The organism is Paraburkholderia sp. J63, assembly GCF_905220245.1.
In the GTDB taxonomy this organism is placed as follows: Bacteria; Pseudomonadota; Gammaproteobacteria; order Burkholderiales; family Burkholderiaceae; genus Paraburkholderia.
Window position 1 is genome coordinate 1 of record NZ_CAJMZF010000055.1, and the last position, 46,444, is coordinate 46,444.

Here is a 46,444-nt window from a genome sequence, read left to right on the forward strand (position 1 = left end):
CAAACAAAAAACCCACGGACATTGCCGTGGGTTTTTTCGGGGGTTACGCGTTCCGGCGAGCCGCGCGTTCAGCGCGGCTCACGTGAAGCTCAATGCTTGACAACTTCGGTCGTGCCGGCTTCCTTCGATTCGGCAACGGGCGCCTTCGCGTCCTCTGCCTTCGCTTCTTCTTCCGGCAGCGGCTGCGGCACACGTTCGAGCGCGAGTTCGAGCACCTTGTCGATCCAGCGGACCGGCACGATCTCGATCGAGTTCTTCACGTTGTCCGGAATCTCGGTGAGATCCTTGACGTTCTCTTCCGGGATCAGCACGAGCTTGATGCCGCCACGATGCGCCGCGAGCAGCTTCTCCTTCAGCCCGCCGATCGGCAGCACTTCGCCGCGCAGCGTGATCTCGCCCGTCATCGCTACGTCGGCGCGCACCGGAATGCCCGTGAGCACGGACACCAGCGCCGTCGTCATCGCACCGCCCGCGGACGGACCGTCCTTCGGCGTCGCGCCTTCGGGCACGTGGATGTGGATGTCCTGCTTCTCGAACGCCTCGTCCTTGATGCCGAGACGACGCGAACGCGAGCGCACCACCGAGCGTGCCGCTTCGACCGATTCCTTCATCACGTCGCCGAGCGAACCCGTGCGGATCACGTTGCCCTTGCCGGGCATGACCGCCGCTTCGATCGTCAGCAGATCGCCGCCGACTTCCGTCCACGCGAGGCCCGTGACCTGACCGATCTGGTTTTCCTTCGCGGCCAGACCGAAGTCATACTTGCGCACGCCGAGGAAGGTGTCGAGGTTCGCGCTGTCCACCGTGACGGCCTTGTCGGCCTTCTTCAGCAGCAACATCTTCACGACCTTGCGGCAGATCTTCGAGATTTCACGCTCGAGCGAACGCACGCCCGCTTCACGCGTGTAATAGCGAATGATGTCGCGGATCGCGCCTTCGGTCACCTCGATCTCGCCAGGCTTGAGCCCGTTGTTCTTCTTCTGCTTCGGCAGCAGATAACGCTGGGCGATGCTGACCTTCTCGTCTTCCGTGTAGCCCGAGAGGCGGATGACTTCCATCCGGTCGAGCAGCGGCGGCGGAATGTTCAGCGAGTTCGACGTGGCGACGAACATCACATCGGAGAGGTCGAAATCGACTTCGATGTAGTGATCGGCGAACGTGTGGTTCTGTTCCGGATCGAGCACTTCGAGCAGCGCCGACGACGGATCGCCGCGGAAATCCATGCCCATCTTGTCGACTTCGTCGAGCAGGAAGAGCGGATTGCGCACGCCGACCTTCGCGAGGCTCTGCAGGATCTTGCCCGGCATCGAGCCGATGTACGTACGACGGTGGCCGCGAATCTCGGCCTCGTCACGCACGCCGCCCAGCGCCATGCGAACGAACTTGCGGTTCGTTGCGCGCGCAATCGACTGCCCGAGCGAGGTCTTGCCGACGCCCGGAGGGCCGACCAGGCACAGGATCGGCGCCTTGACCTTGTCCACGCGCTGTTGCACCGCGAGATACTCGAGAATGCGTTCCTTCACTTTCTCGAGACCGAAGTGGTCTTCGTCGAGCACGGCTTCGGCGTTCGAGAGGTCGTTGTTGACCTTGCTCTTCTTGCGCCACGGCAGGCCGATCAGCGTGTCGATGTAGTTACGCACGACGGTGGCTTCCGCCGACATCGGCGACATCAGCTTGAGCTTCTTGAGCTCGGCGTCGGCCTTCTTCTTGGCTTCCTTGGGCATGCGCGCGGCGGTGATGCGCTTCTCGAGCTCTTCGAGATCGGCACCCTCTTCGCCTTCGCCCAGTTCCTTCTGAATGGCCTTGACCTGCTCGTTCAGGTAGTACTCGCGCTGGCTCTTTTCCATCTGGCGCTTCACGCGGCCACGGATACGCTTCTCTACCTGGAGAATGTCGATCTCGGCTTCGAGCTGCGCGAGCAGATGCTCCAGACGCTCCACGACCGGGAACATCTCGAGGATATGCTGCTTCTGGTCGAGCTTGAGCGGCAGATGCGCGGCGATGGTGTCGGCAAGACGACCGGCCTCGTCGATGCCCGACAGCGAGGTCAGGATCTCCGGCGGGATCTTCTTGTTGAGCTTCACGTACTGGTCGAACTGCGAGACGATCGCGCGGCGCAGCGCTTCGGTTTCGGCGCTGTCGGCATGATCGGGCTCGAGCGGCATGACCTCGCACGAGAACTGCGTTTCCTGTTCTTCGATGGAAAGCGTCTTCGCGCGCTGCAGGCCTTCCACGAGCACCTTCACGGTGCCGTCGGGCAGCTTGAGCATTTGCAGGATGTTGGCGATACATCCCACTTCGTACATATCTTTTTCGGTCGGCTCATCCTTGGCGGCAGTCTTCTGCGCGACGAGCATGATGTGCTTGCCGCCTTCCATTGCCGCTTCGAGGGCCTTGATCGATTTGGGCCGGCCCACGAAAAGGGGAATCACCATATGCGGGAAAACTACGACGTCTCGCAGCGGCAGCAGCGGGAGCGTGGTGCGTTCCGGCGGGAGGAGTTGGGTTCCTGACATTTCATTTCCCCATGAGTGGAATCAATTGTTCGGTAAGTGAGGCCAGAAAAGTCGATTGCAAGCCTCGAGCAAGTGGGAAAAGTTCAGTGACTCCAAAAAAGTGCGCCATCGACCACAAGATAAACGAAAAAGCCGTTCATCCCATTGTATGAACGGCTCTTTCCCGGAACTCTTTAGCCGATCACCACCATCAGTTCGAGCCTGCAACCTTTGGAGCGTCTTCGTAGATCAAGAGCGGCTTGCCGTCGCCGTCGATCACGTTGTCGTCGATGATGACCTTGCTCACGCCCTTCATGGCCGGCAGCTCATACATCACGTCGAGCAATGCCTGTTCCAGGATGGAGCGCAGCCCCCGCGCGCCGGTCTTGCGGCGGATCGCCTTGCGGGCGACGGCCTGCAGCGCAGCCGGACGGATCTCGAGTTCCACGCGCTCCATGTTGAAGAGCTTGTGATACTGCTTGACGAGCGCATTCTTCGGCTCGACCAGAATCTTCATGAGCGCGGCTTCGTCGAGCTTGCCGAGCGTGGCGACCACGGGCAGACGGCCAATCAGTTCCGGAATCAAACCGAACTTGATCAGGTCTTCCGGCTCCGTTTCGCGCAGCACTTCGCCCGTGTCGCGTTCCTGCTTGCTCTTCACGCTCGCGCCAAAGCCGATGCCGGTTTTTTCCGTGCGGTCGGTGATGACCTTTTCCAGACCGTCGAACGCGCCGCCGCAGATGAACAGGATGTTGGTCGTATCGACCTGGATGAAATCCTGGTTCGGATGCTTGCGGCCGCCCTGCGGCGGCACCGAGGCCATCGTGCCCTCGACGAGCTTGAGCAGCGCCTGCTGCACGCCTTCGCCCGACACGTCGCGCGTAATCGACGGGTTGTCCGACTTGCGGCTGATCTTGTCGATTTCGTCGATGTAGACGATGCCGCGCTGGGCCTTGTCGACCTCGTAATTGCAGTTCTGCAGCAGCTTCTGAATGATGTTCTCGACGTCCTCGCCCACGTAGCCGGCTTCGGTCAGCGTGGTTGCGTCCGCGATCACGAACGGGACGTTCAGAAGGCGCGCGAGCGTCTGCGCGAGCAGCGTCTTGCCCGAGCCCGTGGGCCCGATCAAGAGGATGTTGCTCTTGGAGAGTTCGACGTCGTCCTTCTTGTCGAGATGCTTCAGACGCTTGTAGTGGTTGTACACCGCTACCGCCAGGATCTTCTTCGCGCGCTCCTGCCCGATCACGTACTGGTCGAGGATGTCGCGGATCTCCTGCGGGCTCGGCAGGTCCGAGCGCGACAGCGCCGCGTCGACGCCCGCACCGGCGGCCTCGTCGCGAATGATCTCGTTGCACAGGTCGATACATTCATCGCAGATGAACACCGACGGACCTGCAATCAGTTTCTTGACTTCATGCTGGCTTTTGCCGCAAAACGAGCAATACAACAGCTTTTCGCTGTTAGAACCTTTCTTGTCCGCCATGGATAAATGAGCCTCCGGACACTCTGTTACATGATACGCCGTTTCCCCAGGCCAGGCCGGGGGTGCGTGAACCGCTTGCTGTGACGGCGTTGGCCGCAGGCCGCGAAGCGCGTTTACCGATTATTTCACATGGTCCGCGCGCCCGTGACTATCCCGTATTTCACGGGGATCGCACACGAAGCGAGCGGATCATGGGCTGGCAAATAAAATGCCAGCCAAAACGCGTACCGGATCAGGGACGCTTGTGCAGCACCTGATCGACGAGGCCATAGGCCTGTGCGTCGTCGCCCGACATGAAGTTGTCGCGGTCGGTGTCGCGCGCGATGCGCTCGACCGGCTGGCCCGTATGGTTGGCGAGCAACTGGTTCAGGCGCTCCTTCAGATACAGGATTTCGCGCGCCTGAATTTCGATGTCCGACGCCTGGCCGCGTGCGCCTCCGAGCGGCTGGTGAATCATCACGCGCGAGTTGGGCAGCGCAAAGCGCTTGCCCTTCGCGCCCGACGCGAGCAGAAACGCACCCATGCTGGCCGCGAGGCCCATGCAAAGGGTCGAAACGTCGGGCTTGATGAACTGCATCGTGTCGTAGATCGCCATGCCGGCCGAGACCGAACCGCCCGGGCTGTTGATGTACAGGCTAATGTCCTTGTCCGGATTCTCGCTTTCGAGGAACAGCAGCTGGGCGACGACGAGATTCGCGGTCTGGTCGTTCACTTCGCCGACCAGAAACACCACGCGCTCCTTGAGCAGGCGCGAGTAGATGTCGTACGAACGCTCGCCGCGGCCGCTCGTCTCCACGACGATCGGCACGAGCCCGAGCGCCTGCGGATCGAGGTCACGCGAGGCGTGGGAGGTCAACGTGTCCAGCGATTGAGCGCGAATGGTCATGCGGTGCATCCTTGTCTGGAAGAGTTGTTCTGGTAACCCTGATAAAAGCTCAATGGCGACGGACCCTGCAAAAATCAACCCTAACCCGAGTGTGGCCAAATTCTGCGGATACAAAAACGGCGTGCTGGCCGTCGGTCGCTCCGACAGCCGGCACGCCGTAGCGGGCAGATTTAAGCCTGCGCCGTTGCGCTTGCCAGTTCTTCGAAGCTCACTTGCTTGTCCGTCACCTTGGCCTTGCCGAGTACGAAGTCCACGACATTCGATTCGACGACGTAGGCTTCCATTTCGGCGAGACGCTGCTGGTTCGAATAATACCAGCGCACGACTTCCTTCGGGTCTTCGTAGCTTTTCGCGAATTCGTCGACTTCGGCACGGATTTGCTCCGGCTTCGCTTCGAGGCTGTTCGCCTTCACGAGCTCGGCGAGCACGAGGCCGAGCTTCACGCGGCGCTCGGCTTGCTCCTTGAACATTTCGGCCGGAATCGGCGCGTCCTTGGCGTTGGGCACGCCGCGCTGCGCGAGGTCCGCACGCGCCATTTCGACGAGGCGCTGCTGGTCCTGCTCGACGAGTGCGTTCGGCACGTCGAGCTCGGCGATCTTCAGGAGCGCGTCCATGACCTGGTTCTTGACGATGGCCTGGGTGCGGCGCTTCGCTTCGCGCTCGAGGTTGTCCTTGATCTCGCCGCGCATCTTCACGAGGTCGCCGTCGGCGATGCCGAGCGACTTCGCGAATTCGGCGTCGATTTCCGGCAGATGCGGCCACTCGATCTGCTGCATCGTGATCGTGAACTTCGCGGTCTTGCCGGCGACTTCCTTGCCGTGATAGTCCTCGGGGAATGCGAGGTCGAATTCGCGCGACTCGCCCTTCTTCAGGCCGATTGCCGCCTTTTCGAATTCCGGCAGCATGCGGCCTTCGCCCAGCACGAACGCGAAGCCTTCGGCGCTGCCGCCCGGGAATGCGACGTCGTCGATCTTGCCGACGAAGTCGACCGTCACGCGGTCGCCTTCCTTCGCTGCGGTGTCGGCGCCGCCGTCACCGTGCTCGCCCGCTTCGCCGCGTGCGTGGAAATGCACGCGCTGCTTGCGCAGGATGTCGAGCGTGCGGTCGATTTCGGCTTCGGTGATGGTCGTGGTCGTGCGCTCGATTTCGGCCGTGCCGACGTCGCCCAGCGTCACTTCCGGATAGACCTCGAAGGTCGCATCGAATGCGTAGTCGCCTTCGGCGGCTTCGGTCTTCGGCGCGAAGCTCGGCTGGCCGGCAACGCGCAGGTTCTCGGCGCGGCTGATGTCGAAAAATTCCTTGCCGACCTTGTCGCTCAGGACTTCGGCTTCCACCTGGCCCGAGTACTGTTGCGTGACCATCTTGAGCGGCACCTTGCCCGGGCGGAAACCCGGCATGCGCACGTTCTTCGCGAGTTGGCGGATGCGCGAATCGACTTCTTTCTGCACGGCGTCCTTCGGCAGGGAAATCGTCACGCGGCGTTCGAGCTTGCCGAGGTTTTCAACAACGTTAGCCATGGCTTCAATCGTCCTAAAATTGTTCGAGCGTAATCAGTAATCTTGCTGCCGCAGTCCGATGGGGCGGCCCGCGCGGTGCTTCGCACTGGGGGCCCGCATCGCTTGCGTCTCGCTTGTGCCTCGTCGGCGCCGCCTGCCGGTCGTGACCGGCCTGCGCTCCTATAAGCCTCGGGCGGCGCCCTTTCCGGGATCCGCGAGACCCATCCCGCTGCAAATCGGCCAAATTGGGCCGAATCGGGCGGTTTGCGGTGCGGTTCCGTCAAAAGAGCCGAGTATTTTAGCAAACTATTGCCTCACCCAAATGGAATTGCCGTTCCAGCAGGAAGATGACGCGAAATCCACTGCGCGATGGAGCGGATTTCGCGCGCCGCGCAAGGCGCTGCGGCCGATTGCGCCACTTGCCGGAAATCGCCGGAAAGCCCTTCGGGGCAGGTGCTTTTAGCGCGCGCGAGCGTCGGACCGTGCCGCCGCGAAGCGCATCCGATGCGCATCCGATGCGTGCTATCTCGCCGTGGGTATCCAGCACGCCCCCGAGCACTGGTAAGCTAGCGCTCGCGTCGGAAGCCCCGCCGGCCACAGCCTTTGCCAACTACTCTTCCAGTCGAGACACCATGCCTAACCAGACGTTTGCTGACGCACCCGTCGTCGTCATTGCTCCCGATTCTTTCAAAGGCTCGCTTAGTGCGGATGGGGTCGCCGCCGCGATCGCCGACGGCATCCGCCGCGCCCGTGCCGACGCCGATATCCGTATCTGCCCGATGGCCGACGGCGGCGAAGGCACGCTCGACGCGATGCTCAGCGTGGGCGGCGAGCGCCGCGTGATCAACGTAGAAGGCGCGGCGCTCGCACGGCGCGACGCCATCGTCGGGCTCCTGCACGACGGCAGCGCGATCATCGAGACCGCCGAGATCGTCGGCATCACCGATCCGGTGGGCATGGGCGTGCCGGTCGCCGCGCGCAGCACGCGCGGCATGGGCGAAGCGATTCGCGCGCTGCTCGACGAGGGCGTGCGCCGCTTCTACGTCGCGCTCGGCGGCAGCAGCACGAACGATGCGGGCGCGGGCCTGCTTGCGGGTCTCGGCCTGCAGCTATTCGACGCCGCCGGCAACGCGCTCGCGCCCACGCCGGAAGCGCTCGCGAACGTGGCGCGCGTCGACGTCTCCGGGCTCGACGCGCGGTTGGCCGTTGCCAGCTTCGTCGCCATGTCGGATGTCGACAATCCGCTCAATGGCGGACACGGCGCGACCGCCGTGTTCGGCCCGCAAAAAGGCGTGAAACCCGAAGAAGTCGCTGCGATCGACGCCGCCCTCGCGCGTTTCGCCGATCTGCTCGAAGCCGCGCTCGGCCGCCATGCGCGCGACGAAGCCGGTGCGGGCGCCGCGGGCGGCCTCGGCTTCGCGCTGCGCATGCTCGGCGCAAGCTTCGAGCCCGGCGCCGAAGTCGTGGCGCGCACAATCGGCCTCGATACCGCGCTCGCAGGCGCGCATTGGCTCATCACCGGCGAGGGCCGCTCCGACGTGCAGACGCTGCACGGCAAGGCGCCCTTCATCGCGTGCCGTCATGCACAGGCCGCCGGCGTGCCGGCCACGCTGCTCTCGGGCGCGGTGGACCCGGCTGCGCTGCCGCGTCTCGCCGAGCACTTCAGCGGCTGCTTCTCGCCTGCGCCGGGCCCGATCACGCTCGACACGGCCATCCGCGAAGCCGCAACGCTGCTCGCGAACGAAGCGGAACAGCTCACGCGCCTGAAGTACGGATCGCGCCGCGCATAACGCTGCGTCCGCAAGATTCGTCTGACTTTAGCTCGCACGCGCTCGCCCTGTTCGCAGTAAGCGATTAATAGATTCGTACGCCCATGCAACGTGGGCGTACGAGGGTTCATGCACGTTGACCCCGGCGCTGGTTGAGGCAACAATCATGAGAAGCGCGGCATGATCGCGCAGACCTCACGCGACCAGACCAGGACGACCATGAAGGCAAGCAAAGCCGGACTCGAACAATTTCTGACCTATCGGCTCCATGTCCTCAACAAGCTCTCCGAGCGCGGTGCGAGCGAGCGCTACCAGGCGAAGCTCGGCATCACGCTGCCGGAGGCGCGCCTTATTGCCGCGGTTGGTGCGTTCGGCCCGTTTTCGGTGATGGAGCTCGCGCGTCACGCGAATCTCGACAAAAGCCAGGCGAGCCGCGCCGCGGAGGCGTTGATGCGTCGCGGCCTCATGCAACGCGACGCCAGCGAGGAAGACGGACGCCTCGTACTCGTTTCGCTCACAACCGATGGGCGCGCGCTCTATCGCAAGGTCATGCCCGTCGCGCGCAAGTGGAACGTGGACCTGTTCGCCTGCCTCGACGACAAGGAGCGCGAGTTGCTCAATCGTGCGCTCGAGAAAGTGATCGCGGCTGCCCAGGATGAATCGTGATGCGGTGCTTGCGATACGCGCGATAAACAGAATAGATGGCTCGTGCGCGCCTGATTGAACGCGCGGGCATCGGAGAAAGCGGAAAAAAAGGCCACATACCGAAGGGTATGTGGCCTTTGTTCTGGTGCGTGAGGCCGGACTCGAACCGGCACACCCTTGCGGGCGTCAGGACCTAAACCTGGTGCGTCTACCAATTTCGCCACTCACGCGAATACTTTGCCTGGCGAGACCGCTGCGAGTTCACGTGAGCGTGTGACGTGGGATACATCGCGTGCGATACAGACCTGCGCTGCTGCCGGGGCCGGATAAGCCACCCGCAAAGCGCAAGCGCGAGATTCTAACCGATTGCCTTGCGCTTGTCTGCACCCTCGCTGTGCATCCGGCCGCGCCTGGCCGGACGGCCCCGGACCCGCGCCGGTGCTAGAATCGCCGCTCCGCAGCCGCTTGCTGTCTTTACCCTGCGTTTGTCCCGTCAGGGCACAACCCGTCCGCGCCTTTCCTCGCCCCCGAACGCCGTGAATTTCGACGAATACTGCCTGCAAAAGGCGGCCCCGCCCGGATCGAGCACCTACTACGCGCTGCGTCAGGCCAGCGCCGCGGATCAGCCGCTGCTCGCCGCCCTCTTCGCGCTGCGCCGCGAACTCGAGGAAACCGCCAAGGAGACGAGCGACCCCACCGTCGGCCGCACCAAGCTCGCGTGGTGGCAAAAGGAGCTCGCCGCACTGGCCGCCGGCAACGCCACGCATCCGGTGACGAAAGCGCTCGCCGAGCATCTCGACGACGCAGCCGGGATCTACCCGCTGCTTCAGCAGTTGCTCGCCGGCTTCGAAATGGACTTCGAACAGGCCCGCTATCTCGATCTGCCGAATCTGCGCCGCTACATGGACGGCGTGGGCGGCACCTTCGCAACGCTCGTGGCGCACGCTGGCGCGCGCACGGACGACATGCGCGCCGGCGTCGCGCGCTGGGCCGCACCGCTCGGCAATGCGCTGATGCTCGCGCAATTCGTGCCCGAGATCGGCAACGATGCGCGCCACGGCCGCATCTATGTCCCCATCGACGAATTGCAGCGCTACAACGTCACCGCCGCCGATCTGATCAACCGCCGCTATAGCGACGAGTTCACGGAGCTCATGCAGTTCCAGACGGCGCGCGCTCGCGAAGCCATGAACGCCGCGCTCGATGCGATTCCCGCTGCGGAGCGCCGCCATCAGCGTGCCCTGCGCGCGCTCGCGGCGCTCGAACTTGCACTGCTCGACGAAGTGGAACGCGAAAGCTTCCAGGTGCTGCATCAGCAAATCGTGCTCACACCGATTCGCAAGCTCTGGATTGCCTGGCGCGCGGCGCGGCGCGCGTGACGTGTGGATTTGCGCGGGCGATACGCAAACGCAACGATATAGCGCTCACGCGCGCAGCAACGGCAGCGGCTCGAAGCGACGCTGCAGCACCGCCTGAGCGTCGAGTCCCCACCAGTTTCCCAGCACCGTCGCGTAGATCTGCCTGAAGTCGACGGCCACCGGCAAATTGCCATTGCCGTCGAGCCGCGCAAGCTGCGGCGCCTCGCCATAGAGTCCACCCGCCACCCTGCCGCCCGCGACGAAATGCGCGGACGCCGTGCCATGATCGGTCCCGCGGCTCTGATTCTCGCGCACGCGCCGCCCGAATTCCGCATAGGTGACGATCAGCGTGCTGTCCCAGCGCCCCATCTCGACGAGCGCCGAACGCATTGCCACCATGCCCGCCGCGAACTGGCGCAACAGGTCGGCGTGGCGCTGCGGCTGATTCTGGTGCGTGTCGAAGCCGTTGAGCGTGAGCCGGATCGTAGCCACGCCCTGCCCCGGCACCGGCATCGGCACGGGGCCGCCTTGCGCGCCCGTCATGGTTTCGCCCGAGGCCAGCGCCTGCATCGCGGTTTTCACCGAAGCGCCGAAGGCACCCGCCGGAAACGCTGTCTTCAATACGTACTGTCCGGGGCGCGGACGCAACCGGTCGGCGGCATGGACGATATCGTTCTCGACGTCGAGGATATGGGCGAGCGCCGGATTGCGCTCCTTGAGCGAGACCGGCGTGACGAGCCGCGAGGCGCGCGCGAATTGCGCGGGATTGACGAGCGCGACGGCGCGCGCGCCGTTCGCGAGCGGCCCCATCTCCGCGCTGCCGAGCACGAGGCCGTCGGCCGCGAAGCTCCCGGGCACGGGCGTGCTCGCGAACGCGCGCGTGAGCCAGCCCTCGCGCAGATACTGATCGGCATCCGAGGCCGTGTCCCAGATCTCGATCGAGCGGAAATGCGAGAGATTCGGCTGCGCGTAGCTCACGCCCTGCACGATCGCGAGTTCGTGTGCGCGCCACATCGGCATGAGCGGTGCGAGCGCCGGATGCAGCGCCGTGCGTTCGTCGAGCGCAATCGCTTCGCCGCGAGGCACGCCGATGTTCGCGCGATAGCGGTAGTAGAGCGGATCCGCGAATGGCACGACGGTGTTCAGTCCGTCGTTGCCGCCTTTGAACTCGATGAGAATCAGCAGGTTGTCGTACCCGCTCGCCAGGCGCTGCGCGGCCACGCCGCCTTGCGCATGCGCGGCCCCGGGCAGCCACGATGCGGCGCCCGCAGCCGTCATCGCGGCCGCCGCGGTCAGAAAGTCGCGCCGCTTCATGCCATGCCTCGCTGGTCCGTGCGGCGCCCTGCCTTGCCGCCGCTGTTGTCCTTGTGATCGTCGTTACGATTGTGATTACAGGCGTTCATTTCAATCGTTCACCGCTCGCGTCATTGGATCATGTCTACCGGGTCACTTCAACTGATAGACCGGGTCCATCAGGAGTGCTTCGAGATACGCGGCCGCGCTACTGCCGGCCGCGATCGCGTCGACGGGCGCGAGCGGCAGCACGGCGTGCTGCATCTGCAACTGCGCCGACAAACCGGGCACGGCGTCGGCCGTCAAACCGAAATGCGCGAGCCAGCCGTCCAGGTCGAAGCGCATGCCGCCTGGCATCGCGCGCGGCGCTGGCCTCATGGCGCCGCTTGCCACTGCGCCCGCCTTTGCGTTTTCAGTCGCCATCGTCGTCGTGCCGGCCATGCGTGGACGCGTCTCCCCGGTCGCCCGAAAGAGCTGCTCGACGAACTGCTTGCGCGCCAATAGCGTCGCGCTGTTGATCCACGTGACGCCGCCGGGCCAGCCCTTCACGTTCGGCGGATAGAACAGATTCTCGCCGAGCGCCGCCGAGGTGCGCGCAAACATCGCCGTGCTCGCGTAGCTCACCTCGAAGCGGCGCACGGTGCCCGCGATGAATTCGACCGGCGAACTCACCAGCACGCCGCGATTGCGCTCGTCCCAGAACGCGGGCGTGACGAGAAGCGCGCCGAGCGCCGCCTTGATGTCGTAGCCGCTCGTGCGAAAGCGCGTGGCCACGCTGTCGAGCTGCGCCGGGTCCGGCGTGTCCGAGACGAACTCGCGCCATAGCTTCGCCGATACGAAGCGCGCCGTCTGTGGCTCAGCCAACAGGATGTCGAGCACGGCATCGCCGTCGAACGGCCCGCTCTTGCCCAGCACCGTCTTCATGCCGTCGTCGTGCTGCGCCGGGCGCCAGACATAGCGCCACGTATCGGGATCGACGCCCCAGCCCGTGTAGGCGCGCGCCGCCTCGGAGACATCCTGCTGCGAGTACTGCCCTTCGCCCAGCGTGAAAAGCTCCATGACCTCGCGCGCGAAGTTCTCGTTCGGCTTGCCCTTGCGATTGCTGGCGCCGTCGAGGTAGAGCAGCATCGCCGGGTCCTTCGCGACCTCGTGCAGCAGCGTGGCGAAGCTGCCGAGCGCGTTGCGCCTGAGCAGCGCATTCTGCCAGGCCATCAGCAACGGCTCGGCGACCTTGTCCGCGCCCGAGGCGAAATGGTTGTGCCAGAACAGCGTCATGCGCTCGGTGAGCGGCGACGGCGTGACGAGGATTTCATGCATCCACCATGCGCGCAGTTCGTCGTAGTGCTGGCTGCGCTCGCGCTGCGCCTCGCGGCGCGCCTCGGGCGTCAGGGCGTTGCGCTGCGCGCGAGTCATGGGGATATCGGCGGTCCATGCGGGCAGCGGCGTCCCGGCGTCAGTGCGGGCCGTGGCCAGCACGCGCTCGACGGCCGCCGCGCGCGTGAGCCCGACGCAGGGGCCAATCTCCGCGGGCGTAGGCGCGAAGCCGGTGCGGATGAGCAGATGCGTGGCATCGTCGGCGTCGAGGAGCGGCGCGTCCTCATTCGCGGCGCCGGCGGGCGCGCTGGCCGCGCCATGACGATGCGCCTGGCGTGACGGCTCGACCGGCAAGGAGCGTTGCGTAACGGACATGGGGGACATGGGCACCCGCACGCGAGTTCGGCCCGCGCGCCTGACAGGAAAAACAAGGAGACTGCAGACGAAGGTAACGCACTAACGATGCGCGCGCGGCATCTGTTGACGGTGCAATTGCTACGGAATTTTTCAGAGATGCCGCGCGTTGCTCTTCAATGACGCGCGGGCAGGCAGCGTGATCAGCGCTTGTAGAGCTCGCGCACGGCGTCTTCGATGTGCTGACGCAGGAGGCGGCGCTCGTCGGGCGTCATGTGGCCGTCACGGCGGCGCTGATCGAGATCGGGGGGAACTGCGGTGCGCTGCGTGATGTCCGACGCAGGGCGTGGAGGCGCGTCGTTACGCACCTTGCGCACAGGCGGCTTTTCGCCGGCGCGCCGCGTGGATGCCGTGGCCGCGCGAGGGCCGTCCGGGAAAGTCTGGGCGCAGGCCGGCGCTGCTTCCAATGCAACCACGATGCCGCTGGCCAACGCCAGTGCAGTCATGGTATGGCGCATTGTAGGCCTGACCCCTCCCATCGTTTTTTTCCCTTCTTGACGCGGCAAACGGCTACCTCGAATGCATTGTGCGGACCCGGCTCGATACGGGCACTGGTTCGAAATTCGAATGAAGTATCTACCGAATGGCCGCTAAACGTAAAGAAGTCTATCTGTCAGTGCTTGATGCCGTGCCACAGCACGGGTAAATTTTGTAACTGACTGTAACCCGATAATTGTTGCAAACTCGCACCCCATCTCAATCGCGCTAAGATGCCAGGCATGGAAACCAAGAACCCGTCCAAAATTCTCGTTGTCGACGACGACCCGCGCCTGCGGGACCTGCTGCGCCGTTATCTCGGCGAACAGGGCTTTAACGTCTACGTGGCAGAAAACGCGCCCGCCATGAACAAGCTGTGGGTACGCGAACGTTTCGACCTGCTCGTGCTCGACCTCATGCTGCCAGGCGAAGACGGCCTGTCCATCTGCCGCCGTCTGCGCGGCAGCAACGATCGTACGCCCATCATCATGCTCACGGCGAAGGGCGAAGATGTGGATCGCATCGTCGGCCTCGAAATGGGCGCCGACGATTACCTCCCGAAGCCGTTCAATCCGCGCGAGCTGGTGGCGCGCATTCATGCAGTGCTGCGTCGCCAGGCGCCGTCCGAGCTGCCGGGCGCGCCTTCGGAAACCACGGAAGTGTTCGAGTTCGGCGAATTCGCGCTGAACCTCGCCACCCGCACGCTCACCAAGGCCGGCCAGGAAATTCCGCTCACCACGGGCGAATTCTCGGTGCTCAAGGTGTTCGCGCGCCATCCGCGCCAGCCGCTCTCGCGCGAAAAGCTCATGGAACTCGCGCGCGGTCGTGAATACGAAGTATTCGATCGGAGCCTCGACGTGCAGATCTCGCGTCTGCGCAAGCTGATCGAGCCCGATCCGGGCAGCCCGCGCTTCATCCAGACCGTCTGGGGCCTCGGCTACGTCTTCATTCCCGACGGCGCCGCCTGATACGGGATGGTGTCTCGTTGTCTTCTGCACTGCCTTTGTTGAAACGGGAAGGGTCCATGCGGATTGACCGGCGTTTGCTGACGCTCGCGTTTGGCGATCTGTTCTGGCGCACCTTCCTGTTGATCGCACTGCTCATCGCGGTCAGTCTCGCCGCATGGTTCCAGAGCTTTCGCGTGATCGAGCGCGAGCCGCGCGCGCAGCGCGTGGCGCTGCAGCTCGTCGCCGTCGTCAAGCTCACGCGCACCGCGCTCCTCTACTCCGACCCCGACCTGCGCCGCGCGCTGCTCCAGGATCTCGAGAGCAACGAGGGCGTGCGCGTCTATCCGCGCGAGGCCACGGACAAGTACAAGCTCCAGCCCGACGAGTCGCTCAACCGCCTGATCGAGCACGACATACGCGGGCGTCTCGGCGACGACACCGTGATCGCGCAGTCGGTGAACGGCATTCCGGGCGTGTGGATCAGCTTCAAGATCGACGACGACGACTACTGGGTCGCGCTCGACCGCGACCAGCTCGACAACGTCACCGGCCTGCAATGGGTCGGCTGGGGCATTTCCGCGCTCGCGCTCTCGCTTTTCGGGGCGGCGTTCATCACGAGTCTCGTGAACCGGCCATTCGCGCGCCTGGCCATGTCCGCGCGCATGGTGGGCTCGGGGCAGTCGCCGGCCAAGCTGCCCGAAAGCGGCATGGGCGTGGCCGCCGAAACCAATCGCTCGTTCAACCAGATGGTGCGCGACCTCGAGCAACTGGAGGCCGACCGGGCGCTGATGCTCGCCGGCATCTCGCACGACTTGCGCACGCCGCTCGCGCGGCTGCGGCTGGAAACGGAGATGAGTCCGTCCGACCAGACGACCAAGGACGCGATGATCGATGACATCGAGCAGATGGACATGATCATCGGCCGCTTCCTCGACTACGCGCGGCCCGTGCAGCGCATGCCCGAGCGCGTCGATTTGTCGGTCATCGCGGGCGAAATGGCCGCGCGCATGGCAAGCGAAGATGGCGTGCGCCTCATCACGCGCCTCGCGCCCACGGCCGTGATCGAAGCCGACGACACCGACATGCGCCGCGTGGTGGGCAATCTGATCGAGAACGCGCGCAAGTACGGCTTGAGCGAGGCCGACGGCATTCCGCACATCATGCTCGAAACGCGCGTCTCGCATTCTCGCGTGGAACTGTCGGTGGTCGACGAAGGCCCCGGCATTCCCGAAGATCAGCTTCCGCTCGTGACGCGGCCGTTCTATCGCGTCGACAGCGCCCGCACCCAGGCCAACGGCACGGGCCTCGGCATGGCCATCGTGCAGCGCCTCGTGGGCCGCTATCGCGGCGCGCTGCGCCTGCGCAATCGTGCTCCGGGGCCCGGCCTCGAAGTGACCATCGAGTTCCCGCTCGCCAAGGGCGTCTGAACGCACACAGCACCGGCGCACGCTCGCAGCACGCGCCGTCCACCCCTGCGACAATGACCAGAAGCAACGGGCCATGCGGCGCGCGCACGGGGCGCGCGTGCGCCCCGTCTTCAAGGAGCGACGCCATGAAAACCGTCGGCGACAAACTCGAAGCCTTCACCGTCACGGCCGCGAAGCCCGGCTTCAATCAACCCGAGGAAAACGGCGAATCGGCCTTCCTCGAGATCACCGAGCAGAGCTTTCCCGGCAAGTGGAAAGTGATCTACTTCTATCCGAAGGACTTCACCGTGGTCTGCCCGACCGAGATCGCGGCGTTCGCGCACTTGCACAAGGAATTCGAAAACCGCGAGGCCGTGCTGATGGGCGGCAGTTGCGACAACGAATATGTGAAGCTCGCGTGGCGGCGCGAGAACCCGGCGCTCGACCGGCTGAACCACTACGCGTTCGGCGACGTGAAAGGCGAGCTGATCGACCAGCTCGGGATTCGCGATCAGGAGGCGGGCGTGGCGCTACGGGCGACGTTCATCGTCGATCCGGACAACGTCATTCAGCACGTATCGGTGAACAGCCTGAGCGTCGGGCGCAGCGCGGCAGAGGTCCTGCGCGTGCTCGACGCCTTGCAGACCGGCGAACTCTGCCCGAGCGGCCGCGAGGTCGGCGGACCGACTTTCTGAGACCTGCGCAGAGGTGCGCGCTTAACCGGGACGCTCACGTCCGCCCTGCCGCGGTACGCGCGGGAAGGCGGCTGCGAATCGCCGTGGCGAGCGGCTCCTTCCACTCGAGTACGCGCCTTTCCAGCAACTGCCATGACAAATGCGCAAGCAGCACGGAAAGCGCGAACTGCATGAGGAGCGGCAGCCAGTCCTGCACCAGCGGCGGCAGGTGCAGGCTCGTATAGAGCTCGGGCGCCTCGCCCAGACGTGCCGGCATCAGATTGTGGAACAGATAGAAGCCATAGCTGATGGTGCCGAGATACGCGAGCGGCCGCACTTCGAGCATCGCAACGAGCACGCTGTCCTGGCGACGCACGAGCCATAAAAATACCGCGCCGAGCGACAACGCGAGGCCAATATCGAGCAAGCCGGGCAGAATCGCGCCCTGCGTCGCGTCGCAAGTATCGCAACCGGCGCGTGCCAGCGCGAAGGCCGTGAGGCTCGCGCACGCGAGCACGAAGCCGATACCGCTTTGCAGCCGCCCGCGCATCGGCACGCGAGCGCCGCCGATCGCGAGCAAGCCGCCGAGCGCGAGCAACGCAAAATTCCACGGCGAGAACGCATAGACGAGCGGCTCGATCGCGCCGCTAGCATAGAGCGCGAGATGCGCGAGCGCCGCCGCGCCGATCATCACGACGCAGATCGCCAGATGACGCGAAGCGCGCGTAAACAACAGCGCAAACGGCGCAATCAGATAGAACTGCTGCTCGACCGCGAGACTCCAGAAGTGCGAAACCGTGCCCGGCCATCCGTCATGCACGATGCCGATCCAGAAATTGGAGAGGAATACGTAATGCCACGCGAGCCCGAGATCGACGTCGCGTTGATAGAAGCATGCGTGCGCGATCGTCAGCGCAATGAGCAGCAAATAGTAGACCGGGAAGATGCGCAACGTCCGCTTCACGAAGAACACGTAGAGCACCGCATCGCGGCGCACCGTGCGCTGTTCGACGCGCAGGCGATTACGATGCAGCTCACCGATGATGAGATAGCCGCTGATGAGGAAGAACAGCCACACGCCGATCTTGCCCGCGTCGATCGCCTCGACGTGCGCCTTGTGCGAGAGGAACACCAGCATCACGGCCAGTGCCCGGAGACCGTCGAGGCCTTTCACGCGTCTTTCGAGTCCCGTCATGAACCTCTCCGCTTCCGGTACGCATGAATACCCTTCGAGTATGCGGCGAAAAAAACGGAAATTAATCGGCAAGAAAAGCCAAGGCGGTGATTGCAGATGCAATCACCGCCCCTCAAGCGGGAGCAGGCACGCGGCCTGCTAAACGTATTCCCACGCTTTACGGGTACGTCCCTTGCAGCGCCGTCATTTATTTAGATGTCCGACATAATCGCAGCCGAAGATGCGTGTGATTTTCAGGCCCGCGTGAGCAGCACGGCCGCCTGCGCTTCGATCCCTTCGCCGCGGCCCAGATAGCCGAGCTTCTCGTTGGTCTTCGCCTTCACGTTCACGCGATCGAGCGGCAGTTGCAGGTCTTCCGCGATGCACGCGCGCATGGCTTCGATATGCGGCGCGAGCTTCGGCGCCTGCGCGATCACGGTGCTGTCCACGTTCACGAGCGCGAAGCCCGCCGCCTGCACGCGGCGCAGGCACTCGCGCAGCAGCACGCGGCTGTTCGCGCCATAGAACTGCTTGTCGGTGTCGGGAAAATGACGGCCGATGTCGCCGAGCGCAGCGGCGCCGAACAGCGCATCGGTGATCGCATGCAGCAGCACGTCGGCGTCCGAGTGGCCGAGCAGACCGCGCTCGTAAGGCACCGTCACGCCGCCGATGACGAGCGGGCGTCCCGGCACGAGCGCGTGCACGTCGTAGCCTTGTCCGATTCTGATGTCCATGTGTGGGGTCTTCCGTGTAGTGATGCGCGGGCCGGTTCCGCTCAGTGATTCGAATGGTGGCTGAGAATCGCCTCGGCGAGCGCGAAGTCTTCGGGATACGTCACCTTGAAATTGCGCAGGCTGCCCTGCACGAGCCGCGGCGAATGGCCGAGCCATTCGATCGCGCTCGCTTCGTCGGTGAGATCGTGGCCGTCTTGCTGCGCGCGCTCGATGGCCGTGCGCAGCATGCCGATGCGAAACATCTGCGGGGTCTGGGCCTGCCAGAGACCGTCGCGCGACTCCGTGCGCTCGATGCGCGGCCCGCCCGGCACATGGTGAGGCGCGACGCGCTTGAGCGTGTCCGCGACCGGCAGCGCCATGATGCCGCCCACGGGGTCGTCCTTGAGCGCGTCGATGAGCGAGCGGATCAGCGCGGGCGTGATGCCGGGGCGCGCGGCGTCGTGCACGAGCACCCAGTCGTCGTCGGTGGCGCCGAAGTCGGCGAGCGCGCCGAGCCCGTTGTAGACCGACGCCTGCCGCGAAGCCCCGCCGTTGCGGCGCACCGCGAAGCGCAGGCCCGCGAAGCGGCGCGCGTCGAAATGGTTATCGTCGGGAGAAATGACCACGAGGGTCTGGGTGAATTCGCTGCAGGCGTCGAATGCCGCGAGCGTATAGTGCAGGAGTTCGTGTCCGGCCACGGTCCGATATTGCTTGGGCATGGCCGATCCCGAGCGGCTGCCGGTGCCGGCGCAGGGAATCAGGGCAAAAAGGCGTGAAGTCACGGTATCGCAAGCCGCATGAGTCAAAGTAAAGGACGGATTTTATAATAGGTCCTTTACCCGCACGCCCGAGACCCGCACCCGCGTCGCAAACCACGCAGGCCGGCGGGCGTGACGGATACGATGGCAGTCCTTCGCAAGGCCGTGTACGCCTGGCATCCGGGGCGCGCAAGCGCCGCCGGAGAAACGCCGGCGCGACGCCCTGAAGTGCTTTCGCGCGGCCTCCAGCCTTACGAATGACTGTCGATACGCCCGGATCGCACGCGCCCTGCCTTGCTCGCGGCCCGGGACTCATGCATGACTAACGCATCCCTGACGCATACGCCAGCCAGCGCCTCGCCAACCTGTTGCCCTATGTCCGATATCGCCGCACCCCAGCAATCACCGTCTTCGTCCCCGTCCCCGGTCGCCGTCGTCAAGCCGGGGCAGCGCTTCGCGTTCGACGGCACGCATGGCTCGTCCGATGCGCTCCTGATCGCCCGCTACCGCGAGGCATCGCGCGCGAGCGCGCCGCTGCTCGCCGTGATCTGCGCGAGCGCCGTGGACGCCCAGCGCCTCGCCCAGGAGATCCCGTTCTTCGCGCCCGAGGCGCGCGTGCGCCTGCTGCCCGACTGGGAAACGCTGCCCTACGACACGTTCTCGCCGCACCAGGACCTCGTGTCCGAGCGCCTCGCGACGCTGCACGATCTCGGCGAGGGCCGCTGTGACATCCTCATCGTCCCGGCCACGACCGCGCTCTACCGCATGCCGCCCGCCTCGTTCCTCGCGGCCTATACGTTCTCGTTCTCGCAGGGCCAGCGCCTCGACGAGGCGAAGCTCAAGTCGCAGCTCACGCTGGCCGGCTACGAGCACGTGAGCCAGGTCGTGCGGCCCGGCGAATACTGCGTGCGCGGCTCGCTGATCGACCTGTTCCCGATGGGCTCGCCGCTGCCGTACCGCATCGACCTGTTCGACGACCAGGTCGATTCGATCCGCGCGTTCGACCCGGACAATCAGCGCAGCCTCTATCCGGTCAAGGACGTGCGCCTCTTGCCGGGCCGCGAGTTTCCGTTCGACGAGGCCGCGCGCACGGCGTTTCGCAGCCGCTGGCGCGAAGTGTTCGAAGGCGATCCGAGCCGCGCGTCGATCTACAAGGACATCGGCAATGGCGTGCCGTCGGCGGGCATCGAGTATTACCTGCCGCTCTTTTTCGAAGAGACTGCCACGCTGTTCCACTATCTGCCCGAGAACGCGCAGCTCGTGTTTTCGGGCGATCTCGATGCCTCGATCCGCCGCTTCACGGCCGACACCAAGCAGCGCTACAGCTTCCTCGCGCATGACCGCGAGCGGCCGATTCTCGAGCCCCAGCGCCTGTTCCTGACCGACGAAGACTTCTTCACGCTCGCCAAGCCCTTCGCGCGCCTCGCGCTGCCGGCCACGAGCGCGGGCGGCTGGGCCAATGCGCTGCCGAGCCTCGCGATCGACCGCCACGCCGACGACCCGCTCGCCGCGCTGCGCGATTATCTGGGCGCCACGAAGAACCGCGTGCTGTTCGCGGTGGAGTCGGCGGGCCGCCGCGAGACCATCGCGCAACTGCTCGCCGAGAACCATCTGCGCCCCACGTCCGCGGACAGCTACGCCGACTGGCTCGCCGGCGACGAGCGCTTCGTGCTGGGCGTGGCGCCGCTCTCGACCGGCTTTGCGCTGCCCGGCGAAGAACTGGCGATCATCACCGAAACCGAGCTCTACGGCCCGCTCGCGCGCCGCGCGGGGCGCCGCCGCCAGGAGCAGGCGAGCAACGTCGATTCGATGGTCCGCGACCTCTCCGAGCTCAAGGTGGGCGACCCGGTCGTGCACGCGCAGCACGGCATCGGCCGCTACCACGGGCTCGTGACGATGGACCTCGGCGAAGGCGACACCGAGTTCCTGCATCTCGAATACGCGAACGCGAGCAAGCTCTACGTGCCGGTTTCGCAGTTGCATGTGATCTCGCGCTATAGCGGCGCCGATCCGGACAGCGCGCCGCTGCACACGCTCGGCTCGGGCCAGTGGGAAAAGGCGCGCCGCAAGGCCGCGCAGCAGATCCGCGACACGGCCGCCGAGCTGCTCAACCTCTACGCGCGCCGCGCCGCGCGCGAGGGCCACGCGTTCGCGCTCGAGCCGCGCGACTACGTGAAGTTCGCGGAGAGCTTCGGCTTCGAAGAAACGCCGGACCAGGCGGCGGCCATCGCGGCCGTGATCGGCGACATGACGAGCGGCAAGCCGATGGACCGTCTCGTGTGCGGCGACGTCGGTTTCGGCAAGACCGAGGTCGCGCTGCGCGCGGCCTTCATCGCCGTGATGGGCGGCAAGCAGGTGGCGATCCTCTCGCCCACCACGCTGCTCGCCGAACAGCACACGCAGACCTTCACCGACCGCTTCGCCGACTGGCCCGTGCGCATCGCCGAGCTCTCGCGCTTCAAGACCGGCAAGGAAGTGAGTTCGGCGATCCAGCAGATCAATGAAGGCAGCGTCGACATCGTGATCGGCACGCACAAGCTGCTTTCCTCCGACGTGCAGTTCAAGCGGCTCGGCCTCGTGATCATCGACGAGGAACACCGATTCGGCGTGCGCCAGAAGGAGGCCCTGAAGGCGCTGCGCGCCGAGGTGGATATCCTCACGCTCACCGCCACGCCGATTCCGCGCACGCTCGGCATGGCGCTCGAAGGCCTGCGCGACTTCTCGGTGATCGCGACCGCGCCGCAAAAGCGCCTCGCCATCAAGACCTTCGTGCGCCGCGAGGAAGACAGCGTGATCCGCGAAGCGATGCTGCGCGAGCTCAAGCGCGGCGGCCAGGTCTATTTCCTGCACAACGAAGTCGAGACCATCGAGAACCGCCGCGCGATGCTCGAAGCGCTCGTGCCCGAGGCGCGCATCGCGGTCGCGCACGGGCAGATGCACGAGCGCGAGCTCGAAGCCGTGATGCGCGATTTCGTGGCGCAGCGCGCGAACGTGCTGCTGTGCACGACCATCATCGAGACCGGCATCGACGTGCCGACCGCCAACACCATCCTCATCCATCGTTCCGACAAATTCGGTCTCGCGCAGCTGCACCAGTTGCGCGGCCGCGTCGGGCGCTCGCACCACCAGGCGTACGCGTATTTGCTCGTGCACGATCCGCAGGGCCTCACGAAGCAGGCGCAGCGCCGTCTCGAAGCGATTCAGCAGATGGAGGAACTGGGCGCGGGTTTCTATCTCGCGATGCACGACCTGGAGATCCGCGGCACCGGCGAAGTGCTCGGCGACAAGCAGTCGGGCGAGATCCACGAGATCGGCTTCCAGCTCTACACCGACATGCTCGCGGACGCCGTGAAGGCGCTCAAGGACGGCCGCGAGCCGGACCTGAACGCGCCGCTCGCCGCAACCACGGAGATCAACCTGCACGCGCCCGCGATCCTGCCCGCCGACTATTGCGGCGACGTGCAGGAGCGCCTGTCGCTCTACAAGCGCCTCGCGAACTGCGAGCACGACGACTCGATCGACGGCATCCAGGAGGAACTGATCGACCGCTTCGGCAAGATGCCGCCGCAGGCGCACGCGCTGATCGAGACGCACCGCCTGCGCCTCGCGGCCAAGCCGCTCGGCATCACCAAGATCGATGCGGGCGAGGCCGTGATCGGGCTGCAGTTCGTGCCGAATCCGCCGGTGGACGCCATGCGCATCATCGAAATGGTGCAGAAGCACAAGCACGTCAAGCTCGCGGGCCAGGACAAGTTGCGCATCGAAACGCGCAGCCCCGACCTCGCGGTGCGCGTGGCGACGGTCAAGGAGACGCTGCGCGCGCTCGGCGCGCCCGCGCGGGCCACGGCACGCTGAGCGCATGAGCAGTCCGCCGGCGCCTGCGCGAATGAATAATTCGCGCAGGCGCTGCGGTAAAAGCGATGTTGCATCGCGTCATGAGGTAAAGGCCGACGCCATCGCGTGCTTGCCGATGCTTGTGCGCCGTTGTGCGTGCGCTCACGCGCGCTGCAACGAGCCATTGCTGCCAGCGCCTTTGGCCTGGGCCATTCTTTTTGGGTAATATGGATGGACAAGCAAGCTGGAGTCCACCATGACCATAGCCGCTGAATCAGCGCAGCCTTCTACGCCGTCCTCCGAAGTTTCGTCGCCTGTTTCGTCGTCCGCCGCCCTTCCCGCCTCGCTCCCCTGGGTCACCCGTCTCGTGTCGATGGACACGGTCAGCCGCCATCCCAATCTCGGCCTGATCGAGACCGTACGCGACGACCTGCGCGCACGCGGCATCGACTCGACGCTCACCTATGGCCACGACGGCAAATGGGCCAACCTGTTCGCCACGCTGCCCGCGCACGACGGCTCGACTAACGGCGGCATCGTGCTCTCGGGCCACACCGACGTCGTGCCCGTCGACGGCCAGAAGTGGGACAGCGACCCGTTCAAGCCCGAGATCCGCGACGGCCTGCTCTATGGCCGCGGCACCTGCGACATGAAGGGCTTTATCGGCGCCGCGCTCTCGCTCGTGCCCGAGATCCAGCAGATCAAGCTCGCGAAGCCCCTGCATCTCGCGCTCTCGTTCGACGAGGAAGTGGGCTGCGTGGGCGCGCCGCTCATGATCGAAGATCTCGTGAAGCGCGGCGTGAAGCCCGATGGCTGCATCGTCGGCGAACCCACGAGCATGCGTCCGATCGTGGCGCACAAGGGCATCAACGCGTATCAATGCTGCGTGCGTGGCCACGCGGCGCATTCGTCGCTCACGCCGCGCGGCCTGAACGCCATCGAGTACGCAGCGCGCCTGATCTGCTACATCCGCGACATGGCCGACGAATTCCGCGCGAAAGGCCCGTTCGACGAGCTCTATGACGTGCCGTTCACGACCGCGCAAACAAGCACGATCGAAGGCGGCAACGCCATCAACACGGTGCCGGCCGAATGCCGCTTCGCATTCGAGTTCCGCAACCTGCCCACGCTCGACCCCGAGGCGATCTTCGCGCGCATCGAGCAGTACGCGCGCGAGACGCTCGTGCCGAAGATGCAGCGCGAAAATGCGGCGGGCGCGATCGAGTTCATGAAGATCGCCGCGGCGCCGGGCCTCGACGACAGCGAGCAGGCGGCGATCACGCAGCTCGTACGTGCGCTCACCTCCGACCGCTCGCGCCGCAAGGTGGCCTATGGCACCGAAGCGGGTCTGTTCGCCCGGGCCGGCATTCCGAGCGTGGTGTGCGGGCCGGGCGACATCGAGCAGGCGCACAAGCCCAACGAATTCGTCTCGCTCGAACAGCTCGCGGCGTGCGAAGGATTCCTGCGCAAGCTCGTGCACGGCCTTTCGGTCGACGCGCTGGCGCAGTAGGCCGATTTTTTCTTCACGCCCCGTCCCGCGCCGCAGGTCCAACGCCATGTCAACCGCCACGCCGCTGCCCACCGATCACACGATCGACGGCGAAGCCATTCCCACGCTGGACGAGATTGCTTCGCAGCACTTCACGCTCGCCCCGTGGGTCCGGCGCACGCCGGTGTTCGACCGCCACGATCTGCCCTCGCTCGGCAACACGCACGTGAACTTCAAGTTCGAGCTGCTGCAGGCAAGCGGCAGCTTCAAGGTGCGCGGCGCGTTCACGCATCTGCTCGCGCTCGACGCGGCACAGCGCAGCGCGGGCGTGACCTGCGTCTCGGGAGGCAATCATGCGATTGCCGTTGCGTACGCAGCGAAACGGCTCGGCATCGGCGCGAAGGTCGTGCTCTTTCGCACGGCGAGCGAGGCGCGCGTCGAGCAGTGCCGCCAGTTGGGCGCCGAGATCGTGCGGGCCAGCGACAGCCGCGAGGCATTCGAGATCGTGCGCCGTGTCGAGGCCGAGGAAGGCCGCTATTTCGTGCATCCGTTCAACGGCTATCGCACGGTGCTCGGCACCGCGACGCTCGGCTACGAATGGGCGACCCAGGCGCCCGACCTCGACGCCGTGATCGTGCCGATCGGCGGCGGCGGGCTCGCCGCGGGCGTCGCCACGGCGCTGCGACTCGCCAATCCGCGCGTGCGCATCTACGGCGTGGAACCCGAAGGCGCCGACGCGATGAGCCGCAGCTTCGCGGCGAACCATACGGTGCGCATGACCCACATGCAGACGATCGCCGACTCGCTCATGTCGCCGCATACCGAGCAATACAGCTATACGCTGTGCCGCCGCCATCTCGAGCGCATCGTCACGGTCTCCGACGACGCCTTGCGCGCCGCGATGCGCGTGCTCTTCGACGAGCTGAAGCTCGCTGTCGAGCCGGCCTGCGCGACGGCCACGGCGGGCCTCTACGGGCCGCTGCGCGACACATTGCAGGGCAAGCGCGTGGGCGTCCTGCTGTGCGGGACCAATACGGACCCCCGGCGTTTCGGCGAGCAGATCGAGCTTCGCAGAGGCACCGAGTGAGCGCTGGCGCCTGAAGGGCTGGCACGCGGTGTGCGAGGGCGCATGCCGCAGACGCACGCAATCGGCGAAATGTCATGCAGTGTCAAATCGCTACCGCATTGCGAATGCGTTCGCTATCATTGCGCCATTGCGTCGTTATGTCCCCTGGCCCGTGCCGCCCCCGATCAAGGAGAGCCCGCTTATGAGCATCGTCAAGGAGTTCAAGGAATTCGCCGTCAAAGGCAATGTGATGGATCTCGCAGTCGGTGTGATCATCGGCGGCGCGTTTTCGACCATCGTCAATTCGGTCGTGAAGGATCTCATCATGCCGGTGATCGGCGTCGCCACGGGCGGCCTCGATTTCTCGAACCTGTTCGTCCGGCTCGGGCACATTCCCCCTTCGTTCAAGGGCAATCCCGATTCGTACAAGGATCTGCAAACCGCCGGCGTGGCCGTGTTCGGCTACGGCTCGTTCATCACGGCGGTGATCAACTTCGTCATCCTCGCGTTCATCATCTTTTTGATGGTGAAATTCGTGAACAAGCTGCGCCAGCCCGAAGCAGCCGCGCCCGCCGCGCCGCCGCCCACGCCCGAAGACGTGCTGCTGCTGCGCGAGATCCGCGATTCGCTCCAGAGCAATCCGCGCTGAACGCCGTTGGTGCGTTTCAACGATCGCTGCGTGGTTAGTTAGCCAGCCCAACTAAAATATTCAGCAAAAACCCGCGTCGCCGTTTTGTCGGCCATGCGGGTTTTTTTATGGGCTCGCGCAGATCAGGCGCGAATCGCGCTTCGCCGCGTGGCGCTCAAACCGGCGGCGCGGCCGGGTTCGGCGCACCGCTCGCGCGCTGTGTCACCGTCTCTTCGATCAAACGCTCGAGCTGCTCGAAATTCACGGGCTTCGTGAGATGCGCCGTGAAGCCGGCGTCGATGCTGCGACGCACGTCGTCGTCGGTGCCGAAGCCCGTGAGCGCGATGGCCGGCGCCGCCGACGCCTTGCGAAACGCGCGGATGAAGTCGATGCCCGAGCCGTCCGGCAAGCCGATATCGCTTACGACCAGGTCGAAGCGCTGCGCCGCGGTGAGCGCGAGCGCGCCGGCCACGCTCGCGGCCACGGCGACTTCGTGGCCGAGCGCGCGGATCAGTTGCGACATGACCTCGGCCGTGTCCTCGTGGTCCTCGATCAGCAGGATGTCGAGCGCGCCCGCGAGATGCGGTCCGCTGTGATCCGCCGAACGCGCGGCGCCCGAGCCGGGCGCGGCCGTCGGCAGCACGATCGTGAAGGTCGCGCCGCAATGCGTGCCTGGGCTTTTCGCGCTCACGGTGCCGCCGTGCGCCTCGGTCAGCGCCTTCGTCACCGCGAGCCCGAGGCCGAGGCCGCCGAACTGGCGCGTCATGTTGTGGCTGCCCTGCTCGAAGGCGCGAAAGAGCTTGCCGATCTGGTCGGGCGCGATGCCGATCCCGGTGTCCTCCACCTCGATCACCACATGCATGCGCTCGTCGCGCGTGCGCACGAAGATATGGCCGCCATCGGACGTGAATTTCGCCGCGTTGCGCACGAGGTTCCAGAACATCTGCTGCATGCGCGCGCGGTCGCCACGCACGTAGTGATGCTGCGCCCGCAGCTCGACGTGCACGTCCTGCTGCTTGATCTGGATTTCGCTGTGAAAGAGTTCGAGCACCGCGTCGATCACTTCGTGCACGTCGACCGTGTCGAGCGTGAGGCTCAGCTTGCCGTTCGCCACGCGCGTGAGATCGAGCAGATCGTCGATCAGGCGCGCTTCGAGCTCGATATTGCGGCGGATCATCAGCACACCCGCGCGCGCGGCCTCGGGCAAGCCGGGGATCTGCTCGAGCAGGCGCGTGCCGGCCAGCACCGGCGTGAGCGGCGTGCGCAGCTCGTGCGAAAGCATCGCGAGAAAGCGGTCCTTGGCGCGGTTGGCCTCTTCGGCGGTCTGACGCGCGGCCTGCTCGGAGGCCAGCAGCAGTTCGCGTTCCTCGTTCGATTCGCGCTGCGCGTGGATATCGGTGCAACTGCCGAACCACTTGTTGACGCCGCCGCGCGGATCGCGCATCGCAACGATTCGGACATCGAACCATCGATACGCGCCATCGTGACGGCGCACACGCAATTCGTGGCGATAGTCGTCGTTGGGGATGCGCACGGCCTCGAGCCAGGTGTCGCGTATTTCGTCGCGATCGTCGGGATGCACGGCGTCGAGCCACGCGAAGCCGTGCGTCGTGCCGGCGTCGAGCCCCGTGTATTCGCGCCATTGCTTCGACAGGAAATCGCACTCGCCGTCCGCGCCGCAAGTGAACACGAGGTGCGGCAGCGCTTCGGAAAGCGTGCGGTAGTGCTCCTCGCGATCGCGCAGCAAGAGCGCCTGGTCGGAGGCGCGCTGCAGCGCCACCTGCGCGAGCACGCGCGCCACCGCCTCGGGCAGATAGTCGAGATAGTCACCCGATTTCGGCACCACATCGGAGACGCCCGCGCGCAGCGCGGCGATCACGCGCGACTCGTCGGTGAAGCCCGTCACGAGAATCGCCGGCACGCGCACGTCCTCGGCGCGCAGGCGGCGGAAAAAGTCGAGGCCGGTCTCGGCGCCGTCGAGCTGGTAGTCGAGCACGAGCACGTCGGGCGTGCGCGCCGCGAGCACCGCGCGCGCCTCCCCGACGCCCGTGCAGGTGTCCACGCGCGCGCCGGCCCGCACCAGCGATTTGCGCGCGAGCCGCAGAATACCTTCGTCGTCGTCGACGACGAGCACATGCGCACCCGCCAACATCGTTGCCCCTTCATTCATGCCGTTCGTGCCGTTCATGCTTCTGGCATCCCAGGTGACTGGCTCCGCGCCACCGGCGCGCGCAGTTTCAATATTGTCATGGTGGTCATGCGTGAATCGAAAGCCGTCTCTGATCGTTCAAGTCCGCCGGCACGCTGCCTGCGCAAGCCGAAATGCCGGCTTGCGCACGCATCAAGGGCGCGTGAAGCGATGCCCCGGCGGCAGCTTGACGACCTGGAGGAAAAAGCCGAGCCGCCGCACCGCCTCGATGAACGCGTCATATTCGACGGGCTTCGTGATATAGACATTGCAGCCCAGCTCATAGCAGCGCTCGATCTCGCGCGGGTCGTCGGTCGTGGTGAGCACGATCACCGGCACCGACGCCGTAGCCGGATCGGCCTTGAGCCGCCGCAGCACCTCGAAGCCATCGACGCGCGGCATGCGCAGGTCGAGCAGCACCACGAAATTCGCCAGCTCTTCGCGTGACGGGTAATTCGATACCGCGGCGGTATCGGCACCCGGCGCAGCAAAGAAGTAATCGAGCGCCTCCTGGCCGTCACGAAAACGCAAAAAGCCATTGGACACGCCCGAGCGCCGCAGGTTGCGCTCGACCAGCGTGGCGTGCCCGTCGTCGTCTTCGATCAGCACGATGCTCACGCGCTGCATCGGCTCCCCCGGCTCGGCCGGCGGGGCGGCGTGCATCCCGTCCGGGAGCGGATCCTGCCGCACCTGCGCATTTTCCCCCGTTTTTTGCTCCGCATTTTCTCGTTCTTTCATCCCGCTCTCCGACGTTTCTTCGTGCGATTCGATGGTTGTGTCCTCATACAGCGCGCAGCGGTTCGTCGGGCAGCGCGACGAAGAAGGTCGAGCCCGCGCCTTCCGTCGACTCGACCCAGATGCGCCCGCCGTGGCGCTCCGCGATGCGGCGCGCGAGCGCGAGCCCCGTGCCCTGCCCCGTCGAATCGCCGCCATGGAGGCGCTGGAACGCGTGAAAGAGCTTCGGCAGGTATGCAGCCGGAATGCCGATGCCATTGTCGCGCACATAGTAGGTTCGCGTGCGCGTGCCGGACAGGCGCGCGGCATCGCGTGCGTGGACGGGCGTAATGACCGGCGGCACCGCGCGGGCAGCCCCATCGGCCGGGCGACCGACCGGGCCAGGAGGGCCGGCCAGGCCGAGGGGGCCGGGCAAGCCGCCGCGAGACGCCGCAAGCGTGGCCGATGCCCCGTCGCCCAGTTCCAGCGCGCCGATCTCCACATGCCCGGGCCGCGCCGGATCGAGGTGGCGCAAGGCGTTATCGATCAGGTTGCCGAAGATCTGCTCGAGCGCCCCCGGATCGCCCCACGCGGGCGGCAGATCGCGCACCTCGATGCGCGCCTGCTGTGCGAGCCCCGCGGCCAGCCCCGCGAGCGAGCGCTCGACGATGCGGCCCACATTCACGCGCTGCCAGCGATAGTCGAGCCGCCCGGCACGCGACATGCGCAACAGCGCGTCGATGATGGCCGCCGCGCGCGCCACCGCCTGGCGCAGGAATTGCAGCGATTCGTCGACGTCGCCGTCGAGCACCTCGAGCATGCGCCGGTGCTCGTCGGCGGGCAGGTTCGCCGAATCGATCTGCTCGCGCAGGTCGTCGCACGAGACCTGCAATTCCTTCGAGAAACCCTGCAGATTCACGAGCGGCGAGCGCAGATCGTGCGAGACGCTGTAGATGAACATCTCGTTGTCCTGGCTCTCCTGGCGCAGGTTGTCGTTGGCCGCGGCGAGATCGGCGGCGCGCTCCTGCAGCTGGCGCTTGAGCGCCGCCTGCTCGTGCTCGGCCTCGCGCAGGCGCCGGCTCGTCTGATTGAGCACGGCGTCGAGCGCCGCGATTTCGTCGTCGCCGGCGAGCGGCCGCTCCAGCGCCACGCCCACGCTCAGCCGCTGCGCATTGTTGCTCAGCGCGGCGAGGCGCAGGCCCACGTTGCGCGCGTAGACGATCGCCGTGGCGGCCCAGATCAGCATCGACCCGACGACGGCAAAGATGAGCGCATCCTGTTGCCGCTCGCGGGTCTCGCGCAGCGACGCGCTGCGCGCTTCGTCGAGACGCGTTTGCTCGGCGATGAACCCATCGAGCTCGCTGCGCACCGCCTCGATTTCCGGCGGCAGACCATCGCTGCTGGCGCGCTCGAAGCCGCTGGCGCGACCGGCGCGCAGGGCGTCCGCCACCTCGCCGCAGCGCACGCGCCATGCGCGCGCATCGTCGTTGATGCGCTGGATGCGCGCGAGCTGCGCGGGGTTGTCGCTCACCATATGCTCGAGCTGCGAGATGCGGTCCGAGAATTCGGCCCAGACGGCGCGGCGGTCGATGAACGAGGGATCTTCGAGCACGACCGCGGTGCGCACCCGGGCGGCTTCGCGCAGCAGCGGCTGGGCAAGGCTCGAAGCCTGCCAGAGGATCTGCTTGCTGTTCTCGGCGCTCTTTGCGGCCGCGGCGGCCTCGGCTTGCGTATCGAATACGACGCCGAGCAGCGCCAGCTCGATTGCGCTCGGTATCGCGATCAGCAATAGCCCCTTGGCGAACAGTTTCATGTCGATTTGGCTGGATGGCGCTCCGGGCGACGCCGCGTGCCGGACTACCCGAGCGGACCTCCCCGTCCAGGTCCCCGCGCGACGGCCGGAAGCCGCGAGCGCCAGAGCCGAAACATTATCTGCGCGAAATTATGAGATTACAACGTATGTGTCAGTCCGCACCTCCTGATGAGAAAACCCGCTATTTTCCGGAGAAATCGTCACACTGCTCGCGCGTGCAGGTCTATTATTGAGACCGGAGACAAGTGAAAGAGAAGCGAAAGAGCGCCGGGATACCTACATGAGCGCGACGTGCGGTCCGGCATGACGTTCGCCTGACGCAAGGAGGGGCGGTCCCCACGAACCTCAGTCCTTGTGAATCCGGCAAATCGGTATGCTATAAAGGATCGACGTGCGGCGCACCAGTCCGGGAGTGGTCGCATGGGAACGCTGCGTTTTTTGCAATCCACCTTTTTCAGGCGAATTTTTATGTCCTTCCCGAAAAAGCGTAAACGCATCAAGGCAGACGGCGACGAGTCGTTTCTCGCCGTACTAAGCCACTTCAAACCTTTCGGTCAACTCGACACCAAGATCGCACGCGCCCGCGCGCAGGACGAGCCTGTGCTCTATGCGCACGTGCTGCCTGGGCTCGATGTGCTGTTGTGCAGTGTCCGCGGCGCGCACCCGCCCTATCCCGGGACCAGCGAATTGCGCCGGCGCTGCATCGAATCCATCGCGCATGCGCTCGAGCAGCCGCTCGAAGGTCTCGAGAACGGCGGTTACTGGTACGAAGCCGACGGCTTCGGCTTCCTCGTGTTCGCGAGCCGCGCGCGCGGGCGGATTCTGCCCGAGTTCGGCGCGGCGCGCCCCGGCATCAGTTCGCGGCGCGTGACGCGCCGCCAGGACGCCACCGGCGATCCGGCACCGCGCCAGCAGCTGCGCTGAACTGCTACTCAAAGAAAACGCCCGACGCGCAAGCGCCGGGCGTTTTCGTATCTGCCTGTTACTCGACATGGCGATTCGCGGCGCGCGTGATGCCTGCGCGCCCGACTGGCGCCATGCGTCCCGCCTGTTGGCGCGGACGCCTTCAACTCCCCTTGTAGAGACTCTGCAGGCCGGTCTGCGGTGCGCCGCCCGCAGGCGCTTTGCCGCCGTTGCGTGGCGCGTCATGTGATGCGGACGGCGCAACGGCTTTCGCGCCGCTCGCAGGCAACGACGGCGCGCCGCGCATCTTCTGGCCCGGCGGCGGCGCCACCGGATGCTGGCGTATCTGCGCGAACAGCTGATCGCACGGCAGCGGCTTGTTGTTGCTCGGCGCGATGAGCGGAATGAGCGCCGCGAACGGGTTGATGATCCCGAGCCCCACCATAGCGCCGCCGCGCAGCGCGAGCGCCGCGGCATCCACGCCCACGTGCGGATTCTTGAACGTGCCCTTCACATAGAGCGGCGAGCGCAGCGAGAACACCCGGAAGCCCTTGGTGTGCGGATGCACCTTCATGTCCATCGATTCGTCGCGCAAGTCGATGGGGCCGTCGATGTCGATCACGGCGTCGTCGGTATCGAGCGCGAACACGCGCGGATCGAGTACGCCATTGGTCGCGACGAAATCGGCCGCCGCGCAATTGATCTTCACGTCGCGCGAGCCGAACAGCTTTTCGTAGACCACGTTCGCGACGTTCAGGCCCGCCGCCTCCATCAGCAGGCGGCTGACCGTGCCCTGCGTGACGAGCGCCTTCACCTCGCCATTGGACGTGGCCGCGAGCGCCGCCGGCGAATTGCCCGTCGCGGACAGTGAGGCGTCGCCGTTGACCTCGCCGAGCGCCGACTGCATCGATTTGAAGCTCGGGAACAGCTGCTTGAGCTTCAGATGGCGTGCGGAAACGGTGCCGCGCGCCTTGAGCGGCGTGCCGCTGCCGTCGAGCGACAGCCGCGTGGCGAGCGTGCCGCCCGCCACGCCGAATTGCAGCGGATCGAAGGTGAGCACGCCGTTGGTCAGCGTCAGATGGGTGTAGAGGTCCTGGATCGGCAGGCTGCCCTGCTTGATGATGCGCTTGCCGGTGAACTTCACGTCGGCGTCGATGGAGGTCCAGCGGTCGGTCTTGAACGGCTCGACGGGAATCACGCGGTCGGCGGGCTGCTTGACGGTGTCGCCGCGCTTCGCCTTGCTCGCCTTGCTGTCCGCGCCAATGATCGGCGCGAGGTCGGAGAACTGCAGCAGGTTCGAGACAAGCGCGCCGGAAAGCAGCGGGCGCGGCTGGCGCTGCGTGTACACGAGCGTGCCGTTCAGATCGCTGCCGCCCACGCGGCCCGTGAAATTCTCGTAGCGGAACACGCTCGCGCCGCGATTGAACTGGCCGACAAAGCGCCCTTCAGTCGCGTAAGGCGGCGTTTCGGGCAGCGTCACGCCGGTCAGGTTGTAAAGATGCGCCATGCTCTGGCCTTGGAGCCAGAGCCGCAGATCGACGGCGGCCAGATGCATGGGGTCCGTGATCGTGCCAACGAGCGCGATATGCATGTCGCCAGCGCGCACGTCGGCCTGAATCGGGAACGGCCGTTTTGCGTCCTGCAGCGCGAGCACGCCGCCGAACTTGCCGTCGCCCGAGAGCGGCGTCTTGTTGTACGTGCCCTTGATCGTCCAGCCGATCGCGTAGAACGGTTCGCCGGGATTGCGGGCCGCGCCGGCCGCGCTTGCGCCACTGGCCGCGCTCGCGCCGCTCGTCGCCTGCGCCGATATAGGGCCTTGGGGCGCCGCCACACCGCTCGTGGCCGAGGCGCCGGAAGCGGCGGCAACCGTCCCCGAGGCACCGCTAGCACCCTCAACCGCGCTGGCCCCGCTTGCCGCGCTCGCGGCACTGGCCGCAGCGGCCTCGGACGCCTGCTCCTTCTTCGCCTGCTGCGCGAGCCGGCTCGCCCCCGCGCGCCCGATCACCTGCGCGGAGCCCTGGCGCGAGGCCGCCTCCTGCTGCTCCATCACCTTGCCGATCGGAATGCCGTGGCCAAGCAAACTCACCGCGATCTTCACATCGGTTTTCGTCTGCTGGTCGTCCACGGCGACATTGCCGTCCGAGAACGTGATGTCGTGCAGATTGAGCTTCCACGTGGAAGGCCCGCTCGACGAGGGCAGCTTGAAGGTCCAGTTATTGCGCCCGTCCTTGAGCCGCTCGATGTCGATGGACGGATTCACGAGATTGATCGCGGGAATCACGATGTCGTGCGCGAGCAGCGGCAGCACGGCCACTTCGAAGTCAATCTCGTCGAGCGTGGCGAAATGCGGCGTCTTCGTCCAGTCGGGATTCGCCACTTCGATCTGCGTGGCCGAGAAACGCGGCCAGGGCACCCAGGCGCGCCAGCCCGTTTCGTTGGGCGGCCTGCGCCAGCCCACCCTGAGGTCGCCGACGATGGCGAATGGCCGCCCGATCGCTTCCGTCACTTTTTCGTTGACATAGGGTCGGGCGCGATTCCAGTCGAAGGTGTAAATGAAAACGCCAAGCGCAACGACGAGCACGACGACAACCGCCACCAGCCATGCGAAGATCTTGGCGAGCGTGCGGCCGAAACTATGGGCCTTCGGTTGCGGTGACGTCATGCGCACTCCATGTTATGCGTTGTTCATTGTTGTTTCGCCAACGACGGCGAAGCAGATGGCGTGCCTGATTGTGCCTGCTTGTGCGTGATTGGGCCCGCGATGCACCGTATGCGGTCGCGCGCACCGCGTCGCGGCATACTTTGTTTGCCATTCTCCGATGACTCATCAGAACGATTCGAGCCGCTCACGCGTTGACGCAATGGCCGCCGCAACGCTCGTCGAAGCAAAACGCATCGCGCGCCGCGACGCCCAGCGCGACCAGGTCCTGCTGCATCCCACCGATTTCACGCTTCGTGCGGGTCAACGCGTCGTGCTCACGGGGCCGTCCGGCTCGGGCAAGAGCGTGTTCCTGCGCGCGCTCGCACTGCTCGATCCGCTCGACGGCGGCACGGTGCACTGGCATGGCCGCCCTGTCGCGCACGGCCTGGTTCCGCGCTACCGCCGCCACATCGCCTATGTGCGCCAGCGGCCCGCGCTGATCGACGGCACCGTGGAAGACAACCTGCGCTATCCCTATTCGCTTGCGGTCTATCGCGACACGGCTTTCGACGCCGCGCGCGTGCGTTCGCTCCTCGACGCAGCGGGCCGTGGATCCGATTTCCTCGCACGCGCCACCGCCGAGCTCTCCGGCGGCGAGGCGCAGATCGTCGCGCTGGTGCGCGTGCTGCAGCTCGATCCCGAAGCACTGCTGCTCGATGAGCCCACCGCCTCGCTCGATCCCGAATCGGCGAACGCGGTCGAAACGCTGATCGCACAATGGTTCGAGCGAGAGCGTGCAACGCGCGCGACGGTCTGGGTCTCGCACGATCCCGCGCAGGCGCAACGCGTGGGCACGCGCCACATCACGATGCGCGCGGGCGTGCTCGACGAGCCCGCCTCCGCACCCGTCGCCGTGGGAGCGCTGCGATGAGCCCCGGCGTGCTGCAGAACCTCGGCATCGGCGACGTCGCCATCGCGGCGCTGCTGGTGTTCGTCAACGGGGCGGTGTCGGTGCTGCTCAAGCTCGACCTCGAACGCAAGCTCGCCTGGGCCGCCGTGCGCACCATCGTGCAGTTGCTCGCGATTGGCTATGTGCTCGGCTGGGTGTTCGCGTTCAACCGCTGGTACGCGGTGTTGCCGCTCATGGCGCTGATGACGCTGATCGCCGGCATCGCGGGCTCGCAGCGCGGCGCGCGCACCTACGCGGGCCAGCGCGCGGACAGCATCGTGTCGATCTGGATCAGCGCGTGGCTCGTGGCGGCGGTGGGGCTGTTCGTCGTGATCCGCATTCGGCCTTGGTACGAGCCGCAATACGCGATACCGATCCTCGGCATGATTCTCGGCAATACGCTCACGGGCGTGTCGCTCGGCGTCGAGCGCATGATGCAGGAGCTCACGGCGCGGCGCGACCGCGTGGAAAGCGCGCTCGCGCTCGGCGCCACGCGCTGGGAGGCGGCTCAGGCGAGCGCGCGCGAAGCCGTGCGCGCGGGCATGATCCCGACGCTCAACCAGATGGCCGTGGTGGGGGTGGTGAGCCTGCCCGGCATGATGACGGGCCAGGTGCTCGCGGGACAGTCGCCGCTCCAGGCGGTGCGCTACCAGATCGTGATCATGTTCCTGATCGCGGCTTCGTCGGCGCTCGGTACCGTGGGCGCCGTGATGCTCGCGTGGCATAAGCTCTTTTCGGCCGAGCACTGCTTTCTCGCGGCGCGGCTCGTCGAGCGCGATGCGCGCACGAAGGCGCGCGCCTGAGGGGTATGGCGCGCCGCTGACGTGCCCGGCGTATCGATGCGACATGGGCGGCGCTGGCCGTGCGCGCACCGCCCACGCCTCCAGGCCGCTCATCGCGCCGCGCGCAGAACCGCCCGACCGCAGCAATCGCCCACGACTAGCGTTGCGCCGAAATGCTCAACTGCGTGCCGTCGCTGAGCGTGAGCGTCTTGGCGGTGCCGTTGGTCGGCATCGAGAAATGCAGCACCTCGCTATGCGCGACCACCTCGGGGCATTGCGCGCCGGCCGCGGCCTTGCCGGTGCGCGGCGCCTGGGCCCGGAAGCTCACCTGCACGTTCGCCGTGCCGTCCTGCGCGACGATGGGCGCGAGGCGCACCTGGGTCTGACGCACCATCGCACCGTTCGCGTCGAGCGGCAACGAGCTGTAGTCGGGGCAGCTTTGCGCGGCCGGTACGGCGCCGCCTGGCGGCGTAGTGCGCCAGGTGAAGTCGTCGGTGTCGCCGGAGCGCAGCGTGCGGGTTTCCTGCGAGTTGCCGTAGAGCTTCGACGTGACCTTCACCGTGTAGCGGATCGGGCCGTCGAATGGAGTCTTCGACGTCACGTTGATCGGCGTCGAGGCGAATGTCGGCAGCGCAATCGCGCAAGACAGGGCAACGGCGACATGAACAAGCGCCGCGCGAGTGCGGCGGGGGCGGCTGGAGCTGCTGCAAGGCATGCGTCACCTCCTGGCGGGAGCTGCCGCGGCCGCGATCGACGCGGTGCGGGCAGCACGTGGCAGAACTTCTACTGTCAGTCTAGCGCGCCGCGCGAAGCCTTGCGCCGGACGATGACGTCCGCCCGCCCAGGTTTTATCCGGCTTGCCACGCCGCGCGTTTTGTTAGCAATGCCGACGCAACTACGCGCCGCCCTCCTCCAGCCGCAGCGTCAGCTCGCTGCTGATCGACTGGCGCACCTTCGCGTAGCGCGCCCACGGGTCCGAATGTTTGGCATGTGCGAGACGCGCGTCGATATTCGCGAGCGTCCATTGCGCGCCGCCTGTCGTATCGGCGAGCTCGTCCCACGTGACAGGCACCGAGACGCCCATGCCGGGCCGCGCGCGCACGCCGTAAGCGACGGCCGTACTGGCGCCGCGCACGTTGCGCAGATAATCGACGAAGATCTTTTTCTTGCGATGCTCGGGGCCCATGGTCGCCGTGAACTGCGTGGGCCAGCCCGAAGCGAGGCGCTGCGCCACGGCGCGCGCGAAGGCCTTGGCTTCGTTCCATCCCGCACCGGGCACGAGCGGCACGACGATGTGCAGCCCCTTGCCGCCGCTCGTCTTGCAGAACGCCTCGAGACCAAGGTCGGCGAGCACCGCGCGCGTGAGTTGCGCGGCCTCGATCATGCGGTCCCAGCCGAGCGCGGGATCGGGATCGAGATCGAACACGACGCGGTCGGGCTCCTCGATATCGGCGGCGACGGCATTCCACGTATGCAGCTCGATCGCGTCCATCTGCGCGACGTGCACGAGCGCTTCGAGCGAATCGATGCTGAGAAGCGGCGGATGGCCGGGATCGAGGCCTTCGTGCTGCGTGACCTCGGGAATCGGCGCGCGTGAGCTATGGCGCTGAAAAAAGCGCTCGCCCTCGATGCCCTGCGGCGCGCGCACGAGCGATACCGGACGATCGCGCAAATGCGGCAGCAGCGAGGGCGCGGCGCGCGCGTAATAGCGCACCAAATCGAGCTTGCGGGTGCCGCTTTCCACGTCGATGACGCGGCGCGCGCTGGTGATGCGGATGCCGGCGACTTCGCCGGTGGTGCCGTGACGGCCCGACGAGGCGCGCGGAGATCGAGGCGCCCGGGGCGCGGAGGCGCGCGGCGCGCGCGGAGCGGACGTGCTGGACGCGGTTTGCGCCGCGGCGTCCGTAGACTCGGCCCGCGCGCCGGTCGGCGTTCGGGCGGTGCCCGTCTGGGCGTTGATCTGGGCGTTGAGAGCGTCCTGCATACCGGTTCCCCTTGCGGCCCGAGCGGGCGCATGCGACGCGTCGCGCGACGCGAGTCGCGACACGTACGGTTGACGGCATGCGGCGGCCGTCCCCCGTCAGGCGCCGCACGAGCTTTCATTGTGCCTAAAAAGAAGGCTTTCGTCTCTGTAAGCCGTGAGGTGGGCGATAAAGCAGGCGGTGAAGCAGGCTGTAAAGCGGGCCGCGTGTGCACGGCGAAACGGTACAATTCGCGTTTCGCCGCGTGCGTGGGCCGGAATGACCGGCCTTTGCGCCCTTTTTCCCGATAGCCGTTCGATCCTCCGCCGCTTCCCGGGCGTCGTCCCGGAACCCAGCGTCGCTCACGTCATGAATCTCGTCATCCAGAGTCCCGCTCCGCTGCAAGCCGTCCACCACAAGCCGCTGCTCGCCCTCGCGCGCGGCAGCCGCCTCGTGCCGACCGACGCGCACGCGATCCGTATCGAAGACGCCGCGCCCGCGCAACGCGCCGACCTCGAGGTCTATTGCGGAACGCATCAGCTCGATTACGCGTTCGTCGAGCCGGGCCGCTCGCTCGCCGGCTTCGGGCTCGTCGCCATGGACATGGACTCGACGCTCATCACGATCGAATGCATCGACGAAATCGCCGACTTCTGCGGCCTGAAGGCCGAAGTCGCGGCGATCACCGAAGCGTCGATGCGCGGCGAGATCAAGGACTTCAACGAAAGCCTCACGCGCCGTGTCGCGCTGCTCAAGGGCCTCGACGCGAGCGCGCTCGAGCGCGTCTATGAGGAGCGCCTGCAGCTTTCGCCGGGCGCCGAAACCATGCTCGCCGGCGCAAAGGCCGCGGGCCTGAAGACGCTGCTCGTTTCAGGCGGCTTCACGTTCTTCACCGAGCGGCTCAAGACGCGACTCGGCCTCGACTTCACGCGCGCGAACACGCTCGAAATCGTCGACGGCAAGCTCACGGGCCGCGTCGTGGGCGAGATCGTCAATGCCGAGGTAAAAGCGCGCACGCTCGTGGAAACCTGCGCGCAGATCGGCATCGAGCCGCGCCGTGCGATTGCCATGGGCGACGGCTCGAACGATCTGAAGATGATGGCCGAGGCGGGGCTTTCGGTGGCGTTCCGCGCCAAGCCCGTGGTGCGCGAAGCGGCCAGCGTCGCGTTCAACTTCGTCGGGCTCGACGGCTTGCTGCGGCTCTTCTGAACCCCGTTTGCGTCGTGCCGCCCGGGGAAGGCACACGCGTCGCTGAAACGGCAACGGCCGCGCCTGTCTTTATCGACAGGCGCGGCCGTTTGTTCTTGTATCGCCTTATTCTTGCGGACCGCGCACCGATGCGCCGCTTTCCAGCGTCGCAAGCGCGCGTTCGAGATCGTTGCGCAAGTCGGCTTCGTCTTCCAGGCCGATGTAGAAGCGCACCAGCGTGCCGCGATGCGGCCAGCTCGCGGCCGTGCGCATCGACGCGATGTCGTACGGCATCGCGAGGCTATGCGCCCCGCCCCAGCTCCAGCCGAGCGCGAACAGTTCGAGCGATTCGCAGAACGTGTCGATCTGCGCGGGGCTGTAGCGTTCGTCGAACACCACCGAGAACAGGCCGCCCGCGCCGGTGAAGTCGCGCTGGTAGAACTCGTGGCCCGGACAATCGGCGAACGCGGGGTGCAGCATCGCGGCAATCTCGCTGCGCGCCTTCAGCCAGGTCGCGAGCGCGAACGCCGTGCGGTCATGCACCTCGAAACGCGCCTTCATGCTCGGCAGGCCGCGCAGGACGAACGAGCAGTCATCCGACGAAACGCCGATGCCCAGCCGCATGCGCGCCGCCTTGAGCTTCAGATACAGATCGCGGTCCTTCGTGATCGTCGCGCCCATCAGCACGTCGCTGCCGCCCGACTGATACTTCGTGAGCGCCTGCACCGAGATGTCGATGCCATGCTCGAACGGCTTGAACGCGAGCCCCGCCGACCACGTGTTGTCGATCGCCGTGACGACGTTGCGCGCGCGTGCAGCCGCCGTGATCGCGCGCACGTCGGGCACCTCCATCGTCACCGAGCCGGGCGCTTCGAGCCAGATCAGCTTCGTCTCGGGGCGGATCAGCTCCGCGATGCCCGCGCCGATCATCGGATCGTAATAGCGCGCCGTCAGGCCGAAATCGCGTGCGAGCCAGTCGCCGTGATCGCGGTTCGGCGAGTAGACGTTATCGGGAATCAGCACGTCGTCGCCAGCCTTCAGGAGACCGAAGTACACGTTCGAGATGGCCGAGAGACCGGAGGGCTGCAACAGCGCATGCTCGCCGCCCTCAATGGCGGCGAGACGCTGCGTGAGCATCGCCGAGGTGGGCGTGGCGTGCAGGCCATAGCGCCACTGGGCATCGTTGCGCCAGTCGAGCGAGCGCACCGTCTTGAGGTCGGGGAACACGACGGTCGAGGCGCGCGTGACAGGCGCGGCAAACGATTCGAAGCCGGGTGTGATCGCTTCGTCGGGATGCATGATGCGCGTCTGCAGCGCGAGGCTGGATTCGGTTTTCTTCATGGCGGGAGGCTGGCGGTAAAAGCGCTGAGGGTTAGGTGGCGCGAGGCCGGCAACGCAGCGAAACTGGCGCCGCGAAGGAGCCGTGGCCCGCGCCGCATGCGCAAGATTAACACCTGCGCCAAGACGGGCACCGTGACAGTCCAGCGCCTGCGGTCCTGTACAGGACGCGCGTTGGTGGTGGCGCGCTGTCCGTTGCGCGCGCTACACCCTTACTCGCCGGTCACGAGATTGCCGACGCCATTCACGGCCTGGCCGCCTTTCGGCGCGGGCGTGGGCGCGGGCGTGGCCGTCGCGGCCGCACCGCCCACCGCGGGCGCCGATGCCCCCGACGCAAGCGGCTTCAGATCGAATGGCTGCGGATTCGAGTCATCGACTTCCATGCGATCGCCGGAAAGCGAGCCGTCGGCCGCGAACGTGCCGACCCAGTTGCCCGTGATATGCGTGCCGTCGTTCGACTCCTCGCCTTCGAGCGTGGAGCCGGTGCGATCGCCCGCGATCAGGATCACCTCGCCCGTATCGGTGAATTGATATTCGCCGTGGACGCCCGATTTGTCGTCGGGATCGTCGGTCTTTGCGCCGAGCCGCATCACGATTTGGCGCTTGCCGAGCGTGCCCACATATTGCGGGAGCCTCGCGAATTCGGGATTGGGCTTGAGCGACGAATGGACCGGCGCCGGTGCGCTCGACGCACTGGCAGCGCCAGTCGTCACGCTACCGCCCACGGCGCATGCCGCGAGCGGCAACACCACCACTGCCACTGCGAGCCAGATGAAGCCGCGCGACGCGGCGCCGTGCCGTCGAGCCATGTTCGATATTTTCGAGACCGAAATTGCCATCAGACGCCGTCCTTCGCGGCGAGCAGGCGCTCGACGGCTTCGCGATGCGGAATCGGCGCGACGGCGCCATAGCCTTGCGTCGAAAGCGCCGCAGCGGCGTTCGCGTAACGGGCCGCCGCGAACGGATCGTCGCCGGCCACCAGCCGGGCCACGAACGCGCCGCCAAAGCAGTCGCCGGCGCCAGTAGCATCGATGGCCGCCACGACGCGCCCCGGCACGAGGCGACGCTCGTTCGGCGTGGCCACGTAAGCGCCCTCCTTCCCGAGCTTCAACGCGACAACGCGCGAACCCAGCGAGAGCAGACGGTCGACGATCGCGTCGCGATCGTCCAGACCGGTCAGCACCGCGACGTCGTCCCAACTGGGCAGGCAGATATCGGTGGCTCGCAGCACCTCGGTCATGACCGCGCGGGCACGAGCGAGCGGCCAAAGCTTCAGGCGCAGGTTGGTATCGAAGCTCACCTGCACGCCGTTCGCGCGCGCATGCTCGATGGCAGCGAATGCCGCGTCGCAGGCCGCTTCGCCGATCGCGACGCTGACGCCCGACAGATGCAGCACGCGCGCCGCGGCCAGCGTATCGAGCGGGAGATCGGCGGCGGCGTAGCGGCTGGCCGCCGAGCCCTTGCGCAGATAATCGAAGGCATGGCCGTCGGGACCGTGCGAGACGAAGTAGACGCCGGTCGGCGCACTGGCGTCGACTCGCACCGCCGACGTATCGACGCCTTCACGCGTCCACAGGTCGAGCAGCAGACGCCCGAACTGATCGTCGCCCACCGCCGAAACGAAGCCCGTGCGCGCGCCCTGGCGCGCCGCCGCGATGGCGAAGTTCGAGGTGTCGCCACCGAAGCCCTGCAGGTAGTCCGGCTTGCCGCTCTCGGCCTGATTGAATTCGATCATGGCCTCGCCGTAGGCGAGGACTTCCGGCGTCACGTGTGCCATGCCGATCAGACCTCGCCCCAGAGGTCGTGGCCGTCGGCGCCCGTGATCTTCACCGAGACGAAGTCGCCGACCTTGTAGCGCTTCGAAGCCTTGGCCGCGGGCGCGACGTAGACCACGCCGTCGATCTCGGGCGCATCCGCCGCCGTGCGGCCGATGCCGCCATCGGGGTTGATCTCGTCGATCAACACCTTGAGCGTCTTGCCGACCTTGCGCTGGATGCGTTTGGCCGACACTTCCTCGGCCACTTCCATGAAACGCGCGCGGCGTGCTTCGCGCACTTCGTCGGGCAGCGCGCCATCGAGTTCGTTGGCGCTCGCGCCTTCGACCGGCGAGTAGGCGAAGCAGCCCACGCGGTCGAGCTCGGCTTCGCGGATGAAGTCGAGCAGCGTCTCGAACTGCTCCTCGGTCTCGCCGGGGAAGCCCGCGATGAAGGTGCTGCGGATCGTGAGGTCCGGACACATCTCGCGCCACGCCTTCACGCGCTCCATCACCTTCTCCGCGTTCGCGGGCCGCTTCATGCGCTTGAGCACTTCGGGGTGCGCGTGCTGGAACGGCACGTCGAGATACGGCAGCACGTGGCCCTTGAACGGACCTTCCGCCATCAGCGGGATCACTTCGTCCACGCTCGGGTACGGATACACGTAGTGCAGACGCACCCACGCGCCGTACTGCGCGGCCAGCTCGCCGAGCGCCGCGACCAGATCGGTCATGCGCGTCTTGATCGGCTTGCCGTTCCAGAAGCCGGTGCGGTACTTCACGTCGACGCCATAGGCGCTCGTGTCCTGCGAAATGACGAGCAGTTCTTTCACGCCCGACTTGAAGAGGTTCTCCGCTTCGAGCATGACTTCGGCAACCGGACGCGAGACGAGATCGCCGCGCATCGACGGGATGATGCAGAAGGTGCAGCGGTGGTTGCAGCCTTCGGAAATCTTCAGATACGCATAGTGGCGCGGCGTAAGCTTCACGCCCGCGGCCGGCACGAGATCGACGAACGGATCGTGCGGCTTGGGCAGATGGCTATGCACGGCCTGCATGACCTCGCCCACGGCATGCGGACCGGTCACGGCCAGCACCTTGGGGTGCACTTCCTCGATGAGATTCGAGCCGCTCGCGCTGGCCTTCGCGCCCAGGCACCCGGTGACGATCACCTTGCCGTTTTCGTTGAGCGCCTCGCCGATGGCGTCGAGGCTTTCCTGCACCGCTTCGTCGATGAAACCGCAGGTGTTGACCACGACCAGATCGGCGCCGTCATAGGACCCCGAAATCTCGTAACCCTCGGCGCGCAGCTGGGTGAGGATCTGCTCGGAGTCGACAAGGGCTTTTGGGCAGCCGAGGGAAACCATCCCGACGCGTGGTGCAGGATTGCGGGAGGTCGTTGATTCAACAGGGTTTTTCACGTGTACGTCCGGATGTGGGGCGCAGGGCGACGAATGCGCGGCGCGAGATCAAGCCAATCAGCCATTTTACCCGTTTGGCGTATCGAGCGGCGCGCCTTGGCTGGCTAGCATGGGATGGAGTCAGGGTCGGAAGAAGTTTGGACTTCGGTCAACTTTCTTCGATTCATTTCCCAACCAAAATACGGCATTGCCGTATAATCCATCTCGACGCGCTCTATGCTCACGATCATCGAAACCGAGACGTTCCAGCGTTATGCGGCCGAAGTCTGGCGCGATTCCGAACGCGAAGCGTTCATCACCTGGCTTGCCGACAACCCGCTCGCCGGCGACGTCATCCCCGGCACGGGCGGCCTGCGCAAGGTGCGCTGGCGGCGCTTCGGCTTCGGCAAACGCGCCGGCACGCGCGTCATCTATTACAACGTCCTCGAAGACGGCTGCATCTGGCTGCTGATCGTCTACACGAAGGCGAAATTCGATAACCTGCCGGCGGCCTTTCTCAACCGGCTGCGCGCAGAAGTGACCAACGAGGTGGAACGTGGATAAGGAAATGGAACAGTTTCAGACGGACCTGCTGAAGTCGGTCCGCGAAATGAAAAGCGGGCGCGCGGCGCGCACCACGCGGGTCGAGCCTACCGCCGCGGCGCTCGCGCGCGCCAAGGTCGGGCTTTCGCAGAATGCCTTCGCGGCGCTGCTGGGCGTGTCCACGCGTACGCTGCAGGACTGGGAACAGGGGCGTCGCCAGCCGACGGGCGCCGCGCAAACCCTGTTGCGCGTCGCCGAGCTTCATCCGGAAGCATTGCGCGATCTGAAAACCGCCTGAACGCCGCCGGGGCTCCAACGGGAGCCAGGCCTGCCGCTACGGCGGCGCGCCCTGCAGCAAGCCGCCCTTACTTCTTCTCGTCTTCGCCGCTGCCGCCTTCGTTCGCACCCTGTCCGGGTGCGGCCGGCGAGACGGGCGTCACCGGCTTGAACGGGAAGCTGCTGAACATGTTCTTGGCCTGGTTCTGCATCTGCTCCTGCATCTGCACGAACATGTTCTTCGACTGCTCGATGTAGCTGGTCATCATGCCCTGCATCATCGGCGCCTGCATGTTCATGAACTGCGACCAGACCTCGGGGTTCATCGCGTTGCCTTCGTAGAGGCTCTTCGATTGATCGGCGAGCTTGTTCTGGATGTCGATGAACGCCTGGATGTTCTTTTCCAGGTAGGTGCCCATCATGCCCTGCATCGCATGGCCATAAAAACGGATGATCTGCGACAGCATCGACGACGAGAACATCGGCAAGCCGCCGCTTTCCTCTTCAAGGATGATCTGTAGCAGGATGCTGCGCGTCAGATCCTCGTTGCTCTTCGCGTCGATGACCTTGAATTCCTCCTGATCGAGCACGAGCTGCTTCACATCCGTCAACGTGATGTAGGTGCTTGTCTCCGTGTCGTAGAGCCGACGGTTCGGATATTTTTTGATCAGTCGTTCGGCGGTTTTCTTTGTAGTCGTCATGTGTCGCCCTTGTAAGCGCCAACGCGCGACGGCCATTGCCATCGCGCGCTGCCTTCCAGCTGCGGAAACGGTGCCTGCCCCGGCGTGCAAACAGGCCGCCACCGCCGTCGATCCCTGCGTTGCCGCGCGCCCCTGTTACGCGCGCGGCGCGCGGGATCAGCCCATGTGCAACCCGCCGTTGAGCGAGAAGTCAGCACCGGTTGAGAAGCCCGACTCATCCGAGGCGAGCCACGCGACGATCGAGGCGATTTCCTCGGGCGCGCCGAGGCGCCGCACCGGAATGGTCGCGACAATCTTTTCAAGCACGTCGGGACGAATCGACTTCACCATGTCCGTGCCGATGTAGCCCGGCGAAACGGTGTTGACCGTCACGCCCTTGGTGGCCACTTCCTGCGCGAGCGCCATCGTGAAGCCGTGAATCCCGGCCTTGGCCGTCGAGTAATTCGTTTGTCCGAACTGGCCTTTCTGGCCGTTCACCGACGAGATATTGATGACGCGGCCAAAGCCGCGCTCGACCATGCCGTCGATCACCTGCTTCGTGACGTTGAACAGGCTCGTCAGGTTGGTGTCGATCACGGCGGTCCAGTCTTCGCGCGTCATCTTGCGGAACACCACGTCGCGCGTGATGCCCGCGTTGTTGACGAGCACGTCGACCTCGCCCACTTCGGCCTTGACCTTGTCGAAAGCCAGCTTGGTCGAATCCCAGTCGCCAACGTTGCCTTCCGAGGCGACGAAGTCGAAGCCCAGCGCTTTCTGGTCTTCGAGCCATTTGACGCGGCGCGGCGAGTTCGGGCCGCAGCCTGCGACGACCTTGAAGCCCTGCTTTTCGAGGCGCTGGCAGATTGCCGTTCCGATGCCGCCCATACCGCCCGTTACATACGCAATGCGTTGTGTCATAAACCACACTCCATTATCGTTTTCCGGGGCGCCGAACGACGGCCCCGGCCTCGCCTCTGTCTGTTGCCCTGGCTCTCG

General features: G+C 65.9%; 39 protein-coding genes and 1 tRNA gene. 16 read left to right on the forward strand and 24 right to left on the reverse strand.

The window, feature by feature from the left end:
• Nucleotides 1-89: 89 nt before the first annotated feature.
• From lon to U5775_RS34645, 5 genes are all read right to left on the reverse strand, one after another.
• Nucleotides 90-2,516, reverse strand: a complete 2,427-nt coding sequence (lon, locus tag U5775_RS34625) for an endopeptidase La (RefSeq protein ID WP_322062638.1) — start codon at nt 2,514-2,516, stop codon at nt 90-92.
• 190 nt (nt 2,517-2,706) lie between these two features.
• Entirely contained in the window at nt 2,707-3,978 is a 1,272-nt protein-coding gene (clpX, locus tag U5775_RS34630) for an ATP-dependent Clp protease ATP-binding subunit ClpX (protein ID WP_028216418.1), read from the reverse strand.
• A gap of 232 nt (nt 3,979-4,210) precedes the next feature.
• Nucleotides 4,211-4,864 (reverse strand): ATP-dependent Clp endopeptidase proteolytic subunit ClpP, encoded by a 654-nt coding sequence (gene clpP / locus U5775_RS34635; protein WP_238463533.1) that lies wholly within the window; start codon nt 4,862-4,864, stop codon nt 4,211-4,213.
• 170 nt (nt 4,865-5,034) lie between these two features.
• Entirely contained in the window at nt 5,035-6,381 is a 1,347-nt protein-coding gene (gene tig, locus U5775_RS34640) for a trigger factor (protein ID WP_322062639.1), read from the reverse strand.
• A gap of 277 nt (nt 6,382-6,658) precedes the next feature.
• Complete coding sequence (locus U5775_RS34645; protein WP_322062640.1) at nt 6,659-6,970, reverse strand: hypothetical protein; 312 nt, start codon at nt 6,968-6,970, stop codon at nt 6,659-6,661.
• Nucleotides 6,971-6,992: 22 nt separating this feature from the next.
• Here U5775_RS34645 and U5775_RS34650 point away from each other — a divergent pair, with 22 nt between their 5' ends.
• Together U5775_RS34650 and U5775_RS34655 are read left to right on the forward strand one after the other, a co-directional pair.
• Complete coding sequence (locus U5775_RS34650; RefSeq protein ID WP_322062641.1) at nt 6,993-8,150, forward strand: glycerate kinase; 1,158 nt, start codon at nt 6,993-6,995, stop codon at nt 8,148-8,150.
• A 198-nt stretch (nt 8,151-8,348) separates the two neighbouring features.
• Nucleotides 8,349-8,795 carry a MarR family winged helix-turn-helix transcriptional regulator gene (locus U5775_RS34655; RefSeq protein WP_322062642.1) on the forward strand — a complete coding sequence of 149 codons (447 nt, stop codon included), beginning with the start codon at nt 8,349-8,351 and terminating at the stop codon, nt 8,793-8,795.
• A 122-nt stretch (nt 8,796-8,917) separates the two neighbouring features.
• Here the strand turns inward: U5775_RS34655 and U5775_RS34660 are convergent.
• Nucleotides 8,918-9,004: transfer RNA gene (locus U5775_RS34660), tRNA-Leu, on the reverse strand.
• 306 nt (nt 9,005-9,310) lie between these two features.
• Here U5775_RS34660 and U5775_RS34665 point away from each other — a divergent pair.
• Nucleotides 9,311-10,153 carry a squalene/phytoene synthase family protein gene (locus U5775_RS34665; RefSeq protein ID WP_322062643.1) on the forward strand — a complete coding sequence of 281 codons (843 nt, stop codon included), beginning with the start codon at nt 9,311-9,313 and terminating at the stop codon, nt 10,151-10,153.
• Nucleotides 10,154-10,198: 45 nt separating this feature from the next.
• On the opposite strand, the gene U5775_RS34670 is transcribed toward U5775_RS34665, so the two are convergent.
• The 3 genes from U5775_RS34670 to U5775_RS34680 form a co-directional block, all read right to left on the reverse strand.
• Nucleotides 10,199-11,446, reverse strand: a complete 1,248-nt coding sequence (locus U5775_RS34670; protein ID WP_322062644.1) for a DUF1501 domain-containing protein — start codon at nt 11,444-11,446, stop codon at nt 10,199-10,201.
• 132 nt (nt 11,447-11,578) lie between these two features.
• Entirely contained in the window at nt 11,579-13,114 is a 1,536-nt protein-coding gene (locus U5775_RS34675; RefSeq protein WP_322062645.1) for a DUF1800 domain-containing protein, read from the reverse strand.
• Nucleotides 13,115-13,296: 182 nt separating this feature from the next.
• Nucleotides 13,297-13,599 carry a hypothetical protein gene (locus U5775_RS34680; protein ID WP_322062646.1) on the reverse strand — a complete coding sequence of 101 codons (303 nt, stop codon included), beginning with the start codon at nt 13,597-13,599 and terminating at the stop codon, nt 13,297-13,299.
• A 264-nt stretch (nt 13,600-13,863) separates the two neighbouring features.
• Between U5775_RS34680 and ompR the strand changes: the two genes are divergently transcribed.
• The 3 genes from ompR (at nt 13,864) to U5775_RS34695 (ending at nt 16,678) form a co-directional block, all read left to right on the forward strand.
• Nucleotides 13,864-14,598: a two-component system response regulator OmpR gene (ompR, locus tag U5775_RS34685; protein WP_027814652.1), complete on the forward strand. Its 735-nt coding sequence runs from the start codon at nt 13,864-13,866 to the stop codon at nt 14,596-14,598.
• A 56-nt stretch (nt 14,599-14,654) separates the two neighbouring features.
• Nucleotides 14,655-16,004 (forward strand): ATP-binding protein, encoded by a 1,350-nt coding sequence (locus tag U5775_RS34690; protein WP_322062647.1) that lies wholly within the window; start codon nt 14,655-14,657, stop codon nt 16,002-16,004.
• A gap of 125 nt (nt 16,005-16,129) precedes the next feature.
• A complete protein-coding gene (locus tag U5775_RS34695; protein WP_322062648.1) occupies nt 16,130-16,678 on the forward strand; it encodes a peroxiredoxin in 549 nt (182 codons plus the stop codon).
• Nucleotides 16,679-16,712: 34 nt separating this feature from the next.
• Here the strand turns inward: U5775_RS34695 and U5775_RS34700 are convergent, their stop codons facing one another.
• From U5775_RS34700 to ispD, 3 genes are all read right to left on the reverse strand, one after another.
• The gene (locus tag U5775_RS34700; protein ID WP_322062649.1) at nt 16,713-17,852 is read right to left on the reverse strand and encodes an acyltransferase; all 1,140 of its coding nucleotides are present in this window, start codon (nt 17,850-17,852) and stop codon (nt 16,713-16,715) included.
• 233 nt (nt 17,853-18,085) lie between these two features.
• Nucleotides 18,086-18,565, reverse strand: coding sequence for a 2-C-methyl-D-erythritol 2,4-cyclodiphosphate synthase (gene ispF, locus U5775_RS34705; RefSeq protein WP_322062650.1), 480 nt, complete (start codon nt 18,563-18,565; stop codon nt 18,086-18,088).
• Nucleotides 18,566-18,606: 41 nt separating this feature from the next.
• Nucleotides 18,607-19,326 (reverse strand): 2-C-methyl-D-erythritol 4-phosphate cytidylyltransferase, encoded by a 720-nt coding sequence (gene ispD, locus U5775_RS34710; RefSeq protein WP_322062651.1) that lies wholly within the window; start codon nt 19,324-19,326, stop codon nt 18,607-18,609.
• 351 nt (nt 19,327-19,677) lie between these two features.
• Here ispD and mfd point away from each other — a divergent pair, with 351 nt between their 5' ends.
• The 4 genes from mfd to mscL all read left to right on the forward strand — a co-directional run bounded on the left by mfd (nt 19,678) and on the right by mscL (nt 26,340).
• Nucleotides 19,678-23,157 carry a transcription-repair coupling factor gene (gene mfd / locus U5775_RS34715; protein WP_322062652.1) on the forward strand — a complete coding sequence of 1,160 codons (3,480 nt, stop codon included), beginning with the start codon at nt 19,678-19,680 and terminating at the stop codon, nt 23,155-23,157.
• A 235-nt stretch (nt 23,158-23,392) separates the two neighbouring features.
• Complete coding sequence (gene argE / locus U5775_RS34720; protein WP_322062653.1) at nt 23,393-24,646, forward strand: acetylornithine deacetylase; 1,254 nt, start codon at nt 23,393-23,395, stop codon at nt 24,644-24,646.
• A 46-nt stretch (nt 24,647-24,692) separates the two neighbouring features.
• Nucleotides 24,693-25,712 (forward strand): threonine/serine dehydratase, encoded by a 1,020-nt coding sequence (locus U5775_RS34725; protein WP_322062654.1) that lies wholly within the window; start codon nt 24,693-24,695, stop codon nt 25,710-25,712.
• A gap of 181 nt (nt 25,713-25,893) precedes the next feature.
• A complete protein-coding gene (gene mscL / locus U5775_RS34730) occupies nt 25,894-26,340 on the forward strand; it encodes a large conductance mechanosensitive channel protein MscL (RefSeq protein ID WP_322062655.1) in 447 nt (148 codons plus the stop codon).
• A gap of 154 nt (nt 26,341-26,494) precedes the next feature.
• Here mscL and U5775_RS34735 read toward each other — a convergent pair whose 3' ends face one another.
• The 3 genes from U5775_RS34735 to U5775_RS34745 all read right to left on the reverse strand — a co-directional run bounded on the left by U5775_RS34735 (nt 26,495) and on the right by U5775_RS34745 (nt 31,034).
• Nucleotides 26,495-28,507, reverse strand: coding sequence for a response regulator (locus tag U5775_RS34735; RefSeq protein ID WP_322062656.1), 2,013 nt, complete (start codon nt 28,505-28,507; stop codon nt 26,495-26,497).
• 153 nt (nt 28,508-28,660) lie between these two features.
• The gene (locus tag U5775_RS34740) at nt 28,661-29,134 is read right to left on the reverse strand and encodes a response regulator (RefSeq protein WP_322062671.1); all 474 of its coding nucleotides are present in this window, start codon (nt 29,132-29,134) and stop codon (nt 28,661-28,663) included.
• Between the two features lie 154 nt (nt 29,135-29,288).
• Complete coding sequence (locus U5775_RS34745; RefSeq protein ID WP_322062657.1) at nt 29,289-31,034, reverse strand: sensor histidine kinase; 1,746 nt, start codon at nt 31,032-31,034, stop codon at nt 29,289-29,291.
• Nucleotides 31,035-31,454: 420 nt separating this feature from the next.
• On the opposite strand from U5775_RS34745, the gene U5775_RS34750 reads away from it, so the two are divergent.
• The gene (locus U5775_RS34750; protein WP_322062672.1) at nt 31,455-31,958 is read left to right on the forward strand and encodes a hypothetical protein; all 504 of its coding nucleotides are present in this window, start codon (nt 31,455-31,457) and stop codon (nt 31,956-31,958) included.
• Between the two features lie 142 nt (nt 31,959-32,100).
• Here the strand turns inward: U5775_RS34750 and U5775_RS34755 are convergent, their stop codons facing one another.
• Nucleotides 32,101-34,599 (reverse strand): AsmA family protein, encoded by a 2,499-nt coding sequence (locus U5775_RS34755; RefSeq protein ID WP_322062658.1) that lies wholly within the window; start codon nt 34,597-34,599, stop codon nt 32,101-32,103.
• Nucleotides 34,600-34,798: 199 nt separating this feature from the next.
• On the opposite strand from U5775_RS34755, the gene U5775_RS34760 reads away from it, so the two are divergent.
• Together U5775_RS34760 and U5775_RS34765 are read left to right on the forward strand one after the other, a co-directional pair.
• On the forward strand, nt 34,799-35,509 hold the full coding sequence (locus U5775_RS34760; protein ID WP_322062659.1) for an ATP-binding cassette domain-containing protein: 711 nt from the start codon (nt 34,799-34,801) through the stop codon (nt 35,507-35,509).
• Nucleotides 35,506-36,330 (forward strand): ABC transporter permease, encoded by an 825-nt coding sequence (locus tag U5775_RS34765; protein ID WP_322062660.1) that lies wholly within the window; start codon nt 35,506-35,508, stop codon nt 36,328-36,330. The genes U5775_RS34760 and U5775_RS34765 overlap by 4 nt, the downstream gene beginning before the upstream one ends.
• A 136-nt stretch (nt 36,331-36,466) precedes the next feature.
• On the opposite strand, the gene U5775_RS34770 is transcribed toward U5775_RS34765, so the two are convergent.
• On the reverse strand, nt 36,467-37,024 hold the full coding sequence (locus tag U5775_RS34770) for a DUF6013 family protein (RefSeq protein WP_322062661.1): 558 nt from the start codon (nt 37,022-37,024) through the stop codon (nt 36,467-36,469).
• 180 nt (nt 37,025-37,204) lie between these two features.
• On the reverse strand, nt 37,205-38,293 hold the full coding sequence (gene ligD, locus U5775_RS34775; RefSeq protein WP_415913722.1) for a non-homologous end-joining DNA ligase: 1,089 nt from the start codon (nt 38,291-38,293) through the stop codon (nt 37,205-37,207).
• Between the two features lie 346 nt (nt 38,294-38,639).
• On the opposite strand from ligD, the gene serB reads away from it, so the two are divergent.
• Nucleotides 38,640-39,479, forward strand: a complete 840-nt coding sequence (gene serB, locus U5775_RS34780; protein ID WP_322062662.1) for a phosphoserine phosphatase SerB — start codon at nt 38,640-38,642, stop codon at nt 39,477-39,479.
• A gap of 105 nt (nt 39,480-39,584) precedes the next feature.
• Here the strand turns inward: serB and U5775_RS34785 are convergent, their stop codons facing one another.
• The 4 genes from U5775_RS34785 to rimO form a co-directional block, all read right to left on the reverse strand.
• The gene (locus U5775_RS34785) at nt 39,585-40,799 is read right to left on the reverse strand and encodes a cystathionine beta-lyase (RefSeq protein ID WP_322062663.1); all 1,215 of its coding nucleotides are present in this window, start codon (nt 40,797-40,799) and stop codon (nt 39,585-39,587) included.
• Nucleotides 40,800-41,008: 209 nt separating this feature from the next.
• The gene (locus U5775_RS34790; protein ID WP_322062664.1) at nt 41,009-41,605 is read right to left on the reverse strand and encodes a hypothetical protein; all 597 of its coding nucleotides are present in this window, start codon (nt 41,603-41,605) and stop codon (nt 41,009-41,011) included.
• A 29-nt stretch (nt 41,606-41,634) separates the two neighbouring features.
• Nucleotides 41,635-42,573 (reverse strand): sugar kinase, encoded by a 939-nt coding sequence (locus tag U5775_RS34795; protein WP_322062665.1) that lies wholly within the window; start codon nt 42,571-42,573, stop codon nt 41,635-41,637.
• Nucleotides 42,574-42,578: 5 nt separating this feature from the next.
• Nucleotides 42,579-43,916 (reverse strand): 30S ribosomal protein S12 methylthiotransferase RimO, encoded by a 1,338-nt coding sequence (rimO, locus tag U5775_RS34800; protein WP_322062666.1) that lies wholly within the window; start codon nt 43,914-43,916, stop codon nt 42,579-42,581.
• Nucleotides 43,917-44,186: 270 nt separating this feature from the next.
• On the opposite strand from rimO, the gene U5775_RS34805 reads away from it, so the two are divergent.
• Both U5775_RS34805 and U5775_RS34810 read left to right on the forward strand, forming a co-directional pair.
• On the forward strand, nt 44,187-44,513 hold the full coding sequence (locus U5775_RS34805) for a transcriptional regulator (protein ID WP_322062667.1): 327 nt from the start codon (nt 44,187-44,189) through the stop codon (nt 44,511-44,513).
• Nucleotides 44,506-44,790 carry a helix-turn-helix domain-containing protein gene (locus U5775_RS34810; protein WP_322062668.1) on the forward strand — a complete coding sequence of 95 codons (285 nt, stop codon included), beginning with the start codon at nt 44,506-44,508 and terminating at the stop codon, nt 44,788-44,790. The genes U5775_RS34805 and U5775_RS34810 overlap by 8 nt, the downstream gene beginning before the upstream one ends.
• 67 nt (nt 44,791-44,857) lie before the next feature.
• On the opposite strand, the gene phaR is transcribed toward U5775_RS34810, so the two are convergent.
• Together phaR and U5775_RS34820 are read right to left on the reverse strand one after the other, a co-directional pair.
• Nucleotides 44,858-45,469: a polyhydroxyalkanoate synthesis repressor PhaR gene (phaR, locus tag U5775_RS34815; RefSeq protein ID WP_322062669.1), complete on the reverse strand. Its 612-nt coding sequence runs from the start codon at nt 45,467-45,469 to the stop codon at nt 44,858-44,860.
• Nucleotides 45,470-45,625: 156 nt separating this feature from the next.
• The gene (locus U5775_RS34820) at nt 45,626-46,366 is read right to left on the reverse strand and encodes a 3-ketoacyl-ACP reductase (RefSeq protein WP_322062670.1); all 741 of its coding nucleotides are present in this window, start codon (nt 46,364-46,366) and stop codon (nt 45,626-45,628) included.
• Between the last annotated feature and the right edge of the window lie 78 nt (nt 46,367-46,444).

Coding starts and splice junctions, on each gene's coding strand:
- lon (WP_322062638.1), bottom strand. CDS start 2,516: ATGTCAGGAACCCAACTCCTCCCGCCGGAACGCACCACGCTCCCGCTG.
- clpX (WP_028216418.1), bottom strand. CDS start 3,978: ATGGCGGACAAGAAAGGTTCTAACAGCGAAAAGCTGTTGTATTGCTCG.
- clpP (WP_238463533.1), bottom strand. CDS start 4,864: ATGACCATTCGCGCTCAATCGCTGGACACGTTGACCTCCCACGCCTCG.
- tig (WP_322062639.1), bottom strand. CDS start 6,381: ATGGCTAACGTTGTTGAAAACCTCGGCAAGCTCGAACGCCGCGTGACG.
- U5775_RS34650 (WP_322062641.1), top strand. CDS start 6,993: ATGCCTAACCAGACGTTTGCTGACGCACCCGTCGTCGTCATTGCTCCC.
- U5775_RS34655 (WP_322062642.1), top strand. CDS start 8,349: ATGAAGGCAAGCAAAGCCGGACTCGAACAATTTCTGACCTATCGGCTC.
- U5775_RS34670 (WP_322062644.1), bottom strand. CDS start 11,446: ATGAAGCGGCGCGACTTTCTGACCGCGGCGGCCGCGATGACGGCTGCG.
- U5775_RS34675 (WP_322062645.1), bottom strand. CDS start 13,114: ATGTCCGTTACGCAACGCTCCTTGCCGGTCGAGCCGTCACGCCAGGCG.
- U5775_RS34680 (WP_322062646.1), bottom strand. CDS start 13,599: ATGACTGCACTGGCGTTGGCCAGCGGCATCGTGGTTGCATTGGAAGCA.
- ompR (WP_027814652.1), top strand. CDS start 13,864: ATGCCAGGCATGGAAACCAAGAACCCGTCCAAAATTCTCGTTGTCGAC.
- U5775_RS34690 (WP_322062647.1), top strand. CDS start 14,655: ATGCGGATTGACCGGCGTTTGCTGACGCTCGCGTTTGGCGATCTGTTC.
- U5775_RS34695 (WP_322062648.1), top strand. CDS start 16,130: ATGAAAACCGTCGGCGACAAACTCGAAGCCTTCACCGTCACGGCCGCG.
- U5775_RS34700 (WP_322062649.1), bottom strand. CDS start 17,852: ATGACGGGACTCGAAAGACGCGTGAAAGGCCTCGACGGTCTCCGGGCA.
- ispF (WP_322062650.1), bottom strand. CDS start 18,565: ATGGACATCAGAATCGGACAAGGCTACGACGTGCACGCGCTCGTGCCG.
- mfd (WP_322062652.1), top strand. CDS start 19,678: ATGTCCGATATCGCCGCACCCCAGCAATCACCGTCTTCGTCCCCGTCC.
- argE (WP_322062653.1), top strand. CDS start 23,393: ATGACCATAGCCGCTGAATCAGCGCAGCCTTCTACGCCGTCCTCCGAA.
- U5775_RS34725 (WP_322062654.1), top strand. CDS start 24,693: ATGTCAACCGCCACGCCGCTGCCCACCGATCACACGATCGACGGCGAA.
- mscL (WP_322062655.1), top strand. CDS start 25,894: ATGAGCATCGTCAAGGAGTTCAAGGAATTCGCCGTCAAAGGCAATGTG.
- U5775_RS34735 (WP_322062656.1), bottom strand. CDS start 28,507: ATGAACGGCACGAACGGCATGAATGAAGGGGCAACGATGTTGGCGGGT.
- U5775_RS34740 (WP_322062671.1), bottom strand. CDS start 29,134: ATGCAGCGCGTGAGCATCGTGCTGATCGAAGACGACGACGGGCACGCC.
- U5775_RS34745 (WP_322062657.1), bottom strand. CDS start 31,034: ATGAAACTGTTCGCCAAGGGGCTATTGCTGATCGCGATACCGAGCGCA.
- U5775_RS34750 (WP_322062672.1), top strand. CDS start 31,455: ATGGGAACGCTGCGTTTTTTGCAATCCACCTTTTTCAGGCGAATTTTT.
- U5775_RS34755 (WP_322062658.1), bottom strand. CDS start 34,599: ATGACGTCACCGCAACCGAAGGCCCATAGTTTCGGCCGCACGCTCGCC.
- U5775_RS34760 (WP_322062659.1), top strand. CDS start 34,799: ATGGCCGCCGCAACGCTCGTCGAAGCAAAACGCATCGCGCGCCGCGAC.
- U5775_RS34765 (WP_322062660.1), top strand. CDS start 35,506: ATGAGCCCCGGCGTGCTGCAGAACCTCGGCATCGGCGACGTCGCCATC.
- U5775_RS34770 (WP_322062661.1), bottom strand. CDS start 37,024: ATGCCTTGCAGCAGCTCCAGCCGCCCCCGCCGCACTCGCGCGGCGCTT.
- ligD (WP_415913722.1), bottom strand. CDS start 38,293: ATGCAGGACGCTCTCAACGCCCAGATCAACGCCCAGACGGGCACCGCC.
- serB (WP_322062662.1), top strand. CDS start 38,640: ATGAATCTCGTCATCCAGAGTCCCGCTCCGCTGCAAGCCGTCCACCAC.
- U5775_RS34785 (WP_322062663.1), bottom strand. CDS start 40,799: ATGAAGAAAACCGAATCCAGCCTCGCGCTGCAGACGCGCATCATGCAT.
- U5775_RS34790 (WP_322062664.1), bottom strand. CDS start 41,605: ATGGCTCGACGGCACGGCGCCGCGTCGCGCGGCTTCATCTGGCTCGCA.
- U5775_RS34795 (WP_322062665.1), bottom strand. CDS start 42,573: ATGGCACACGTGACGCCGGAAGTCCTCGCCTACGGCGAGGCCATGATC.
- rimO (WP_322062666.1), bottom strand. CDS start 43,916: ATGGTTTCCCTCGGCTGCCCAAAAGCCCTTGTCGACTCCGAGCAGATC.
- U5775_RS34805 (WP_322062667.1), top strand. CDS start 44,187: ATGCTCACGATCATCGAAACCGAGACGTTCCAGCGTTATGCGGCCGAA.
- phaR (WP_322062669.1), bottom strand. CDS start 45,469: ATGACGACTACAAAGAAAACCGCCGAACGACTGATCAAAAAATATCCG.
- U5775_RS34820 (WP_322062670.1), bottom strand. CDS start 46,366: ATGACACAACGCATTGCGTATGTAACGGGCGGTATGGGCGGCATCGGA.